This window comes from Rhizobium sp. BIGb0125 (assembly GCF_024810055.1).
Lineage (GTDB): Bacteria > Pseudomonadota > Alphaproteobacteria > Rhizobiales > Rhizobiaceae > Agrobacterium.
In genome coordinates, this window is sequence record NZ_JANUDV010000006.1 from 229173 (window position 1) to 286843 (window position 57671).

Annotated in this window: 51 protein-coding genes (2 of these 51 cut by a window edge); 18 read left to right on the forward strand and 33 right to left on the reverse strand. The window is 55.6% G+C overall.

Annotation, left to right across the window (positions count from 1 at the left end):
* The 4 genes in view from M2418_RS18165 to M2418_RS18180 are tightly spaced (at most 25 nt apart) and all read left to right on the forward strand, a layout consistent with a single transcriptional unit that may run on beyond the window.
* Positions 1 to 603, forward strand: the 3' portion of a protein-coding gene (locus M2418_RS18165) for an aldose 1-epimerase family protein (RefSeq protein ID WP_259148333.1). Its footprint begins 480 nt before the window's first position; 603 of the gene's 1083 nt are visible here — the last part of the coding sequence; its start codon lies off the left edge, out of view; it ends in the stop codon at positions 601 to 603.
* Positions 604 to 628: 25 nt separating this feature from the next.
* The gene (gene rbsK / locus M2418_RS18170) at positions 629 to 1567 is read left to right on the forward strand and encodes a ribokinase (protein WP_259148335.1); all 939 of its coding nucleotides are present in this window, start codon (positions 629 to 631) and stop codon (positions 1565 to 1567) included.
* A gap of 19 nt (positions 1568 to 1586) precedes the next feature.
* Positions 1587 to 2546: a deoxyribose-phosphate aldolase gene (gene deoC, locus M2418_RS18175; protein WP_259148336.1), complete on the forward strand. Its 960-nt coding sequence runs from the start codon at positions 1587 to 1589 to the stop codon at positions 2544 to 2546.
* Between the two features lie 11 nt (positions 2547 to 2557).
* Positions 2558 to 4954 carry an aldehyde dehydrogenase family protein gene (locus tag M2418_RS18180; RefSeq protein ID WP_259148337.1) on the forward strand — a complete coding sequence of 799 codons (2397 nt, stop codon included), beginning with the start codon at positions 2558 to 2560 and terminating at the stop codon, positions 4952 to 4954.
* A gap of 105 nt (positions 4955 to 5059) precedes the next feature.
* Here the strand turns inward: M2418_RS18180 and M2418_RS18185 are convergent, their stop codons facing one another.
* Positions 5060 to 5635, reverse strand: coding sequence for a DNA polymerase III subunit epsilon (locus tag M2418_RS18185; protein WP_250983887.1), 576 nt, complete (start codon positions 5633 to 5635; stop codon positions 5060 to 5062).
* A 269-nt stretch (positions 5636 to 5904) separates the two neighbouring features.
* Here M2418_RS18185 and M2418_RS18190 point away from each other — a divergent pair, with 269 nt between their 5' ends.
* The gene (locus tag M2418_RS18190; protein ID WP_250983888.1) at positions 5905 to 6597 is read left to right on the forward strand and encodes an aspartate/glutamate racemase family protein; all 693 of its coding nucleotides are present in this window, start codon (positions 5905 to 5907) and stop codon (positions 6595 to 6597) included.
* 168 nt (positions 6598 to 6765) lie between these two features.
* Here the strand turns inward: M2418_RS18190 and M2418_RS18195 are convergent, their stop codons facing one another.
* Entirely contained in the window at positions 6766 to 7809 is a 1044-nt protein-coding gene (locus tag M2418_RS18195) for a class I SAM-dependent methyltransferase (RefSeq protein WP_250983889.1), read from the reverse strand.
* 276 nt (positions 7810 to 8085) lie between these two features.
* On the opposite strand from M2418_RS18195, the gene M2418_RS18200 reads away from it, so the two are divergent.
* Complete coding sequence (locus M2418_RS18200) at positions 8086 to 10077, forward strand: putative bifunctional diguanylate cyclase/phosphodiesterase (protein ID WP_405049448.1); 1992 nt, start codon at positions 8086 to 8088, stop codon at positions 10075 to 10077.
* 81 nt (positions 10078 to 10158) lie between these two features.
* Here M2418_RS18200 and M2418_RS18205 read toward each other — a convergent pair whose 3' ends face one another.
* The 11 genes from M2418_RS18205 to M2418_RS18255 all read right to left on the reverse strand — a co-directional run bounded on the left by M2418_RS18205 (position 10159) and on the right by M2418_RS18255 (position 22929).
* On the reverse strand, positions 10159 to 11406 hold the full coding sequence (locus tag M2418_RS18205; RefSeq protein WP_259148338.1) for a glucarate dehydratase family protein: 1248 nt from the start codon (positions 11404 to 11406) through the stop codon (positions 10159 to 10161).
* A gap of 8 nt (positions 11407 to 11414) precedes the next feature.
* Positions 11415 to 12200 (reverse strand): sugar phosphate isomerase/epimerase, encoded by a 786-nt coding sequence (locus M2418_RS18210; RefSeq protein WP_259148339.1) that lies wholly within the window; start codon positions 12198 to 12200, stop codon positions 11415 to 11417.
* On the reverse strand, positions 12197 to 13231 hold the full coding sequence (locus M2418_RS18215; protein ID WP_259148340.1) for a hydroxyacid dehydrogenase: 1035 nt from the start codon (positions 13229 to 13231) through the stop codon (positions 12197 to 12199). The genes M2418_RS18210 and M2418_RS18215 overlap by 4 nt, the downstream gene beginning before the upstream one ends.
* Positions 13228 to 14397, reverse strand: coding sequence for an SGNH/GDSL hydrolase family protein (locus tag M2418_RS18220; protein ID WP_259148342.1), 1170 nt, complete (start codon positions 14395 to 14397; stop codon positions 13228 to 13230). The genes M2418_RS18215 and M2418_RS18220 overlap by 4 nt, the downstream gene beginning before the upstream one ends.
* 15 nt (positions 14398 to 14412) lie before the next feature.
* Positions 14413 to 15162 (reverse strand): SDR family NAD(P)-dependent oxidoreductase, encoded by a 750-nt coding sequence (locus tag M2418_RS18225; RefSeq protein ID WP_192490727.1) that lies wholly within the window; start codon positions 15160 to 15162, stop codon positions 14413 to 14415.
* 18 nt (positions 15163 to 15180) lie between these two features.
* Positions 15181 to 17511: an alginate lyase gene (locus tag M2418_RS18230; RefSeq protein ID WP_259148344.1), complete on the reverse strand. Its 2331-nt coding sequence runs from the start codon at positions 17509 to 17511 to the stop codon at positions 15181 to 15183.
* 70 nt (positions 17512 to 17581) lie between these two features.
* The gene (locus tag M2418_RS18235; protein ID WP_259148648.1) at positions 17582 to 19111 is read right to left on the reverse strand and encodes an extracellular solute-binding protein; all 1530 of its coding nucleotides are present in this window, start codon (positions 19109 to 19111) and stop codon (positions 17582 to 17584) included.
* Positions 19112 to 19171: 60 nt separating this feature from the next.
* Positions 19172 to 20053: a carbohydrate ABC transporter permease gene (locus tag M2418_RS18240; protein ID WP_192490729.1), complete on the reverse strand. Its 882-nt coding sequence runs from the start codon at positions 20051 to 20053 to the stop codon at positions 19172 to 19174.
* 11 nt (positions 20054 to 20064) lie between these two features.
* The gene (locus M2418_RS18245) at positions 20065 to 20994 is read right to left on the reverse strand and encodes a sugar ABC transporter permease (protein WP_259148346.1); all 930 of its coding nucleotides are present in this window, start codon (positions 20992 to 20994) and stop codon (positions 20065 to 20067) included.
* A complete protein-coding gene (locus tag M2418_RS18250; protein ID WP_250983896.1) occupies positions 20991 to 22106 on the reverse strand; it encodes an ABC transporter ATP-binding protein in 1116 nt (371 codons plus the stop codon). The genes M2418_RS18245 and M2418_RS18250 overlap by 4 nt, the downstream gene beginning before the upstream one ends.
* A 34-nt stretch (positions 22107 to 22140) precedes the next feature.
* Positions 22141 to 22929, reverse strand: coding sequence for a GntR family transcriptional regulator (locus M2418_RS18255; RefSeq protein WP_250983897.1), 789 nt, complete (start codon positions 22927 to 22929; stop codon positions 22141 to 22143).
* Between the two features lie 229 nt (positions 22930 to 23158).
* Here M2418_RS18255 and M2418_RS18260 point away from each other — a divergent pair, with 229 nt between their 5' ends.
* Positions 23159 to 23869, forward strand: coding sequence for a ribonuclease activity regulator RraA (locus M2418_RS18260; RefSeq protein ID WP_250983898.1), 711 nt, complete (start codon positions 23159 to 23161; stop codon positions 23867 to 23869).
* Between the two features lie 198 nt (positions 23870 to 24067).
* Here the strand turns inward: M2418_RS18260 and M2418_RS18265 are convergent, their stop codons facing one another.
* The 7 genes from M2418_RS18265 to M2418_RS18295 form a co-directional block, all read right to left on the reverse strand.
* Entirely contained in the window at positions 24068 to 24304 is a 237-nt protein-coding gene (locus tag M2418_RS18265; RefSeq protein ID WP_250983899.1) for a hypothetical protein, read from the reverse strand.
* Between the two features lie 89 nt (positions 24305 to 24393).
* The gene (locus tag M2418_RS18270; protein ID WP_250983900.1) at positions 24394 to 25101 is read right to left on the reverse strand and encodes a TfuA-like protein; all 708 of its coding nucleotides are present in this window, start codon (positions 25099 to 25101) and stop codon (positions 24394 to 24396) included.
* On the reverse strand, positions 25098 to 26303 hold the full coding sequence (locus M2418_RS18275) for a YcaO-like family protein (protein WP_259148354.1): 1206 nt from the start codon (positions 26301 to 26303) through the stop codon (positions 25098 to 25100). The genes M2418_RS18270 and M2418_RS18275 overlap by 4 nt, the downstream gene beginning before the upstream one ends.
* Positions 26293 to 26514, reverse strand: coding sequence for a hypothetical protein (locus tag M2418_RS18280; RefSeq protein WP_192490736.1), 222 nt, complete (start codon positions 26512 to 26514; stop codon positions 26293 to 26295). The genes M2418_RS18275 and M2418_RS18280 overlap by 11 nt, the downstream gene beginning before the upstream one ends.
* 14 nt (positions 26515 to 26528) lie before the next feature.
* A complete protein-coding gene (locus M2418_RS18285) occupies positions 26529 to 28358 on the reverse strand; it encodes a hypothetical protein (RefSeq protein ID WP_250983902.1) in 1830 nt (609 codons plus the stop codon).
* Positions 28359 to 28364: 6 nt separating this feature from the next.
* Positions 28365 to 28790, reverse strand: a complete 426-nt coding sequence (locus M2418_RS18290) for a helix-turn-helix domain-containing protein (protein WP_250983903.1) — start codon at positions 28788 to 28790, stop codon at positions 28365 to 28367.
* 127 nt (positions 28791 to 28917) lie between these two features.
* Positions 28918 to 30168 (reverse strand): MFS transporter, encoded by a 1251-nt coding sequence (locus tag M2418_RS18295; RefSeq protein WP_259148357.1) that lies wholly within the window; start codon positions 30166 to 30168, stop codon positions 28918 to 28920.
* Between the two features lie 93 nt (positions 30169 to 30261).
* Here M2418_RS18295 and M2418_RS18300 point away from each other — a divergent pair, with 93 nt between their 5' ends.
* On the forward strand, positions 30262 to 31125 hold the full coding sequence (locus M2418_RS18300; RefSeq protein ID WP_250984092.1) for a LysR family transcriptional regulator: 864 nt from the start codon (positions 30262 to 30264) through the stop codon (positions 31123 to 31125).
* Between the two features lie 147 nt (positions 31126 to 31272).
* A complete protein-coding gene (locus tag M2418_RS18305; protein ID WP_259148358.1) occupies positions 31273 to 33351 on the forward strand; it encodes a carboxy terminal-processing peptidase in 2079 nt (692 codons plus the stop codon).
* 83 nt (positions 33352 to 33434) lie between these two features.
* Here the strand turns inward: M2418_RS18305 and M2418_RS18310 are convergent, their stop codons facing one another.
* From M2418_RS18310 to M2418_RS18335, 6 genes are all read right to left on the reverse strand, one after another.
* Positions 33435 to 33896 carry a TspO/MBR family protein gene (locus tag M2418_RS18310; protein WP_259148359.1) on the reverse strand — a complete coding sequence of 154 codons (462 nt, stop codon included), beginning with the start codon at positions 33894 to 33896 and terminating at the stop codon, positions 33435 to 33437.
* A gap of 64 nt (positions 33897 to 33960) precedes the next feature.
* Entirely contained in the window at positions 33961 to 35229 is a 1269-nt protein-coding gene (locus M2418_RS18315) for a DUF763 domain-containing protein (RefSeq protein WP_250983907.1), read from the reverse strand.
* 58 nt (positions 35230 to 35287) lie between these two features.
* A complete protein-coding gene (locus M2418_RS18320) occupies positions 35288 to 36298 on the reverse strand; it encodes a HAMP domain-containing sensor histidine kinase (RefSeq protein WP_259148360.1) in 1011 nt (336 codons plus the stop codon).
* A 1-nt stretch (position 36299) separates the two neighbouring features.
* Positions 36300 to 37004, reverse strand: coding sequence for a response regulator transcription factor (locus M2418_RS18325; RefSeq protein WP_259148361.1), 705 nt, complete (start codon positions 37002 to 37004; stop codon positions 36300 to 36302).
* A gap of 42 nt (positions 37005 to 37046) precedes the next feature.
* Positions 37047 to 38540: a DUF4173 domain-containing protein gene (locus tag M2418_RS18330; RefSeq protein WP_259148362.1), complete on the reverse strand. Its 1494-nt coding sequence runs from the start codon at positions 38538 to 38540 to the stop codon at positions 37047 to 37049.
* Between the two features lie 282 nt (positions 38541 to 38822).
* Positions 38823 to 39431 carry a TetR/AcrR family transcriptional regulator gene (locus M2418_RS18335; protein ID WP_259148363.1) on the reverse strand — a complete coding sequence of 203 codons (609 nt, stop codon included), beginning with the start codon at positions 39429 to 39431 and terminating at the stop codon, positions 38823 to 38825.
* Positions 39432 to 39627: 196 nt separating this feature from the next.
* Here M2418_RS18335 and M2418_RS18340 point away from each other — a divergent pair, with 196 nt between their 5' ends.
* Together M2418_RS18340 and M2418_RS18345 are read left to right on the forward strand one after the other, a co-directional pair.
* Positions 39628 to 39873, forward strand: coding sequence for a YiaA/YiaB family inner membrane protein (locus M2418_RS18340; protein ID WP_259148364.1), 246 nt, complete (start codon positions 39628 to 39630; stop codon positions 39871 to 39873).
* Between the two features lie 93 nt (positions 39874 to 39966).
* Positions 39967 to 43362, forward strand: coding sequence for an acyl-[ACP]--phospholipid O-acyltransferase (locus M2418_RS18345; protein WP_259148365.1), 3396 nt, complete (start codon positions 39967 to 39969; stop codon positions 43360 to 43362).
* 189 nt (positions 43363 to 43551) lie between these two features.
* Here M2418_RS18345 and M2418_RS18350 read toward each other — a convergent pair whose 3' ends face one another.
* The 3 genes from M2418_RS18350 to M2418_RS18360 are packed head-to-tail and all read right to left on the reverse strand — an operon-like array spanning position 43552 to position 47201.
* Complete coding sequence (locus M2418_RS18350; protein ID WP_259148367.1) at positions 43552 to 45186, reverse strand: GMC family oxidoreductase; 1635 nt, start codon at positions 45184 to 45186, stop codon at positions 43552 to 43554.
* Between the two features lie 14 nt (positions 45187 to 45200).
* Entirely contained in the window at positions 45201 to 45725 is a 525-nt protein-coding gene (locus tag M2418_RS18355; RefSeq protein WP_259148369.1) for a sorbitol dehydrogenase family protein, read from the reverse strand.
* Between the two features lie 51 nt (positions 45726 to 45776).
* Positions 45777 to 47201: a cytochrome c gene (locus M2418_RS18360; RefSeq protein ID WP_259148371.1), complete on the reverse strand. Its 1425-nt coding sequence runs from the start codon at positions 47199 to 47201 to the stop codon at positions 45777 to 45779.
* Positions 47202 to 47492: 291 nt separating this feature from the next.
* Here M2418_RS18360 and M2418_RS18365 point away from each other — a divergent pair, with 291 nt between their 5' ends.
* Both M2418_RS18365 and M2418_RS18370 read left to right on the forward strand, forming a co-directional pair.
* Positions 47493 to 48410 carry a LysR family transcriptional regulator gene (locus tag M2418_RS18365; RefSeq protein ID WP_259148373.1) on the forward strand — a complete coding sequence of 306 codons (918 nt, stop codon included), beginning with the start codon at positions 47493 to 47495 and terminating at the stop codon, positions 48408 to 48410.
* Positions 48411 to 48466: 56 nt separating this feature from the next.
* A complete protein-coding gene (locus M2418_RS18370; protein WP_259148374.1) occupies positions 48467 to 48613 on the forward strand; it encodes a hypothetical protein in 147 nt (48 codons plus the stop codon).
* A gap of 40 nt (positions 48614 to 48653) precedes the next feature.
* Here M2418_RS18370 and M2418_RS18375 read toward each other — a convergent pair whose 3' ends face one another.
* From M2418_RS18375 to M2418_RS18390, 4 genes are read right to left on the reverse strand one after another with little or no spacing between them, the layout of a single operon-like run.
* Positions 48654 to 49070 carry a YbhB/YbcL family Raf kinase inhibitor-like protein gene (locus tag M2418_RS18375; RefSeq protein ID WP_259148376.1) on the reverse strand — a complete coding sequence of 139 codons (417 nt, stop codon included), beginning with the start codon at positions 49068 to 49070 and terminating at the stop codon, positions 48654 to 48656.
* Positions 49057 to 49899: a TIGR01459 family HAD-type hydrolase gene (locus M2418_RS18380; RefSeq protein WP_259148378.1), complete on the reverse strand. Its 843-nt coding sequence runs from the start codon at positions 49897 to 49899 to the stop codon at positions 49057 to 49059. Before M2418_RS18380 ends, M2418_RS18375 begins: the two co-directional genes overlap by 14 nt.
* Positions 49896 to 51173, reverse strand: a complete 1278-nt coding sequence (locus tag M2418_RS18385; RefSeq protein ID WP_259148380.1) for an FGGY-family carbohydrate kinase — start codon at positions 51171 to 51173, stop codon at positions 49896 to 49898. The genes M2418_RS18380 and M2418_RS18385 overlap by 4 nt, the downstream gene beginning before the upstream one ends.
* Positions 51170 to 52252: a class II aldolase/adducin family protein gene (locus tag M2418_RS18390; RefSeq protein WP_259148382.1), complete on the reverse strand. Its 1083-nt coding sequence runs from the start codon at positions 52250 to 52252 to the stop codon at positions 51170 to 51172. Before M2418_RS18390 ends, M2418_RS18385 begins: the two co-directional genes overlap by 4 nt.
* Before the next feature lie 192 nt (positions 52253 to 52444).
* Here M2418_RS18390 and M2418_RS18395 point away from each other — a divergent pair, with 192 nt between their 5' ends.
* The 5 genes from M2418_RS18395 to M2418_RS18415 form a co-directional block, all read left to right on the forward strand.
* A complete protein-coding gene (locus M2418_RS18395; RefSeq protein WP_192490758.1) occupies positions 52445 to 53224 on the forward strand; it encodes a DeoR/GlpR family DNA-binding transcription regulator in 780 nt (259 codons plus the stop codon).
* Entirely contained in the window at positions 53221 to 54624 is a 1404-nt protein-coding gene (locus M2418_RS18400; RefSeq protein WP_259148384.1) for an FGGY-family carbohydrate kinase, read from the forward strand. The genes M2418_RS18395 and M2418_RS18400 overlap by 4 nt, the downstream gene beginning before the upstream one ends.
* Positions 54621 to 56162: a sugar ABC transporter ATP-binding protein gene (locus tag M2418_RS18405; RefSeq protein WP_259148386.1), complete on the forward strand. Its 1542-nt coding sequence runs from the start codon at positions 54621 to 54623 to the stop codon at positions 56160 to 56162. Before M2418_RS18400 ends, M2418_RS18405 begins: the two co-directional genes overlap by 4 nt.
* A 34-nt stretch (positions 56163 to 56196) precedes the next feature.
* Positions 56197 to 57180: an ABC transporter permease subunit gene (locus M2418_RS18410; protein WP_192490761.1), complete on the forward strand. Its 984-nt coding sequence runs from the start codon at positions 56197 to 56199 to the stop codon at positions 57178 to 57180.
* Between the two features lie 67 nt (positions 57181 to 57247).
* Positions 57248 to 57671: the start of an ABC transporter substrate-binding protein gene (locus M2418_RS18415; RefSeq protein ID WP_192490762.1), read on the forward strand. The gene runs 515 nt beyond the window's last position; the window shows 424 of its 939 coding nt (coding positions 1–424); the start codon lies at positions 57248 to 57250; its stop codon lies off the right edge, out of view.

Consider the following 57671-nt stretch of genomic DNA (forward strand, 5'->3'; position numbering starts at 1 on the left):
CATGCAGAGGATACGCTGTTCGATATCGTCATGGATATCGAAAACCTGTCATCGGCCCCCATGGATCTGATGTATATGTGCCATGTGAACTTCGCGTATGCCAAGGGCGCACGTATCGTTCAGCCGGTGGCCTATACGCCGGAACAGGTGAGGGTGCGCACAGCTGTGCCCGGCCATGTCACACCCAACCCCGATTATCTGTCACTTCTGGACACGCTGGCAAAAAAGCCATCCGCCATGGAAGTGCTGGATGAACCACAGCGATATGATCCCGAACAGGTGTTCTACATCAATGGCCTGCCGCAAGATGGCGATGGAAAGACGCATCTGATGATGCAGCGAAACGAGGGTGACGGCTTCAGCATCTCCTATCCACTGGCCGCCTTCCCCAAAACAGTGCGCTGGATATTGGTGAACGGAGATTCGCAAGTCGCTGCTTTTGCCTTGCCCTCGACCTGCGAACCCGAGGGTTATCTGGCGGAAAAAGCCAAAAACAACGTGCAAATCCTTTCTCCGGGCGAACGCAAGATCTTTCCAGTGCGGCTCGGTTATCTCGACCGTGCCGCCGCCGAGCAGTTCGGCGCCAGGATCGGCACTCTTTGAAACAGCATATTCAGGGAAGTTCATCATGAGCAAGAAAATCGGGGTCGTTGGCTCAAACATGGTCGACCTCATCACCTATGTGGACCGCATGCCGGGACCGGGTGAAACGTTAGAAGCACCAACATTCGAAATGGGTTGCGGCGGCAAAGGTGCCAACCAGGCGGTTGCAGCGGCTCGCCTCGGCGCCGATGTAATGATAGTGACCCGTGTCGGCGACGATGTGTTTGCCGACAACACCATTCGCAATCTCGCAAGTTTTGGTGTTGATACCCGCCATGTGGAAAAGATCGCTGGCCGCTCCAGCGGCGTTGCACCGATTTTTGTCGAGCAATCGGGCGAGAACTCGATCCTTATCGTCAAGGGCGCCAATGCGGATCTTCTGCCTGCGGAAGTCGATAAGGCAGCGTCCGATCTCAAACAATGCGGCCTCATTCTGATGCAGATGGAAGTGCCGGTTGAAACTGTCTATCACACGATAGAGCTTGCAGCCAAAAACGGTATTGAGACCATTCTCAACCCGGCCCCGGCGGCAGCCGATCTCGACCCGGAACGTATCCGTCAGGTCACCTTCCTTGTCCCGAACGAAAGCGAACTGGCGCTGCTGTCCGGTCTGCCAACCGATACCGATGATGACATTGTCACTGCTGCCCGTTCACTGATCGCACGCGGTATTCGTACCGTCATCGTAACGCTGGGTGGACGCGGCGCGCGCATGATTACCGCAAGGGAAATCGTCAACATCGCCCCGGTTAAAGTCACGCCAAAAGATACTACCGGGGCAGGCGATGCCTTTATCGGTTCTTTTGCCCGGTTCTACGCAGAAAATGGCGACGTCGTTTCTTCCTTAAAAAAGGCGTCGCTTTACGCGGCCCACTCCATCACCCGTCCCGGAACACAGAAGGCCTACGCCAGCGTCGAAGAGTTCGAGGCATTTTGCCGCGAACATGCTGCCGTTAGCGCCTGATCTCAAGAATGGACAGAAAATGAGCGAAAACTTCCCACGAAACAATGGCACACCCCTAAAGCCGGAATGGTTTGAGGATGTGTCTGTCAATCGCAGCGCATCCGAGCGGCGGGCATCGACAATCACCGCGCGGCGCTCTATCAAAAAGGAATATCAGGTCGCATGGCAGATCAAGGCCATCACCTGCATCGACCTGACAACATTGTCGGGCGATGACACGGCCGGGCGCGTCCGCCGCCTTTGTGCCAAGGCGCGCCGCCCAGTCCGCGACGACATTCTGGAGGCGCTTGGTCTCGCCGATGCCGGCATCACCACCGGCGCGGTATGCGTCTACCCTACAATGGTCGCGCACGCCGTTAAGGCACTGGAAGGAACGAAAATTTCGGTTGCGTCCGTCGCAACAGGGTTTCCATCTGGTCTGACACCGCTTCCGCAGAGACTCGCGGAAATCCGTTATGCCGTCGACCAGGGCGCGAAAGAGATCGATATCGTTATCACTCGTGAATTCGTTCTGACGCAGAACTGGACTGGACTTTATGACGAGATCGCCGCGATGCGCGAAGCCTGCGGGGATGCCCATATGAAGGCTATTCTCGCAACGGGTGACCTCAACACGCTGACCAATGTTTATCGTGCCTCGATGGTAGCGATGCAGGCGGGTTCCGACTTCATCAAAACTTCAACCGGCAAAGAGGAAGTGAATGCTACGCTGCCGGTTAGTCTGACCATGGTGCGTGCGCTGCGCGACTACGGAGAACTGACAGGCCAGATGGTTGGCTTCAAACCTGCCGGCGGCTTGAAAACAGCAAAGGACGCACTGTCCTGGCTCACCCTGATGAAAGAAGAATTGGGCAATCGCTGGCTGGAACCTGACCTGTTCCGCATCGGTGCCAGCTCGATGCTTGGCGATATCGAGCGGCAGCTCGAACATTTTGTAACCGGCCGCTACTCCAGCGCTCATCACCACGCTGCCGCATAAGGACTGAAAAAATGGTATCCATTAAGGACATTTTGCAAACCATGGAATATGGACCTTCCCCCGAGGCGAATGGCGATGTGAAGCAGTGGCTCGATAAACACGGACGCTCATTCGGTCACTACATCAACGGCCGTTTCGTAACTCCGGAAGGCCGCAAGACCATTACCGTATCAAACCCCGCAAACGGCGAAGACCTGGCGCAAATCGTTTGCGGCAATGAGGATGACGTCGATCTGGCGGTCAAGGCTGCCCGTGCCGCCTTCGGAAAATGGTCGAAACTATCCGGCCATGAACGTGCCCGTTATCTCTATGCCATTGCGCGTCACGTCCAGAAGCGTGAGCGTTTCCTGTCGGTTCTCGAAACCATGGACAACGGTAAGCCGGTTCGCGAAACCCGCGATATCGATATTCCTCTCGTTGCTCGTCATTTCTACCACCATGCCGGTTGGGCTGAGATGTTGGAAGACGAGTTCCGTGGCTTCTCGCCCGTTGGCGTTTGCGGTCAAGTCATTCCGTGGAATTTCCCGCTGTTGATGCTGGCATGGAAGATCGCACCAGCACTGGCCGCCGGTAATACCGTGGTGTTGAAGCCCGCTGATCTCACTCCGCTGACAGCCATTGCTTTTGCAGAAATCTGCCATGAGGTTGGTCTGCCGGCAGGTGTCGTCAACATCATCCAGGGTGATGGCTCGACCGGTGCAGCCGTCTGTGGCCATGACGGCATAGACAAGGTTGCGTTTACCGGTTCAACGCAGGTTGGTCGGGTCATCAGGGAGCAGATTGCCGGTTCGGGCAAGAAACTCTCGCTGGAACTCGGCGGTAAATCACCGTTCATCGTCTTCGAAGATGCTGATTTGGATGCTGCCGTTGAAGGTGTGGTTGATGCCATCTGGTTCAACCAGGGTGAGGTCTGCTGCGCGGGTTCCCGCCTGCTGGTGCAGGAAGGTATTGCCGAGACGTTTTACGCACGCCTGAAAAAGCGGTTGGAAACACTGCGCGTTGGTGATCCGCTCGACAAGTCGACCGATGTCGGCGCGATTGTTTCCGCTACGCAGGTAAAGCGCATCACCGATCTGGTTCGCAAGGGCGTGGATGAAGGTGGCGAACTCTGGCAAAGCAAGAACCCGTTGCCAGCAAAGGGCAATTATATCGCTCCCGGCTTCTTCACCGAAGTTGATCAGGCCTCTACCGTTTGCCAGGTGGAAATCTTTGGTCCGATTGCTGCTGCCTTCACATTCCGCACGCCGGATGAAGCCGCAGCACTGGCCAACAACACCCGCTACGGCCTGGCCGCATCGATCTGGTCGGAAAACATAAATGTGGCGCTTGATCTGGCGGCACGCGTCAAGGCCGGCGTGGTGTGGATCAACTGCACCAATATGCTTGATGCCGGTGCCGGTTTCGGCGGTTACCGTGAAAGCGGTTTTGGGCGCGAAGGTGCGCGCGAAGGCCTTTATGAATACCTGGCTGCCGATTGGGAAAAGAGCCTTCCGGTCGCCAAGGCCCTTGAAACCTTCACCCCGTCGGCCTTGCCGTCAGGAGACAGCAAGATGGCGGTCGATGGTCTCGACCGAACCATGAAAAACTATATCGGCGGTAAACAAGCTCGTCCCGACGGTGGCTACAGCTACTCTGTGACAGGCAAGGGCAACGCGGTAATCGGCATGGCCGGCATTGGCAACCGCAAGGATATCCGCAATGCCGTGGAAGCAGCGTCCAAGGCAACAAGCTGGAGCTCCGCAACAGCCCATAACCGTGCACAGGTGCTTTATTATCTTGCCGAAAACCTCGATGCACGGCGCGGCGAATTCGTCGCGCGTATCATCGAAAGCACCGGCGTGAGCGAGAAGAAGGCAACGGAGGAGTTCGAGGCATCCCTGCGTCGAATTTCCTACTACGCAGCACAGGCCGACAAGTTTGATGGCGCGGTGCATTCGACCAAATCTCGCCATGTCACGCTTGCCATGAATGAACCATGGGGCATTGTCGGCGTCGTTTGCCCGGATGAGGCACCGCTTCTGTCTCTGGTGTCGCTCGTCCTGCCAGCAATCGCCATGGGCAACCGCGTCGTAGTCATCCCGTCTTCACGACATCCACTGATTGTGGGTGACTTCTATCAGGTACTGGACACATCGGATGTCCCGGGTGGTGTCATCAACATCGTGACCGGTGAGCGTGATGTGCTGGCCAAGACATTGGCTGAACATGATGAGGTGGCTGCTGTCTGGTACTTCGGTTCGGACAAGGGAAGCGCGATGGTTGAAAAGGCATCTGCCGGAAACCTGAAAGCAACCTGGGTCAATAACGGTCGCCAGCCCGATTGGCTGGACCGTTCCGAGGCGCAGGGGCGCGATTATCTGCGCAGGGCCATTCAGGTGAAAAACATCTGGGTGCCTTACGGCGCCTGACGCGGTCCAACTTCAGGGCCAATCAAGATAAGATCAGTCACGGGGTTTACCGAACCCCGTGACATCTTTGACCAAAGCAAGCTCGCCAGACACGGCAGGACCGTATCAACGGTCTCTGATCAAGAAGCGCAACAGATTGGCGTAACCACGTGCGTCATCTATTGCACGATGGGTATGCTCGACCGACCCGAGCCATTCAGCCGGATATTTTTTGACATCGCAGTTCCAGTGCTCACGCCCGGTTTTTCCGGCAACCATCGACATGATGCAAAGTGGTGCATAGCGAAATAACCGGTCCTCCACCCAAGGCCCTTCCAGCAATGGCCTGCCGGTAAACCGTTTCAGATAATAGTCAAACCACGGCCCATCGAGAGAAACCGGATGCGCCGCAAAGATCGGATGGTGTCCAAGCGACCTGATCCAATTGACGAAGCGTTTAATGACGACATCCGGTGGCTGCGCATTTTCTGTAGCCGCCGCATATGCCTCAGGAAACCGCTGCCAGAAATCCATTACAGCCGGGTCACTTCCGGCGCCATCAAGGCGTTGCAGAACACCTTCAAATTCGCCAAGAATCTCACCAGTTTCGAAAACAGCGACAGACCCGAAAGAAAGCATCGAATTCATACCCGGTATAGGACCGTCGAATTCGCAATCCGTCACGATGTAGATGTAGGCCACAGCAAGCTCCTTGTGTCGTAACGACCATATCGCCTAAGCGATCTAAGCATGTGAAAATTCAACTGTCATGATGGATTCTCGGCGCCGAAAGCCGATGATTTTGCACAAAGAAGAACACTCTAACCTCTCGGATATCAGGCAGGACATGCAAAATCCCTGACATTGCCATCTACCGCACGGTTCATCTGATGTTAAAACAACTCACGTCTCGACAAACCGCCCAGTGGCAGGCTGGGCACATTAAAAGCCTCTGAACGGATAATGGCGCAATGAAACTTATCGGTATTTTGGGCGGCATGTCCGCCGCGTCGACACAAACCTACTACCGCAAGCTCTGCGAAATCACGAGGCAGCGCCTTGGCGGTCTTCATTCCCCTGAGCTTTTGATCCGCTCGCTTGATTTCGCAAAAATCGAGACATTACAAAGCGCTGGCAAGTGGGAAGAGGCCGGGCAGATTTTGAATGCCGAGGCCAAGGCACTGGAACGTGGCGGCGCAGATTTTATCATTCTCGCGACCAACACCATGCATAAACTTGCCGATCAGATGATGAGCGGCGTCGGCATTCCCTTGCTGCATATTGCAGATGCCACCGCCAGCCGCATTGCCGAAGCAGGTCTCCATAGACCCGGCCTCATGGCCACGGCATTCACCATGGAGCAAAGCTTCTATACGGGGCGGTTGATCGAAGCCGGGCTCGATCCAGTTCTACCTGATGCTAATGACCGCGCAGTTGTTCATCACATCATCTATGATGAACTGTGCAAGGACATCACCACGGATGACAGCCGTGCCACATACGAGCAGATCGCCCAGCGTGTTGTCGAAACTGGGGCCGACTGCATGATCCTAGGCTGCACCGAAATCGGCATGTTGCTTAATCAGGATAATGTTTCCGTGCCGGTTTTCGACACCACATTGATCCATTGCGAAGTGGCAATTGATTTGGCCCTGGCAGAATAGGTCCTGTAGTCATTGGCCGGACGACATTTAGTAAGAGCCCGCACGCCAGCTTAGCGCAAATGGCAAGGTTTGCGAACTTCCAAGCCTCGTCTCTGTCACGACGCAATTTAGTATTGCGTCGTCGCTATTTCGGAAGTTACAGGCCGAATGGCCTTGGCCCAATGATCCTCAGGACCGTTTTTTGATTGTGCTGTAGATGATGTTTCGGTTGGCGCCAAACCACACTTTGCTGTCTACGGTGTTTGGATCAGCACTGGCATTGGTAACGCGCCACATATCAGCTTCCGAACGCTGGAGAAGCTCCCAGTTCATATAGGATTCCATGTAACCGTCATCGGCCATTTCATCGGAGAAATTGGCGTAGAGGAACATGCCGCCCGGCTTCAGCATGTCCATGCAAACCTGGGTGAGGCGGATCGCAACCTTGTCGGTAAGGTAATCGTACAAGCCTGCGGCATAGATGAAATCAAACGTGCCGATCTTGTGTTTTTTGGCAAGCAGGCCACGGACAGAGCCATCGATTGGTTCAATGCACGTGCCATGGAACTGGCTTGAAATCGATGCGATGCTGAGCGGGTCCTGATCAAGGGCAACCCAACGCTTGATGCTACCGTTCTTAAGCGCCTGAGAATTTTCTGCTTCACGAAGATGGCCTGCTGCAACGGTCAGAATTTCCGTCTCCGGTCCCTTCTCGGCTGCAACCATATCAACATACTCGGTTAGAATGTCGCGGCGCTCGCGAACGGCAACCGGTCCCGGCGCATTGCGGGTATATTCAAAGATGTTAAGGCCGAGAGGCGTGGATTTTGACACCTCATCCGCTACCGCCGAATGACCGTAAATAAAGTCGATAAGGCTGGCGTCGCCCGAATAACCACGTGGCTTTTCAAAAGACCAACGGGTGAATGGGCACTGCTGCATGATTTTTGCGGAAGGGTGCGCTTGAATGATCGGAATAAGTCCCTGCCATACGGCCGGACCATATTTCCACCGCAAATCATGCATCTGGGCAATCAGCCATTTTGTCGCTTCGGCGAGGTCGTTACCGGCGCTGAAGCGCTGGTTTGCGAGGCTCATGATCAGCACGAACTCCGCCTCTGCCGTTGCCAGAAGATCGGCCTCGGCGGTTTTGTCAGACGGGTGGCGATGGTTAGTGACCGACTGGGGAGTGATAAGACTTTCACCGTCAAGGGAGAACAAAGGCTGAGCCACGCGAACCTCACTGCTGAATAAAGGGTTAAAGAAAAAGATAAAATCTTCAGCATTTTCCGTGCACGTCAAGTTCGAGGAGGTCATGTTTTTCAACAACCCCCACCTTTCCCGTTTGTGAGAAGTTTAGAAAAAGTTAATAACCTCAGGATATATGAGAGTTGGTGCACTCTCGGTTGAGAGTGGCATGGGAGCTTGCGCAGGGTGAATCATCGTTGACTTCCGGCTCTGGCCGGATGGCGGCTAGAATCAATGCGCTGGATGTTGGGTGAATAGGGCATGATGCACTTGTTAGCCGAGACCACCGTGCCCGCGATGCGGCCGGCGCTTTCCCCTGAGCAGATGCGTAGCCTCTATCAGCAGGAAAGTGAACTCAACCGAAAAGACGTGACGCGTCACGGTCTTTGGATCGCTGTTGCCGCATATATCGCTTACTCTGCGACCGATTACCTGTTCCTGCGCGATGTCGCGCTCTACACCATTGCGGGCCGCGTTGCCGTGGGCATCGTCGCATTGTGCGTTCTCGAAATTCTGCTGCACTTCAAGGCACGTGCCGATATCATCGATCTTGTTGCCGCAGTCTCCGTGCTTTCAGGTTATGTAGTGTGGCTCGCTACGGCACAAATGACCAGCCATGCGAATGCCTTTTCCTATTACATGGTGTTTGGCGCCATCTTCATGATGAGCTTCAACCTGTTTTTCAGCTTCCGGTTTCCACTGGCATTCGCGGCTTCGGCGACGAACCTGACAATCTTCGTCGGTTTTCTCTACGCCTTTGAGCCGATGGGATTGCTTTACAAGCTGATCCTCGGTGCATTCTGTATTTCCTGCTTCATTTTTACATCCTACGTGAACCTGCAGCTCAACAGAGAGCGTTACAAGGTTTTCCTCAACGCCTATGAGGCGCGGCTGCAGCAATCAGCAGCCGACGAACGGGGCAAGGCTTTGCTGCACTTGTCCATCACCGATTCGCTGACCGGCCTTGAAAATCGCCGCGCGATCGACCAGCGACTGCGTGACTACTGGAACAATTGGCGAGAGCACGGCAAGAGTTTTGCTGTCCTGCTCATCGATGTCGACTTCTTCAAACGTTACAATGACTGCTACGGTCACCAGGAGGGAGACCGTTGCCTGATTGCGGTGTCGCAGCGACTGAAAACCGTTGCATCACTGCATGGCGCCATCATTGGCCGATATGGCGGTGAGGAGTTCATCGTCATTGCCCCGACCGACACACCCAAACGCGCCGCCGATCTGGCGGAAGCGATTTGTATCGCCGTCCGTGTCATGGCGTATCCGCATGAAGCAAGACGCGACGGAACACCCTTCGTCACCGTCAGCGTGGGTGTGTCGCACACACGCGGTAATGCAATCCAAGTAGACAGGGTCATTCACGAGGCCGACCGTGCGCTCTATGCCGCAAAGGCAAGTGGCCGCAACTGCGTCAAACTATTCGACACCAAGGACCCATGGGCGAGCGATGACAGTGAAAACATTGCAGCGATCCTTAAAATCGCCGTTCAACAGCGCCTCGTTACTCTGGTTTATCAACCGATCCGCGACGTCAAGACAGGCGAATTGAGTGGGGCTGAAGCCTTGATGAGATTAAGGATGCTGGACGGAACGCCTGTTCTGCCAAGCACCTTCATTCCGATCGCCGAGCGAACAGGAGCGATTGTCGATCTCGGGCGCTGGGCAATCCGAACGGTTTGCAGCGATCTGTTGGCGACCAATCTTGTGCCTGTTGCCAGTGTCAACGTCTCGCCAATCGAACTGAAGATGCCCGGGTTTGCGACCTATGTCGCAGCCACGCTGTCAGAGTTTGGCCTGATGGGTGCGCGGCTTGCCTTCGAAATTACCGAAGGCGTCGAGCTGGAGATGGATCAGGAGGTGGTTCGCTGCATCAGTGATCTGAGAAAACTTGGTGCGCAAATCTGGCTCGACGATTTCGGCACCGGTTTTGCCGGTTTGTCCTGGCTTCGTCTGATCGAATTCGACACGGTGAAGATCGACCGCTCCTTCCTGCATGATTGCGACACCGAGCGCGGTCGCATGATGCTGCGTGATATCATCAGCCTGCTGCGCAACCGTGGCCTGCGAATTCTTGTCGAGGGTGCAGAAACCGAAGCCCATGAGCAGTTGATGCGGCAATACGGAATAGACCAGATCCAGGGTTTCCACGTTGGACGCCCCGTGCCCGTCACCCAATTCGAGACCTATGAGGTCGTGCGTCGGTCAACGCCTGCGGGAAACTCCCTGATTCAGGGATAAGAGCGCTAAACTCCAGCGCTCCATAGATTCCCAAGGGGCGTCATGAACCGGACGCCCAACATCCTGTGAAAGACGTTTTAGTTACCAGCGCGGCACGCGTCTTTCGTAACCGGGATCGAACAACTGCATATAGGCAGTGTCGTTGCGTTCCTTCATCTCAGTCTGTTCGTAGAGCGCAGCAAGATCGGCGAGTTTCTGGTGGTCAAGTGACACACCAAGACCCGGGCCTTGCGGCACATTGAGCTTGCCATCGCGGAACGTGAAGGGTGAACCTTCAATCACATCGACGCCAGTCCATGGGAAATGTGTATCGCAGTCATAGCTAAGGTTGGGTGTCGCTGCGGCAACATGGGTCATTGCAGCCAGCGTGATACCGAGATGCGAGTTGGAGTGCATGGATACACCGAGGCCCAATGTCTCACAGATCTTGCCAAGATGTGTCGAGGCACGCAGACCGCCCCAATAGTGATGGTCGGACAGGACGATCTGGACAGCTTTTTTGCGAAAGGCTTCGGCGATCTGGTCAAACTCAAGAACGATCATGTTGGTGGCCAGCGGAATCGATGTTGCTGCGGCCACCTCCGCCATCTGGTCCATACCAATGACGGGATCTTCAAGATACTCCAGAACCCCTTCCAGTTTTCGTGCCATGTAAATGGCCGTGTCTACGGTCCAGCCGCCATTGGGATCAATCCGCAAAGGATGATCTGGAAAGACTTCGCGAAGCTTCAGCATCGTCTCGATTTCGAGATCGGGATGTAACACCCCCCCTTTGAGTTTCAGGGACTGAAAGCCGTATTTATCCACCATCCGGCGGGCTTCCCCAACCATCTGGTCTGGCGTCAGCACTTCCCCCCATTCGTCCGGCTCTTGACCGATATGAGCGGCAAACTTGAAAAACAGATAGGCGCTGAAGGGAACCGTGTCACGAACCGCCCCACCAAGCAGGTCACAAAGCGGCCGTCCAAGCAGCTTGCCCTGAATATCAAGACATGGAACTTCAAATGCCGAGGCAACAACGTCCGTCAGCTCGTGATCGGCAACGGCGGTTTTCGCGTTGATGCCTCCACCACCGGGCAAGGCAGCAATCACTCTTGCCTTCAACTCGTGAAGGTGAAACGGGTCAAGCCCGATCAATGACGGAGCCGCCCGTCTTAAACCGTCCAGGGCTTTAATACTGCCATAGCTTTCTCCCAAACCAACCGTACCGTCATCACAGATGACTTCGATGATGGTTCTCAACGCATGGGGCTGGTGCACACCCTTGCAATTCAGCAAGGGTTTGTCGGGGATAGCAACCGGCGTTAATTTGATGTCAGCGATACGCATAAGAACTCCTATCGCCACCAGGTGCGCGCTGCCGTCAACGCGTCATCCAGAGGTGGCAGTTCGGGATGCCAGTGGCGCTCCCATTCGAGACTGAGAGGGATGTGTCGTTTACTCGACCTGACAAGCGACATGAGATTCGCCATGGGGAAATCACCGTGGCCGGGAAGCACGTAATGGCGAAGGCCATCGCTTCCCATCTTGCTGTCCTTGACATGCAAATGGACGACATTGTCGGCGATATCAGGCCACAGGCTGTTGAGAGCAGAACCCTTGGCCCAGGTGTGATGGGTGTCCCATAACATCAAGGCGTTTGGCACGTGTTTGACGAAGGTCTTCAGTTGCGCAGCATCTGCCAGAGCATCATGGGTTTCGATCATCAGATCGACATTCAGCCCGCGCGATTGCCGGTCGGCTTGCCATTGATCAAGCAGTGCAGTTGCGCGCCTCAGTTCGTCGACAGCTAACTGTTTGCCGCCGTCAAAGATCCTCAGATGTGCCACGCCTGCCGCTTCCGCCCATGCAATAAAGGGTTCGACGGCCGACAGGTCACGACTTTCAAGCAGTCGGATCGACGTGTTGAGGCCAACGACCTTGAGGTCGCGCTGTTGAAGAAAGGCCGCAAACTGCGACGGTCTGCCAAACTCCGAATTCAATGCAGCAATCACGTCAACCGCGCCGGAAAGCGCACGTAATTCCACGGAAGATATACCATGCCGTCTCGCCAGGTCAGCGGTTTCATGCAGGCTGAGTTCAGAACATCCAAGCGTCGAAAAACAGTAATCAACAGCGCTCATGCCATACGCTCCATGTCCTGTTTGCGGACGGGGTAGAGCGGTGGAAGGCCGGCAACAAATCGCTCGATTTCAGTAATTGCGACATCGGAAAGGGCGCGCAGTTCATTGCCAAGCGCACCGGCGATGTGTGGTGTCAGCACGACATTCGGCAAGTCGTAGAATGGGCTGTCCACCGGTAAGGGTTCCGGTTCCGGCGTGTCGATCAGAACACGCAAGCGGCCGGATTGTGCCTCCGATAACAATGCCGCGTGATCGACCAGCCAACCCCGTGCGGTATTGATGAACACCGCATGGTCGGCCATCAGCGCGAACTCTCGAGCGCCAATCATATGGTGGGTCTGCGGCAGGATCGGCGCATGTAGCGAAACAATGTCGGACCATGCGAGAAGCGCGTGCAACTCCATTTTTGTCGCACCAAGTGCAACTGCCTCATCCTCAGACAGGAATGGATCATAGACGGCAATTTCAAAACTGCCTCGTGTCAGCATGTCGATGACCTGCCGCCCGATGCGAGACGCGCCAACAATGCCGACTTTGCGGGAATAGCTGCCAAGCCAGGGCAGGTTCATGCCACGCCGGCTGCCAAAACCACCAGTCCCGCGCTCAGCCCGGTGTTCATCCCGCAGGCGAAACACATCCTTGCCGCACATGATAATAGCCGCGTAGGTAAACTCGGCCACCGGTGTGGCCATCACGGATGCGGCTGTTGTCACCAGAATATCTGAGTTGTCCCAAAACTCGGCAGGCGCGACCACGCGCACCGATGATGCCGCATAAGCCAGCATCTTGAGGTGCGGTGCCCTGGCAAGGCGTTCTTTTGTCAACGACGGTGTACCCCAGGCCGCCAGCAGAATGTCGGCATCAGCCAGAGCTTCGCGACCCTTACCCGTGTCAAAATCCGTATAGGGAAATCCATCAATGATATCTGTCACTGCATTCAGTCGCGCCCATTCGTGCGCGCTGAAAAACCCATCGGGAAGCTCGCTGCGCATGGCTATCAACAGCTTCGGTTTCTTATCATGTCTGCTCATGCGCGCACCGGACTTGAAACAGGCCGCACATCAATGCGCGCAATATCGATGTTGATCGGCTTTGAACCACCCTCCATCAGAACATCGAGATAAAGCTCGGGAGGTGCGTTGCCCGGCCGGAGTTTTAATGGAGGCGTCCGCATTGCACCTTTCCAATGGGTATCGGGAAAAGGGAAAACTGTACCGTCTTCTGCGCGAAAGGGGTTTAACGCACTGGCCTGTTGCCCGTCTTCGGCAACATCCTTCAAGCGTAGTGTTACTCCGAGAATTCCGGGATGAGCCGGCACGTCGATATCGCAGATCGCCTCAATCCAGCTGCCGGTTCCCGGATGTTCAATCTGCCCGCCAAGACGGTGGCTTTGGTCACCTTTATCGCTGAGTGTCTTCGCCGATAATTCGGTGACCAAATTGCCCGCTGGATTGTCGACAGCATCGAAGCGATCATCTTTCGGCAGAAGACGGTCTGGCGCACGCGGTAACATGGCTTCGAGATACCCTGCCAGCAGCTTACCGACAGCAAAGGCACCGCGTACTGAAAAATGCGTTCCATCGTCAGAATAACCGGAATAGGGCTCTCCGAATTCATTATCCGGATCAACCCATGCCGCGTTCCAGTCAAACACATGGCAATTGGGGTGGTTGGCGGCGAATTCAGCACTCTGGCGATTGATCCAGTGCGCCTTGGCCCTTTCGGAACCACGGGCTGGCCACTTGCCCACACCACGCGCCAGAATGGGCAGCAGAATGACCGTCTTGCCCGCCGCCAGCAAAGCCAACGCAATACGTGCTCTGGTATCTGCAATCGTCTGGCGCGTTTCCACCATCATGTCGTTGGTGCCGGCGTCAAGCAGGATCAGGTCGAAATCCGATCGCAGCAATAACGACAACCGCCGTTCGATCTCGATTGCCTTCTGCCCGGACACCCCGAAATTGAGCCCGCTAAAAAACCGACTGACGCCAGGTCGATTGCTCGGTTCCCAACCAGCCGGCACCGATGGATCGTGATGGACAGGACAACGAAGCCTGCCGTGAGACAGAACCTCGGCCCAACTCATCCAGCCGCGTGCCGATGTCGCGAGCATCCCGGCATCGCCAATGTGGTTTTGCTGGACGAGCGACGTGCCAAGAATGGCAATGCGGCTCGCCCTTGGTAACGATACGGACATGGTTTTACCAGGATATCAGGAGAACAGAACGCCGCCATTGATGTCGTAGCAAGCGCCGGTGATGTAGGCAGCATCGTCGGACGCAAGGAAGGCTACCAGACCGGCAACATCCTCACTCGAGCCTTCGCGCTTCAACGACGTGGCACCGGCCACCCGCTCACGCACTTCCGGTTTGGTGAAGGTGTCATGGAAGGTGGTCGAAATCATGCCCGGGCAAACCGCATTGACGCGAATGTTGGGGCCAACTTCCTTGGCAAGGCCACGCGTGAAGGTCATCACTGCACCCTTGGATGTCGCGTAGGCCAGCGCGCCGGGACCGCCGCCATCACGGCCGGCTTGCGACGAGAAGGTAACGATGGCGCCGCCTTTTGCCATTTTCGGCACCGCGGCCTTGGCAATGAGGAAAAGCGACGTCAGATTAACGTCAAGAACCTGATGCCAGAAGGCCTCGTCCATATCGGCCAGAGACTTCCGGGCAATCAGGCCGCCTGCCACGTGTACCAGACCATGGATCTCCCCAAACTTGTCGGCTGCGGCAGAGATTGCAGCTTCGACATCTGCGGCCTTGGTAAGATCGGCCTTGACGGCCAGCGCCTTGCCGCCGAGCTTTTCGATCTCGGAAACGGCTGATGCTGCGCCTTCCGCCGCGCCATTATAGGTCAGCACCACATTGGCACCTTCCTGAGCAAACCGGATAGCGCATGCGCGGCCAATATCGCGACCTGCACCAGCGACGACGACAGTTTTGTTTTTGAAACGTTGCATTTGAAAACCTCGTATTGATTAGAACTGCTTGGGAAGAGAGAGTTTGAAGCGCTCGTCATCGACATCGCTGAAGTAGATGTCCGTCGAGAAACCCTGATCATCGATGAAATTGAAAATGCGCTTCGGTTCGCTCAGGCTGTAAGGCACCAGAAGAGTGACCAAACGGTGCCGTGTTGCGGCCGGTACGGTCGCGCTAACGTGGTGATGGATTTCGAGCCCTTCGAATTCCCTCGGATCGATACCGGGAAACCCTTCAACAGCGGCAATCTGCGGCATACCGGCCGATGAATAGACAAACTGGCCGTAAAAACCGGCTTTCTTGCCGGTGTAACGGAAACTGGAACGGCCGGTCTGCGGCGCCCCGATCGTGTGGCAAAGCCATTGCAACTCCTGCGGCTCGGCGCACTCCACCTCATCGACAAACACGAAATAGCTGTCGTTGACGAAGTGGATTTCACGCTGTGCCTTGCGAACCAGCGGATTTGCCACCTGATAGGCCGCCGTTGCGTCACCGACGATCTTGATATGGCCAGGTTGCTCATCGACGGACACGATACGCCCGGCGGCACGCCGTGCCAGTGCCTTGTCCTTTTCGGCATATTGGCCTTTGCCGCCAATAAGCACCGCATTTTTCGAGCGGGTCTGGCGGCGCCAGTTCACATGCATTTGTGAATTAAAGGCGACGTAATAACCGGATTGGATCGCCAGATCTTCGCCATAGGCATATAGCACAAAAGCGTTCTGATCGCCGTGGCTGTGGCTCAGCGAACCGTACGGGCTGGATTTGAACACGAACTGCAGATGCCGGTCCGAATCTTCCATATGTTTCTGGATGGTGACCCAGCCAATGTCATTGAACACGGACAGTGCTGGCAGATCACTTGGCGCAACAGCCTCCACCTGCTGGTAGTCGTGACGGTAAACAAGATCGTCAAAATTCAGATCCCACCAACCGTAATTATAAAAGGCCATTTCGGTACCAGCCGCATCCTGTTTAATGCGATCGAAATACCATTGGTAATGGCCATTGCCGGTCACACCGGCAAACTGGCGCACATTGTAGCCGACCTTGAGACCAGGCAGATCACCCATGGTGGAATCGTCACCAAAATTGGCGCGTCGTGTTCCCGGCGCCTTGGTGTAGAGGGGAAACCGTCCGGTGTTCTGGAAGAATGGGCGCTGATAGAGGTCGTAACCGATGTAAGAGCGGATCAGGTTGGCGGCTTCGATCAGATACGCCATGCCGGTCATCCAGTAGTGCGGACCTTCGGCCCAGCCACCATCGGTGCCCGCCCACGGGGAATAGAGGGTCGACAGGAACTCGACCGTATAGTCGAGCCATTCACCACCTTCTTCGCTTTCACCCAGCAACGAAATGCACGCAGGCGTCAGAACGGCAGACAAAGAGCGTACTGCGTGACTGTCATAGGGGAAGACGTGGATGCGAGCATGGGAGATCACATGGTCAGCAACCTCTCGCGTACGGCGCAGCAGAACGGTTTTGACCGTCTCGCGCTCTTCCTCGCTCAAATGGTCGTAAAGCCAGTCATATCCCCAGGCTAATGCAACGACGACACGAAAGCCAGCTTCGTCATTGTAGGCGCGGGAGGTCGCGCCAGTCGGATCCCAGGCGGCAACAGCCAGCAGCCAGTCCCGCGACCTGTCGAGCAGGTCTTCACGCCCCAGAACGCGTCCCGCAATAGCCAAATGGCGAATGGCGTAAATTACTTCCTGGCATTCAATATACATCTGTCGCCACAAGGTCGCGACGCGGACGTTGTTGGGATAGGGTTTCGGTTCCGGCGTGATCGGCCGGTCCAGCCAGGGTTTGACCGACTTTTCAAAAAAGTCGGTCCATCCGCAATGACCGGCATCCTTTGCCACAGCGGCTGAGAAGGATTTTAGCTGATCGCCATTCAGCCAGAGCCTTGGATGGCTCGTGTGGGCGGCGGTATGACGGACTGCCCGGCCTGGTAACGGTGTTTTTGGCAAGGCAGCGGTGATTTCGAAATCGCGCACCTTGCTCCAGTTGGAAAGAGCTTGTCCTGCATTCTGATCCCAGAGCGCATAGCTCCAGTGATAATGGCCATCCAAAAGCACCTTGTCCGGGGTAAAGAAGTTCCAGGCCAGATCTTCATAGACAGTTGTTTTCGCATCAGAAAAATCGGGATCAGTCGAGATGCGCAGCACATAGCGCGCACCGTCATCAATATCGGGAAGCCAGGAAAAACGCGGTGGATTTTCTGTAGGCGGTAATTGCTCACTCGGCATGTAGCCAATGGTCAGGGAACCCGGGCGCGGTTCATCGAGATGAGCTTGTCTGGCGATCGCCGAGGCAGAGGGACGCATTGCGCTCTAACTCCTGTAAAAACAAAAAAAGGGGATGGCGGCGACAGGGCCGCCATCGCGATAGACTGATTTATTGGGCCGATTTGTACTGACGGTCGTAGGCCAACTGCATCATCTTGATGACCTCATCGTAACCCAGTGCGGTCAGCCGTTTCTTGTAGGCATCCCAACCGGCATCGACGTCCTGTGCACCCAAGATCCAGGTTTGCTGCATCTCGGTCATGTAGGTAAGAAGGCTCGGCCAGTAGCGGTCGAAGATTGCCTTTTCCTCCGCGTTCAGAGACACGCCCATGAACTCGTCCTTGAGGCAATTGCACTTGTCGTACATATCGATGCCTTCAAGCGCGATCTTGTTGGTCCACTGGCGTTCATATTCATAGTCCATCCAATAACCGCGCGGCACCTGTGCACCGACGGCCCAGAGCTGCGCATTGACCGGATCCTTGTTTTCAAGAACTTCCCTTTTGAACTGCGGCTTGCCATCGACCATCTCATAGGTCAGACCTTCGACACCGAAGTTCGATAGGATGCGCCCCTGCTGGGAGAACCAGAAATCGAAGTACTTGATCGTTTCGACTGGATGTTCATTGGTGGCGGAAATTGCCCATCCAACCGGCTGAACACGCAGTCTGCGGGCATCTTCGAAACGTTCACCAGACGCTGACTTTGGTGGCAACATCGGTTTCAGCGCAAAACCTTCGATTTTGGGCGCCAAAGCATCGTTGTAGGTCGAAGTGCTCGCAAACCAATCGTGGGTCATGCCACCAAGATCGTTGCCCAGCAGGTATTCTCGCGAGCGAGCACCACGGGTGAAGACTTCCTTGTCGATCAGCCCTTCCTTGTACCATTTGGCAACATTCGAAATGCCTGTTTTATAGTTCTCTTCAGCCCACGGATGGCGCAGTTCGCCGTCATAGACCGCAAAGTCCCCATAACGCTCAGAACCTGACACGCGTGCGTCCGAGAGATTGATGAGACGGATCGCATCGATCGGTTCACGGGCAAAGTATGGAACCTCATCCTTCTTGCCGTTGCCGTTCGGATCCTTGTCGCGGAATGCCTTGAGGACCTCATAGACTTCTTCCGGCGTCTCCGGCTGCTTCAGCCCGAGCTTGTCCAGCCAATCCTGGCGGATGAACCAGCCACGGGAATATTTCCCATCCGGCACGTACGGAATGAAATAGAGCTTGCCGTCAGGGCCGGAAATCGCGTTGCGAATGTCCTTGTGGCTGTCAAAAAACGCCTTCAGATTTGGTGCATGTTCCTCGATAAGTTCGTCAAGCGGAACGAAGGCACCCTCCAGCCCGTAGCGGATAAAATCTTCCTTCAGTCCTCCGGAGGCGTCGCCGCCAATGATATCGGGAAGATCACCCGATGCGATCAGCAGGTTGAAGGCATCACGGCTGCTGGTTGTTGCCAGAGATGCGACATTGCGAACGTGGATGTTGGTGATCTCAGCGGCTTTCTGCTCCACCGGCCATTTTTCTGAGTAGACGTATTTATCGCGGAAGTGAAAATGGATCGTCAGTTCCAACGGGTCTTCTGATATCTTGCCAGTGTCTTGCGCGGCAACCGGCATTGCCATTGTAACGGCTGTCATTAACGCCAGAAGGGGCGTGCCTTTTCGTAGTTGTCTCACAGGTTCTCCTCCCTTGTGCTGCTACTCTTTGACTCCGCCCAGCAGAATTCCCTTTGTGAAATACTTCTGTGCGTAGGGGTAAATGATCAGGACGGGGATGATCGACGCGATCATGATCGCGGAGGTCACCGTTTCGAATGAATATTGGGCTGTCAGCAGGCTTGAAGCGAATTCATCATTCGAATTGAGATCGACGACGACGCGTTTCAGGTAGACCTGCAGCGGGATTTTTTCTTCACCGCGCAACAGGACCATGGCCCAGAAATATCCGTTCCAGCGCGACACGATGCAGAACAACGCAACGGTGACGATGGCGGGTTTGGACAGCGGGATAAAAACCTTCCACAACAGCTGCAACTCGCTCGCACCGTCCATCTTGGCGGCTTCTTCAAAGGATTTCGGCACGGCTTCAAAGAAATTACGCAGCAGGATGACGTTGAAGGCGCTCGCCGCGAAGCCAATGATGATACCGAAACGACTGTCGAGCAGACCGAGGTCACGCATGTTGAGGAAGAACGGGATCATGCCTGCGTGGAACCACAGCGTGAAGGCAATCGCGATGTTGAAGAAGGTGCGACCACGCAACCTTTTACGCGACAAGGCGTAGGCGCCGGGGATCATGATCAGCAGGCTCATGAACGTGCCGCCGAAGGTGTAGATGAAGGTGTTGCCGTAGGCGATCCAGAACATTCTGTCGGACAGAACATGTTCATAGGCGGCCAGCGTCACATCAACCGGCCACAAAGTCACGCGCCCGGCGGTCACCGCTGCACCCGATGATATCGAGACGGCCGCGACATAGATAAATGGGTAAAGGGTCGACAGCACAAACAGCCCCAGCAGGATGGCGTTGGCCCAGCCAAAAATCCTGTCACCACGGGAATACAAATTGAAACTTGCCATTTTTCAGCTCCTCACCACAGCGATGTCGACGAGACTCTTCGGCTGATACGGTTCGCCGAATAGACAAGAACGAAAGCAATGACCGCATTGAACAGACCGGCAGCCGTGGCCAGATCATACTGCGTGCCTTGCAGACCGGTGCGGTAGATGAAGGTCGACACAACGTCGGCCGTTTCATAGGTGGATGGACGGTAAAGAAGGATGATATATTCGAAACCGACCTCGACCAGATTGCCGATGCGGATAATCAGCATGATGATGATCGTCGGCAAAATGCAGGGCAGGGTGATCCGCCACATCATTTGCCAGCGCGACGCACCGTCAACACGTGCGGACTCGTAAAGTGTCGGACTGACACCGGCGATCGCTGCAAGATAGACGATCGATTCAAAGCCGGATTCTTTCCATACCGACGAACCAATGAACACGGGACGGAACCATTCGGGCTGTGTCAGGAAGTAAATTGGCTCAAGGCCAATGCCTTTCAGGAAAAGGTTGACGATGCCGATGGAAGGCGACAGGAAGTTGATGACGATACCGGCAACAATTACCACGGAAATGAAGTGCGGCAGGTAGACGACAGTCTGCGCCCAGCGTTTGCCGATTTCGCTCTGAACCTCATTGAACATCAAGGCCAGGATGATCGGCACTGGAAATGCAAAAATCAGTCCGAGGCCGCTGATCGTGATGGTGTTCCAGAAGGCACGTACGAACATGTCATTCTGGAAAAGCTCGATGAAATTCGCAAATCCGACAAAGGGGCTTTTTTCGATGCCGCGGAAGATCGAAAAGTCTTGGAAGGCGATGATCAACCCGTACATCGGCTTGTAAAGAAACAGCGCAAACCAGATGGCCATCGGTGCCAGCAGCAAATACAGCTGCCAATCGCGGCGCAAATCGTGCCACACATCACTGAGTGATTGTTGGAAATGCTGTTTCATGACCGCGTCTCGCTTGCGGTCTTGAGGGATCGACCTGTTTCGGAATCGAAAACATGGATGCGGGTCGTATCGATACCGAGTTCAGTCACACCATTGAGCGCGTGGTCCGCGTAAAGCGTTTCAGCCTTGGCGATAAACGGCTGACCGTCGGCCTTACCATGCAGCAGAGCCTCCGCTCCTAGCGGCTCGACAAGTTCGATGTTGCAGTGGAGGACCTCACGCCCTTCTTCCGTTTTTACCGACATGATTTCAGGCCGGATACCGAGCTTGACCCACTGCCCCTGCGTTGCATTTTTTGCAAATGCATCGGGGATTGTCAGGCTCTGGCCAGAGCTGCCGGCCAGCACGGCTTTGACGCGGCCGTCCTGTTTGTCGATTGTCGCGTCCAGCAGGTTCATCGGCGGCGACCCGATAAAACTTGCAACGAATGTGTTTGCCGGCTCCAGAAACACTTCCATTGGTGAGCCGACCTGCTCGATATTGCCGCGGTTCATGATGACGATGCGGTCGGCGAGCGTCATCGCCTCGACCTGGTCATGGGTCACGTAAACGCTGGTTGCCTGCATGCGCTTATGAAGCTGCTTGATTTCAGCCCGCATATGGGTGCGCAGTTTGGCATCGAGATTGGAGAGAGGCTCGTCGAAAAGGAAAATCTTCGGGCGGCGCACGATAGCGCGACCCATGGCGACGCGCTGACGCTGGCCGCCCGAGAGGTCGGCTGGCTTGCGTGCCAGATATTCCGTCAGCCCCAGGATTTGTGCGGCTTCGGCAACGGCCTTGTCGACCACATCGCGTTTTTCGCCCCGTACACGCAGGCCAAAAGCAATGTTCTCAGCTACGTTCAGATGCGGATAAAGCGCGTAGTTCTGAAACACCATCGCAACATCGCGGTCTTTCGGGGCGATCTTGTTGACGACGCGCCCGTCAATCGAGACGGTGCCGTCGGAGATATCTTCCAGGCCTGCGAGCATGCGCAGTGTGGTGGATTTTCCGCAGCCCGATGGCCCGACGAGCACAACGAATTCTTGCGGTTGAATGGAAAGGTTGATGCCATGTACGACTTCGAGAGCGCCGTAGCGCTTGACGACATCGTTGATTTGAACTGCAGACATGAAAGGCCCCTCCTCAAAAGCCTTGAATGTTCAGTCAGGCAGGGGCCTTGGCTCCTCTTGACACACGCTTTCTCGTGACGCGCGTATTGACCTGCTCGATGAAGGTCCAGATTTTGGGGTTCTTGGAGAGTTCTGCGATCTTGGATTCCAGCGATCCCAGATGACACTGGACGGCGTCACGCGCCGCTTCAACGTTGCCAGACTCGATCGCATTCACGATCGCCTCGTGCTCTTCGATGACCTTTTCCGTGCGACGCACCGCAAATACCCTTTTCAGGTGGCGCATGCGGTCCATTTCACCCTTGGCCTGGTTTACAACACTCCAGGCACCGGGCAGACGAGCCGCCGCAAAAATCGTGCGGTGGAATTCCTCGTCCAACAGGAAAAAGTCGGTAAATTCTTCATCGGCCGCCGCCGTACGCTGCTGCGAAAGACAGGTCTTCAGGCGGGCAATATCTTCAAGTGAGTGCCGCTTGGCCGCCTCTATGACAGCACCTTCTTCGAGTTTGAAGCGGATGAAACACGCCTCCATATAACGCTGCACATCAATCGGTGAGATGTAGGTTCCGCCCTGCGGCACAACCGTCACAAAACCTTCCTCCGCCAGGCGAATGATCGCCTCACGCACCGGCGTCTTGCTGACATGCAACAACGCCGCGATTTCCTTTTCAGACAGCGCCCGACCCGGAAGCAACTTCACTTCGACAATCAATTTGCGAAGCAAGGCGTGGATCCGGTTGGTCATATTTCCATCGACCGGCAAGTCCTGTGGCGTGACAAGATCGGACAGAGGCAACGATGGAAATTCAACAGCGTTAGACATATCAATAACCAAACTGAGATATCAGAATATAACTTGACATATCTGTTGTTTTTTTGAGAGTCAAGCTTGTGATGACGATGGAGATGTCGCCCCGGCCAAAATTCATCCAGATTTTCTCGGAAATCGTCTTCATCCACACGGTCAAACACCCTGAATACAAAGCCTTTTCAGCCGAATGGGCAAAACAGACGGAAATGACAATGAACCGTTCGAACAGCGAGAAATGACCATGAACCCCGATACCCGTGAAAAACTGATGGGCGTATCCGTTGCAACGCTCTGCTCGGCGCTCTACAAGCGCGGCCTTAAAAACCAGACTATCCAGGATGTGCGGCCGGTACGACCAAAGGGCCGCAACATGGTCGGCCCGGCATTTACGCTTCGCTATATGCCAGCGCGTGAAGATCGTAATCCGATGTCCGTGTTTCGCGACCCGAAACATCCACAACGCCATGCCATCGAGACCTGCCCGGAAGGTTCGGTACTGGTCATGGATAGCCGCAAAGACCCGCGGGCGGCTTCGGCTGGTGATATTCTGATCACAAGGTTGATGGTGCGTGGCGGGGCAGGTGTCGTTACAGATGGCGGCTTTCGCGATGCAATGACGATTGGGGAACTGGACATTCCAGCCTATCACAACCGACCATCGAGCCCGACCAATCTGACGCTGCATGAGGCAATTGATATCAACGTGCCGATCGGCTGCGGTGACGTGGCCGTTTTTCCAGGAGATATCATGGTGGGTGATGACGACAGCGTTATCGTCATACCCTTTGAAATTGCTGATGAGATTGCTGACGAGGCCGTCGAGATGACGGCCTATGAGGATTTCGTCACGGAACGGGTCAAAGCAGGCCACACAATTATCGGTCTTTATCCGGCAACGGATGAAAGCAACCTGGCCCTGTTTGCTGAATGGCGAAACCAGAACGGGCGGTAAACCGATCCCGGCGCGATTTTGATCGCGCCCACTTCAGCATTAGATGGAGTGAGGCTATGCGCCCTTACCGGTCATTTTGTCAGCGGAAAACTGGAAGCAGCTTTCGTGCGTGACTGATATGCCGGACCCGACACCATGAGATAGGAGGTCATGATGGCCTCGAGCCCGGGGAGAGGCTGGCAGTACCTGCCAGGCCGCTCAGCAGTGGCCGGCTCTGACGCCTGCCAATTGCGTAATTTCGTGTGTCGACAGGTCGGCTGTGAGCTCATTTTTCAATTCGCCCATCAAAGTCTTGCGGGCTGCGTCCAATTGAAAGGCTGCCGATTTCGAGGAAAGGCTTTCAGCGATCCCAACGGTATATTCGAGCATATTGATTAGCGCGAGGTATTCCTCATGGCGCTCGCTGAGCTGAATGCTGGCATTGATGTTCGTCATGCTATCCTCGATATGTTGTCGAGGTCATTGTTAAGCACGGAATTCGTTTGCGTGCGCGTTGCAAAAGCGTTGCACACGCGAAACGGGATTTATCGTACTTGTTCGCCGTCTTCTGCGCGAAACAAACTACGCCACACGGAAATCTCGTTAAAAGTCCAAGTCTTCGCCGATTGGGCAGCAATTGGTCGCTGGATCACCTCAAGTAGTGCAACGGCATCCAAGCGCTTTTGATCAACCCATGCTTGTTTTATTATATTGCGAAGCACAATCGCATCAAAGCCTGCAACTTCCGCGATCCGTGTCCAACTCCTTTCCTTGAAGAAGATGTCACGCGCTGCACGCGAAATATCAAGGCAATCGGCGGCCGTCAGCACACCGAGGTTTTCAGCACGCGCCAAAGTAGCATCAACATTGACCATCGGTATCGTCAGCGGCATGTAGGCCAACTCGGCTGGCCCATGCAGCAAGGCGACATCACCATCGTCATCGCGTCGACCGCTGGCATAATCGTCAAAGATCTTGCCAACACCGATCATGCCAAATGTTGCACATTCTACGGCACGCAGCGCGCCCATGCTGGCAGCTCCGAATACCCCGATATTCTGGGAGAGAGCAAACAGAAGTTCCTTATGCCAGACGGGCGCCACAAATTCGAACTGACCATCGATAAGGCCAATCGCCGTTGCACCGTCCCGCACGGCGCGCATGACATCACCCTGGCAGGCAGGAGGCCTGATCTCGACATCCGACAGTTTGCCAATGTCTGGGAAGCTCGGACCGACGAAGACGACCTTCATTGCAAGGCTCGCGAAATCGCCCGGCCACCAAATCTCTGGCGACGCTCACCGTCGGGGTTTTCAAGCTGCGGCACAACAACCTTTACCACCGCGGCGGGCAACCAGTCGGGAGAGATATCAACCGCGTAGATGTCCGTGATACCTTTGGTTTGCAGGCGCTCCACAACCCTTTGCAAAGCCTGCTCAGCGCAGCTGGCATTAATGCGGGGCAAATCTTCGAGTTGAATGGCAACCGGCGCATCGAACGCGGCGAGGATGGTCGGGTCGGCCGGTTGGCTAAAGGTCTTCGGCATGACGTCATCTCTTGCTCCGGCAATGAAGGTCATGCGTGACTGTACGGCTTCGGTAATCGCCCGCATGACAGCGATCTCAGGAGAGATGGAACATCCTGCCCCAAGTGTGATGTCAACATGGCGAAAGCCCTCACCAGCTTGCAGTTGATGTCGCGGCTTCAGAAGCGCAACCACACAGGGGACCGCGAGGTCGCTGGTGATGTCGAAAACAGCGATTTCCATGTCTGCAGCCGAAATTCTGCCGAGCAAACCCTGCAAGTCGGGGTTTGCGATCTGGCTGGTGTCAATTCTTGGCTGATAGCGCTTCGCTGACGTTGTTACCTGCCACAGTGTCATGGCGTCGCGTTCAACACGCTCCAGCAACCCATGCGATGTCGCTTCGATCAAACTATTGCCGGATGCAAGTCCATCCGACGATTGCCAGAAACGCGGCGCGATCAGAGTGCGGTCGAGTTGAATGGCTTCCACAGGCAGCCAGACTTTTTTTCCTGTCAGCAAATTGGTCGCACTTGCCCATGAAATCGTTTCGTCATCACGGATCGGCATTGCCTTTACAGCAAGCAGGCTATCCAGCGTGTTTACGACCTCGCCAGCCGAGCGTAGAGATGAAGGCGTATCAGATACTATCTGACAGGCCGGGCTGGCGGCAACGGCACGTTCAACGGCTTCCATGACAGCTGACGTTCGAGCCGAATCGTCGTCGATGCCCTTGCCTTGCGCAATAACAATCGCTTTGGCGTTTGGCGTATAGGCGCACCAGACCGGTACACCGATACGATCAAGGCTGGTTTGTTTGGCGACCCTGGTAATACCGAGCCGAGAAAGAATAGGAGAGACCCGTTGAAAGGTCTCTCCCGCAGAACATGAACGGAAATCGACAGTATCGATTTCTAACTGATCAGGATTCATGGTGTCCGGATGCGGCGACCTCAGCAGACGAAAATGCGACAGCAAAGTTTACACCCTTGACGATTGTCGAGCCCTGCTGGCGAAGCGTCTGAGCGTTGGCGAGGTCACTACCAGCGGGCGGCGCACTCAGTGGAGAAACGGTGCCTGATGTGAAATCTACGAGCCAGAGCTGTTCATCTCCGGGAAGTCCAATAACTGCAACCTTAGACACGATGTTCTCCTTTGTTAAAAACCGGCCTTGATCAGGCCTTCCCGGTAAAGCTCTGTCTGCCAGGGCTCCTTGTGGGGCACCATCTTGAGCCAACGCTCGAGATCGAAATCAGGATTACTTTTCAGAACGCGCAACCTGCATGCACGTGCCTTTGCCATGTCGCCAAGCATACCCCAGCATGCCGCAGCAAGACGTGATGCCGGCGCGCTATCGCGCATCTGTCCGATGTAATCCAGAGCCTGACGAAACTCGCCAAGGAAGTAACTGGCGCCAGCCGCAGTCCACAGGTAGGTGTCCGGAGACAACGGGTTGAGCGCAATGGCCGAACTGATCTTTTCAAGTGCAGCTTTGGGATCACTGGCGTGAACAAGGCTGTCTGCGTGACTGTAGAGCACGTCGGCATAAGTCGGGTTGAATGTTTCGGCCTGGCCAAGCGCCGCCAGACTGTCGTCAATTTTTCCGCCATAGAGTTGGCTGACGCCGAGTTCCTTGTACGCTCCGGCAAATTCGGCATTCTCGGCTACGGCTATCTTGGCCTGCTCTTCTGCATGCTGGAGAAGCTCGCTGTCGCCTCTCGCCGTCAACAGCCATTCCATGGTCAGTGTTCTGGAAATTCCAGCCCGCGCTGCAGAGAAGCTCTTGTCACCATCAAGAGCCTGCCTGAAATACCGTCGCGCTTTTCTGATCGATGGCAGATCCAGTTTGGAAAGGCTCTGCAGGCCACGCAGATAGGCGTAATAGGCGTCCGGACGGCTGTGATAATCGGCCACATTGGACGTGCGACCACCGACCTTGTCGAAAATCGACTTTTGAATGACCTCCGCGATTTCGAGCTTCTGGATCGCAACCTCGTCGGGTTTCAACTGAAAACGGGTTGCCCACAACACCTCGTCACTCGGCATGAAGATCAATTGCACAAACAACTGATCATCAGACCGCTTCGTGTCGAGTGCATACATGACCGAATGTTTTTCGAGAATCCCGGCCTTGTCTTTCGAGGCGCGAATACGTTCGGCGGTGTAGGGGGCAACCACCGAGACCGATCGGCTGGTGCAGAGGCCAATTGTCAAATCTTCAATCAGCGCGTTGGCCACGGAGCCATATTGCTGGGCACTGTGAAGTGTCTCAGGGGGCAGCAGTGCAATTCGCGGCGGAACGGTAATGTCAAAGGCCGTTTTCACGTCCGATGATTGAAGATTGGCAGGCTGTGGCGGTAAAAAGCTGACGAGAGGACGGGCAACTGCAGCAGTTTGCTGTTCACCCAATTCCACAGGCGACGAAATCGTTCTTCTGACCTCCTCGTCGTCAGGATCGCATTCAAGCAGCAACACTGCAGCACGTCGAAGATCGGACCGCCTCTGGTCGGAGGCCGGTAGCGTTTGAAACTGCATGAATTCGGTACGCAACTGGCCGACCAAACGCGTGCGGACGTCACGAACCCAGGCATCCAGCGCACTTGATCCGTCGCCATGCAAGGGAAGAAACTTCAAAGCCACGGCATCTGTGGCTGCTTTGAGGCGTTCTGTGGGATCTGTCAGCGCAGACATCGCCAGATCACAGCGCATGGCCTGCGGGGCAAGGGACAAGGTCGTGCCGTCTGCTACAACTAGCGGGCCTGAGGGATCGGTTGCCATTGCCAGGCGCCGAAGCATGGAGCGCATATTGGTGGCTGCGGCCTCTCCACGGTCAGGCCATAAAAAGCTGGCCACTTGCCGCCGGGCGACCGGCCTATCCATGTCATGAAGATAGGCCAGAAACACCAGTGACAGGCCGGGCACAGATAAATTCTGCCCAGCGCCGTCGCGTAGACTGCTGTCACCAAGTGTCGTTAAAACAAAGCCCATATGGTATCAGATGGAGGCGTTATTATGATCTTCCTCACCCGCACTGGACGGGTCGTTTCTCAGCGTCCGGACGAGATTGAGAACGCTCTGACGCAAGCGCGGGCTCTTGATCGAGTTGAACGCGGTCACCAAGGCAATCGTCTCCTTGGAGCTCATCAATTCATTAAACTCGCCCATAGGGGAGCCGGCACTGTTGACCAGTGCGTTTGGGCCGTTTTCAAAGAAAAAGCTGATCGGGACCTCAAGCACTTCGGAAATGTGCTGTAGTCGGCTGGCGCTGACCCGGTTGATACCCTTTTCGTATTTCTGAACTTGCTGGAAGGTTAGGCCAAGTCCATCGGCGAGCTGTTCTTGCGACAGACCAGCAATCGATCGACGAAGGCGAATACGAGAACCAACATGAACGTCAATAGGGTTGGGAAGTCTATTCATTGCAGTGATCCCCAAAACGTTTCGTTGCAGGAATCTATGCGTGAAAATTCCGGGTTGCGCAATCTACTTTTGCCAAAGATTTTCTACTCTCACGCGACCATTCGGCACCAACGCGCAGTTGATTGTATCAGCTCTGATGGCTCGATAGCGCACTGCGAGATCCGGCGATCAACGGGAGTGACGTTATAATGACCGGCAACAACAATACTGCCCAGGCGACGCCATAACCAAAATAGTCGGCCAGCAGTCCGAACAGGTAGGGTCCAGCCGCCATCACGGCCAGGCAGATCGTCGAGGCAAAGGCGATTGTAGAGGCAATCGAACTTTTCGGCGCACTCTCGGCAATTTGCAGCAGGTAAAGCGGAAACCAGCCAATCCCAAAAAATCCAAGGACGAGCAAAATGGCTGCAATCGTTATCGTTGACGATCCGACCGGCAGGACAGCAAGAAGGACAGCCGACGCCGCAGCAATGAGTGAAACGGCACCAAAGGATCTGGCGCGCAGGCCCGGCCAAAATCGATCACTCAGCCACGGCAACAGGATGCGGCCGGGTATGCCTGCAAGCTGGGTTGCCGCAAATAATGATGATGCTGCGATCAAACCGAGTTTCAACCCGTCTGCAATGAAGCCGATCATGTGGGCCGTGAACGTGAATTGAAATGCCGACATTGCGATGCCAAGGCGCAGTACGGGCCAGAATTGCGGATCCTGACCGACAATCCGTGCCAGCGACAACAGGCGCAGAGGTGCGCTCTTTGAAGACGTAAACTCGCTGCCCTCGCGGTAAAGCCCGAAAAACAAAATCGCACCCAGCATAGAAATCGCAGCACCCAGCCAGGTTGCAGCCTGCCACCCGTAATTGATAGCCAAAAGCGGCAACAAAGCTGCGGCAATCATCGTGCCGAACGGAACGGCAGCCTGCCGAAAGCCGGTGGCAATTCCACGGTGCGATGGTGGGAACCACCGCATGATCGCTCTGGTCCCACCGGGCTGCACCGCGGCATAGGTTCCACCGAGACATGCCATGCAGATCAAAAGGGCGACAAAACTGTTGGCGATCGTGGCGGCACAGGCCATGGCAATTGCCATGCCGATCATCGCCAGGCCAACGATCCTCCGCTCGCCATAAAGATCGATTGCGCGACCGAGTGTAAACATCGTGGCGATCTGCACCCCGTTCATGACGGTGACGGCAAGCGACGCCGACGCTAGGGAAATACCAAATGCCTCCCGCCAGAACGGCACAAGGATATAGACGCCCTGGGAGACAAAGGAGCCTGCGGTCTGCGTTCCAACCGCAACCGCCAAGATGGCCCAGATATTGGGACTTGTCCCGATAGAAGATGGTGAAGGTTCGGGGGACAGGCGGCGCAGCATAAGAAGGCTCCAGACAGGCAGATCACACCTGCATAGCCATCCGCAACGATATTTGAAATTAGGGCTTGCGCATTACAGCGATAACGGTTTGTTATAGATGGCATGCGCTCCCTTGATCCTGAAGCCGTCGAAGCCTTCCTCCTTGTTGCTGAACTGCAGTCCTTCACGCGGGCCGCAGGTGTCATGAACACCACCCAGGCCGCGATATCCCTGAGGCTGCGCCGGCTGGAAGAATTGTTGGGCGTACGCCTTGTTGAGCGCACACCACGGCGCATTCGGCTGACGAGCGCGGGTGAACGTTTTTTGGAACCGGCCCGCGACTATGTCGGCGCCGGGCGACGTGCCCTTGATGTGTTCGGCGCAGAGCCGATGCGCCTAGCGGTTGGCGTCTCACATCATCTGATCGGCGCCGATCTTCCCCATTTGTTGCGATTGATAAGCGAAAGGGAAACCGGCATCACCTTACACTTAAGGACCGCTGGAACCAGAAACCTGCTGGAACTCTATGACGCAGGCGAATTGGATGCGATCGTTGTGTTGCGCCACGACGATATCAGACGCGACGGCGAAGTGCTGTCGCAGGAAAACTTCGGATGGTTCTGCTCCCCGGGTTTTCAACTGCAACAGGATGCGCCCTTGCCACTTGCCCTGCAGCCGGAGCCATGCAACCTGCGTGCAATGGCATTGCGCACTCTGGACACGGCAAAACTGCCCTGGCGGGAAGTGTTTGTTGGCACCGGCGCAACGGCAGTCGGTGCAGCCGCCGAAGCAGGTATTTGCGTCGCCCTTATGGCGCGCAGCGCGGCACCGTCAGGTGTGATCGAAGTGATTGACCGCACACTTCCGAAACTACCTCCACTGGACGTTTTGTTGGTCTCAAATGTCACCGGAGATCTTGCTCCGGCCGCATTGCGACGGATTGCCAAGGCGTTCCGTTCATCCGCCTCAGGGTCGTAATTTTCATGGAGCAATGGCAGAACTTGCCTCACAATGGTCCATTTCATTCACACTCACGCGATATTGCTCGATAATCGATTGTCAAAAAGACATCTTTGTCCCACATCGCATTATAAAAATTGTCATCACAACCAGGATCACAGCTGAATGCACATTAGATATGGTCTCATCGCCCTAATCCTCGCAATCGCTCCACCTGCTTATTCGTTTGAAGGTGCGGCACCGGTTCTGGCACCAAAAGAGCAGCAGGCACAGGCCGCGCACCTGAGTTCGCTGTTTCTCGCCCGCAATGCCTACAAACCGGTCGCCCTGGACGACGCGCTGTCAGCCAAGGTCATGGACCAGTATGTCGACTCTCTCGACCCGGACCGGAATTTCTTCCTGCAGGCTGACATCGACATCTTCATGGCCAACAGGACCAAGCTCGACGACGCTATAAACACCGAAAATCTCGACATCCCGTTTTCGATCTTCAACGTCTATTCGCAGCGCATGATCGACCGCATGAGCTATGCGCGGGAACTGTTGAAAAAGAACTTCGATTTCAGCGTACAGGAAAAATACTCTCTGTCAGAAGACAAAGGTCCCTGGCCACAGACACAGTCCGAGATCGACGACATCTGGCGCAAGCGCGTCAAGGCCGACTGGCTGCGTCTGAAACTTGCGGGCCAGTCCGACGCGGCGATCCGTGATACGCTGGATAAACGTTACAAAAACATTCTTGAGCGCGTTTACACCTACAAGAGCGAAGACGTTTTCCAATCATTCATGGCTGCATATACCGCATCGGTTGACCCGCATACCGACTATTTCGGCGCAGCTGCATCCTCTGCCTTCGACATTTCCATGAAGCTTTCGCTGGTCGGCATTGGTGCCGTTCTGCAGGAGCGTGACGGTTACACCACGGTGCGCGAACTCGTACCGGGTGGCCCAGCGCAATTGTCGGGACAGCTGGCTGTCGGCGACCGCATCGTTGGCGTCGGGCAGGGCGAAGAAGGTTCGATTGAGGAAGTCGTTGGAACGCGCCTTGATGCCGTCGTGCAGTTGATCCGCGGCGAGAAGGATTCTGTTGTCCGTCTGGACATCCTTCCGGCAGCCGCTGGCGACGCAGCCACACACCGGGTAATCCATCTGGTGCGTGATAAGGTCAACCTGGAAAAGCAAGCTGCTCAGAAGGCCGTTCTTCCAATCACCAGCGAAGGTGTAACACGCAAGATTGGCGTGATTACCCTTCCGACATTCTATGAAGACTTTGATGCTCGCCAGAATGGCGACAAGGACTATAGAAGCGCAAGCCGCGATGTCGCCAAACTTCTTGCCGAGCTAAAGCAGGAAAAGGTCGATGGTGTGCTGGTCGACCTGCGCGACAATGGCGGAGGCTCATTGTCCGAAGCAATCGAACTCACAGCATTGTTCACCGGTAAAGGCCCTGTGGTCCAGCAGCGTAACGCCGGTGGCAAAATCAAGATACAGGGTGACGATGTCTCCAAAGCGGCCTGGACAGGACCGGTTGGTGTGCTGATCAACCGTGCATCAGCGTCAGCGTCAGAAATTTTTGCCGCCGCAATACAGGATTATGGCCGTGGTGTGATTATCGGTGAACAGAGCTTCGGCAAGGGTACCGTGCAAACAGTTGTCGACCTTGATCAGGTGGCGCGCAACAGCGAACCAAGATTTGGCCAGCTGAAATTTACCGTCGCCCAATTCTTCCGTGTCGATGGCGGAACAACGCAGTTGCGCGGCGTGACACCAGACATCATCCTGCCTGGCCTCTACGATCCGAAAAAACTCGGCGAAGCAAGCTATGACAACGCCTTGCCCTGGGCGCAAATGAAGCCTGCGAAATACAAGGCTGACGCCAAAATTGCCAATGTCCTGCCGCAGTTGCAAAGTCGTCATGACACCAGAGTAAAAACAGATGCCGATTTCCAGCGCTTTGTGGAAGATGTCACCGAGCTGAAGGAACAGCGCGAAAAACGTGCGGTTTCCCTCAACGAGAACGAGCGCCGCAAGGAACTGGCTGCTGCCGAAAAGCTTCGTAAGGCGCGTCAGGAAGAAGATGGCGGCCTGTTCAGCCGACAGGATGACGGCCTGCAGGCCGACGAGCGTGGCCTTCAGGCCGACATCGCACTGGAGAATGCCCGCAAAAACGCCAAGGATGTGCTGCGCAACGAAGCAGCTTCCATCGTTGCCGACCAGTCGGAACTGCTCGATACGATCCGGTAAGCTCGGCTGAAACCAAACAAAAACTGTTGGCAGGCATTTTACCAATGCCTGCCAATTTCATATCAGAGACTGCCTTACCGGCCTCAGTTGAGGATAAAGATCGCAGCGTTCAGGGATGTCGCGTAACACAACCACAGCGCATAAGGGCCAAAACACCAGCGGGCCGTCTGATCCCTGACCTTTCGCATAAAGGCGATGACGCTGATCAACAGGCAAAGGATGATAACAAGTCCAAGGCCGACTTTGTGAAACCCGAAGAACACCGGCGTCCACGCCCAGTTCAACAGCATTTGCGTCATCCAAAGACGAAAGGCTGCAGAGTTAAAGCCTTCGAATATTGCCACCCGCCAACCTGCAACCGCAATCAGAATGTAGACCAATGTCCATGCGGGTCCAAACAGCCAGTTCGGTGGGGTAAACCACGGCTTGACCAAGGCCTCATACCATTCACCCGGCTGGATCGTCAGGCCTATGGTAAAGCCAACACCCAATACAACAAAAAGGAAGACTATCAGAGACGTGTAGTTGGTGCGTGATGCTGTCAATGAACTGCCCTCTTTATGACACCGCTTATGGACGCAGAACCGAGCCGTCAGTCTCAGTGATCAGTTATCCATTCTGCTTGTTGCTCGAAACGGTCAAATCCGGTTCCGGTTCCCAACCGAAAACGCTGCGACCGCCCCATTCGTGAGAATGGGCATATTCACCGGCAACTATCTCCTTGAGGTCGGGTCCGGTGACATAACGCTCCATCTCGCGGGCTTGGGCATCAAGCCGCTGCAGCGCCTGCAATTCTTCATCACGCCCCAGTCGCGCCTTGCTGACCGCGGACTTCATGACCCGGATGGTTTCGTCATAGACCTTCAAGGGCACCGGGAACGGATGACGATCCTTGCCGCCATGCGCCAGCGAAAAACGGGCTGGATCAGAAAAACGACAGGGCGTGCCATGCACGACCTCTGATACCATTGCCAAGGCGCGCACGGTTCTCGCACCTACACCCGGTGTTAGGATGAGGTCTTCAAAATCCTTGGGCCCACGATCGGCTGCTGCCGCCAGCGCACCGTGTAGCCGTCGCATGTTGACGTCTTTTTCCCGGACATCATGGTGGTCAGGCATGATCAGATGCGGCAGCATCGGTTGTGCGACCGGTTCTTTTGCTTTTCCCGAAGGTTCCAGTACAGACAATTCCTGCAGGATACGATCGGGTCCGAGCGCCGACAGTAGATCGACCTGACCGATACGCGACGGTGCCGCTCTGCTATCGGCGAGATTAACGATGTTGCCCTGCTGTCTGCCTTCGATTGCCGAATGCGGAGAATCGACAAAACTGCTCATCCCCTCTGATAGCCAGTGGTAACGGCGCGCCTGACGTCGTTCGCCATTCATGCCTTGCTGAACAACCACCCATTTGCCGTCGTCCGTGACGATGAAACCATGCAGATAAAGATCGAATCCGTCCTGCACAGCGGCGCTATCGATCTTGGCGACCAGACGGCTGGTATTGGCCAATTCGTCGCCATTCAGACCGGTTCGGCTGGCGATGGCAATCAATTCATTGGGTGTTTTCCGCGAATGCTGGCCACGTCCTCCGCAGACATGAATGCCCAATTCGCCTGACATCGGCGTTAGTCCACGTTTCAGCGCACCGATCACGCTGGTGGTAATGCCTGAAGAGTGCCAGTCCATGCCCATGACACTGCCAAACGACTGGAACCAGAATGGATGGGCGAGGCGCCGCAAAAGTTCATCACGACCGTAATGGATCACGATTGCTTCTGAAATGATGGCGCCAAGGCGTGTCATCCGGTCGCCAAGCCAACGCGGGACGTGTCCGCTATGAAGGGGAAGATCAGCACTGCCAGCTCGTTTAACCATGGTCTTCTTATAGATCTCCGGCAGTCACGCTCACAAGTAAAATCGCATGTCACAGAAGTCAGGATCGCTGCGCAGTGACCAAAAACACAGCCCCCTGATCACCAGTATCTTGCAGCGTAATATCTCCGCCATGTGGGGCCAGCATGGTGCGGGCGATCTCAAGTCCCATGCCCGTGCCGCCATCTTGCCGCCGGGTGGAGAAAAACGGCTGGAATATGCGTTCGCGATTGGCTTGCAAAATACCATTGCCATTGTCGGCGACCAAAATCCGCACGATCTGCACATCGGCTTGCGCCTCAATATCCACACGCGTCGCACCATTCTGGAATGCATTTTCGGCGAGATTGCCGAACACCACGGCCGCAGCTTCGATCGGCAGTGCAAACCGAATGCCCGGTTGGCCGGACAGGCCAATCACATGGTGTGGAAACCGATCGCGCAGCATGTTGCAGACATCATCTGCCGTGCTTTGATCGGCGGGTATAGGGATTTCGGCATAGGCCAGTTCCCTCAATCTGGCCAGCAAAAGGTCCAGCCGTTTGGAATCGGCAATGATGTTGTCAAGAAAACGCTGGCGTTCCTCCTTGGTCATTGGCTGTTCGTCGTCGTCATCACGCATCAGTTCGGCAGCACCGCGGATTGACGTCAGCGGCGATTTAAGCTCGTGCGATACATGCGCCGCAAACGAACGGACATATTCGTTGCGATCGACCAGCTTGCTGGCAAGATCGAGAAAACTTTGCGACAGGGTCGCAATCTCGTTTGTGCCGTAACTGTCAAGCGGCTGGATTGCCGCCCGTCCCCCGCGCGCGATTTCATCGGAACGCGAAATCAGCGCGTTGATCGGCCCGGTAATGTTGCGGCTAAGCACATAGGCAACACCGAGCGTGACCAGAAGCACGCCCAACAACGCACCCGCCTCCGTTGTAGTCGTCAGGGACGCCGTGCTGTCGATGGTGCGAAACCAGATGATGCTGATAATCGGCAGTGCCATGATCGACAGCAGCACCGAGTAAACGATCAGGGCCAGTCGTGGTCGCCATTTTGACTTTACCTGCGGTGCCGGCATGTCAGCGACCCCGCTCAGCATCGACGCGCAGCTTGAAGCCGACACCATGGACTGTCGTGATCACGTTATCATTCCCGACAGCTGCAAGTTTCGCCCTGATATTACGGATGTGGCTGTCAATGGTGCGGTCGGCGACATAAATTCCCGGGCCGTATGCCGCCACCATCAATTGCTCACGGCTGAACACCATGCCCGGGCGCGCCATCAGTGTTTCGAGAATGGCAAATTCCAGCGTGGTTGGGAGAACGGCATTGCCCGCAAAGGTCACAGTCCTGCCAGCACTTTCCAGCCGCAGTTCCCCAACGGTTAAATCCTGTTCGTTTCGACCTGCTGTGCTTGTCGTGCCAGTTCGTTTGAGAATGGTTTTGACCCGCGCGACCAGTTCGCGTGGGCTAAACGGTTTGGTGACATAGTCATCACCACCAATCTCGAGACCCAGGATCCGGTCGATTTCTTCGTCCCGCGCCGAAAGAAACAAGATGGGAATAGAGGATGTCTTGCGGATTTGCCGGCAGACTTCTAGGCCGTCCATGTCAGTCATACCGATATCAAGAACGATAAGGTCGATTTTGCTCGCACGAAACGTTGCCATCGCCTGTATGCCGGTTCCGGCCGTAGCAGTCGCCATGCCAGCGCGTTCAAGTGCAAAACAGATCACCTCACGGATGTTCGGCTCGTCATCGACGACAAGAATGCGCGGCACCATAAGGTCTCCTGATAATTCCAATGTGTCGGTGATATCGCTGTTTCATTGTTCGATCAAAGCGGTAGACCGAATATAGTTTTTAATTCTGTGATCCCGGTAGTTCCAGCTTCGCCAATCCAATGAGCGCATCGCAAACCTGGTAGCAAGACGATCCCTCATGCGCTTCGCCATCTCGTGCCTCCAGTCATGCCCTGGCACTTTAGCAACATAGATATCGATAGCCGGGATTGCCGATGGTCCAAGTTTGTTGAGGTAATAAAAGTCGAGTGGTGTGCCCAACTGACTGACCTCCGCACTGTTTTCCACATTAAAGCGGGCAATAAAGCCCGAGAAATCGAAATATGCACAGAGGTAAAGCACTGTCAGAAGCGTCGCGACATTCCTTGAAATCAGCCATTCATTGGACCGGCGCAATGCAATGCGTAGCAAGATGAAGACCAGACCGACTGCCACTAGGCCAATCCAGATACCAGCTGCCATGCGCAGACCTGTCAGCGAATAGGTCTGCACGTAAAGATCGAGCCTGAGAATGGACGATAGGCAGAGCAGGACATTCTGCAAAATCCAGGCAATCACCAGCATACGGATCAGACGGCTGCTGTCTCCCGGCCCGCCATCACGCATGGCAACCAGTACGAAAGCTGCCGCGAGCAGGGCGGTTGCCACAAGGGGATAAGCACCACGATGGGCATATTCTGCGTGGCTCATACCGGCGGGCAGTTCCGCACCTCCCCACAGATACAGCACGTCCAGCGTCGTCTGCATGGCAAACAGCAGATTGAAGACCCACAGGCACCGGAGGAGGGCGGTGTGATCGAGAAAGCCTGTCGATTGATGGCTGACCTGCGGGGTTTCCGTAATGTGATGACTGGTTTTGCGTATCAGGCGCGGACGCAGTATCGCCGAGATACCGATTGCTGCAAGTAACCAGAATCCGATGCGCGTGATATCAAAGAGGTCTATCAGAAAGCTAAGATCGATATTGTGCAGCCCCATCGCGATCAATGGATTGGCCACCGTGAACAACAGCAGGAACACCAGTCCCATGCCGAGCGGCAACAGCCAGCCGGCAAACGACGTCAACGTCGTTCCGAAAATTGGTTTTCCCGAATGCGAGACGAAATAGCGGCGGCAGAGGTGCGGCAAACGCAACGGCACCAGCGGAATGAACCGCAGCAGCGTCAGCGGTACGGCCATTGGTGTTTTCGGCAATAGATTTGTACAAAAAAGCGCGATGGAAACAACAGCCGTCATCGCAAAGATAACACCTGTTACGCTTGGCGTTTCCAATAAGGGTGCTGCGGCTAACGCAGAAATACCCAGGCAGGTGGCTGCCTTGATGCCGCTCGGTGGTCGGCGTGCTGTCATGAGAATGGCTGATGTCAGCGATAGAGAAAACAGGAAAAGGTTAAGGCCCGGCGCCTGCTGAAAAATCAGATAATCGGCGACTGCAATCGTCGCAATGAACACCAGCAGCAGTTTTTTGTCGGCAAGGGTATGGGGTGGGGCAACGGTTTGCGTGTGTGTCAGTTGCATGTCGACACCTCACGCTTTCGCGACTGAAGGTGTCGAACCCTGCCTTGGCTTATAGGCGATGGCGGAATGCGGTTTTCAATGTTGGGATTGTCTTCCAACCACCAGTTCTCCTGAAGGAGACGGTAAGGTAGGCGGGGAAGGGTAGCTTGATCAGGGATGAGGTGCTTTTTCATATGAACAGGCTAGACCCGGCGTTTGCAGATTTTGTGCAGACGATGAGCAGCTATTCAGGAATTTATACGGCGTGCGCCTTTGATGCCTCCGGAATAAACGCGTCGGGTGTCAGGCAATGCGTTGGGCGGCGGCACCTGCGGCAATCATCATGATGATCTCATCAAGCTCATGTCCGAGCCGTTCCGGCGGCAAGCCGACAAACCGCGCTTCCAGCGTGATGCTGATGATGCCGTGGACGGCACCAAACAGCGTGCGTGCACGCACAGCGCGATCCTCCGCACTCATATCCGGCTGCAATTCCGCCAGAGGCTCGGCAATGATGCTGAGCAAAAACAGATGCTCATCGAGATGCCACTGGGGGGCGGGTGACTCTTCAGGCGGATAATGTTCGAACAGCGCTTTCCAGAGATTGCGATTGGCCATCGCAAACTTCAGATAACCTTGCCCGAGATTGCGCAACTTGTCGGTTGGTGACTTGTCCTTGACCTCAGCCAGCGCCAATGACTGCTCGAGAGCCTTTAATGTCGTTGAATTCACATGGATGATCAGATCATTGAGATCCGTGTAGGCACTATAGAGACCACCCAGCGCACAGCCGGCATCCTGCGTGACATCACGTGCCCGCAAATTTGCCAATCCGTCGCGTTTTATGCGGTCACGCGCCGCGTCCAGCAATCGGGCCTTGAGATCTTCCCGTTTTTCTTCCCGTCGACCCATGCCAGCCACCTCGTAAAATTTCTGAACACCGTTCAAATAAATATTGAACACCGTTCATTTTTATGCGAAACAAAAATTCATGAACAACGTTCATAAACGGGAGAGGCCCAATGTTCAACCGGATCACAACAGTTTTACGTGGCCGCCTCGTCACCGCAGCCTGAACCTCATTTCAACACATCAAGGAATTAAAACCGTGAACGACAGTTTTCAGAAACATTCCTCCACCTGGGTCAGCTTTTCCTACATCTCCTTCGGTGCTGCCGCTTTCATGCTGGTGCTTGGCATCTGGATGATGCCACTTGATCTCTGGGGCAAGGGATATCTCGCCATGGGCATTCTCATGCTCGTTCAGACCACGGTCAACATGACCAAGACCCTGCGTGACAATGTTGAATCGGAAAAACTGATCGTAAAGTTCAATCGCGATAGCGACAACTAAACACTATTAACCACACCCTGGAGTTGTTTTAGCTGTCAATAATTACCTAACAACTCCATGGTTTTCCTGTCGCGATCGAAAAGGAAAGCGCCAATGCAAGACAGTCTGATTAAAACGAGGAAATTCGCGCCGCTGTTCTGGACGCAATTTCTGTCCGCGTTCAACGATAACTTCCTCAAACAGACATTGATCTTCCTCATTCTGGCGAAGATGGCTGCCGAAGGTGCGGCCCTCGTGACTCTGGCGGGCGGCATCTTCATTGTGCCTTTCCTGGCTTTGTCAGCCCTTGGCGGCGAACTTGCCGACAAACATGACAAGGCACAGATGGCGGAAAGGCTGAAGTTCGCCGAAATCGGCATCGCTGCCATCTCGGTTATTGGCATCGCCTTTTCATCGATCACTGTGCTGATGGTTGCGCTGTTCGGTTTCGGTGTCATCTCGGCACTGTTCGGACCGATCAAATACGGCATCCTGCCGGACCTTCTCGAAACAAAAGAACTGCCAAAGGCCAATGCCTGGATTGAGGGCGGCACCTTTATCGCCATCCTTACCGGTACGATCGTTGCCGCCTATGCCTTCGCCGAGGGTGACAGCGTCTGGATCTTCGGCCCGATGATGATGGTGCTGTCGCTTCTATGCTGGTTGTCGGCCCGCATGATCCCGCGTACTGGCGCACGGGCACCCTCGCTGGTCATCGACAAAAACGTGCTGCGCTCTAGCATGACACTGGTCAAGGAACTGCGTGAGGATAGTCGCGTCTGGCGTTCAGCACTGATGAATTGCTGGTTCTGGTTTGTCGGCGCCTTTGTCATGTCGATGTTGCCAATCATGGTCACCGAAATCCTTGGTGGCTCCGAACTGATCGTTCCCGCCTATCTCGCAACCTTCGCAATCTCGATTGCCGTTGGCTCGGCGATCGCCGGCTGGATGTCGGCCGGTCGTGTCGTTCTTCTGCCCGCACCTGTTGGCATCGCCATCGTTGCCCTGTTCGGTATCGATCTTGCGTGGAATCTCTGGGGTCTGCAGTCGTCAGCACATGCCGATACCATGGCCGCCTTCTTTGCCGGTCAGAACACCATTCGTGTGGCGGTCGATCTCGCTGGCATGGCCATCGGTGGTGCATTCCTCGCTGTCCCGACCTTTGCTGCCATGCAGACCTGGGCCGATGAGACACGCCGTGCCCGCGTTATTGGCGGCGCCAATGTTCTTTCAGCCCTGTTCATCACCAGTGGCCTAGCATTGGTTGCCATTCTACAGGCTATTGGCGTGTCGGTGCCAATGATCATTCTTGGCCTGTCTCTCATCAATCTCGCTGTAGCTTGGCTGATGCTGAAGTTTCTGCCAACCAACCCGTTCCGCGATTTCATCTCGATCCTGTTCCGCGCATTCATGCGACTGGAAGTTGAGGGTCTGGAGAACATTCGCAAGGCAGGTCGCGCACCGATTATCGCTCTCAACCACGTCAGTTTCCTCGATGGCGCGCTGGCGTTGGCCATCACCGAAGAAGAGCCGGTCTTTGCCGTTGACTACAAGATAGCGCAGGCCTGGTGGGTGCGCCCATTCCTGAAGATGTGCAAATTCCTGCCGCTCGACCCGACCAAGCCAATGGCGACCCGTTCGCTGATCAAAGTGGTTCAGGACGGCAATGCCATCGGCATTTTCCCCGAGGGTCGTCTAACGGTGACCGGCACTCTGATGAAGGTTTACGACGGCGCTGCCATGGTGGCCGACAAGACCGGCTCGATGGTTGTGCCTGTCCGTATCGACGGTTTGGAAAAGAGCTATTTTTCACGCCTTTCCGGCGGCCAGGTTCGTCGTCGCCTGTTCCCCAAGGTCAAAGTGACCATTCTAGAGCCGGTTCGTCTTGATGTTCCAGACGAACTGAAAGGACGCAAGCGTCGCATTGCAGCCGGTGCGGCACTCTACAAGATCATGTCAATGTTGCTGTTCAGGACGACAGATACCAACCGCACGGTTCTAGAACGCATCATCAAGACAGCGAAGGAGAAGGGTGGCAGCAAGCTTGCCGTCGAAGATCCAATCAGCGGTCCGCTATCCTATGGCAAGTTGCTGACCGGTGCTGCCGTACTCGGCGCAAAATTCAAGACCCTGTTCCCGCATGAAAAGAACCTCGGTGTCATGTTGCCGAACGCCAATGGCACAGCCGCCACCGTTCTTGGTGTCATGTCGGCAGGCAAGGTTCCGGCCATGTTGAACTTCACGGCTGGTGCCGCCAATATCCTGTCAGCCTGCAAGGCGGCGCAGGTGAAACATGTGTTGTGCTCGCGTGCATTCGTCACGCAGGGCAAGCTTGCTCCGATCATATCAGAACTGGAAAAGGACGTGACCTTTGTCTGGCTGGATGATCTGCGTAAGACCATCACCACTTTTGACAAGATCAAGGGCCTGATCCGTCGTTACAAACCGCTGGTGAAACAGACAGCGGAAGACACCGCCGTGATCCTGTTTACGTCGGGTTCGGAAGGTGCACCAAAGGGTGTGGTGCTGACTCACCGCAACATCCTGTCAAATGCAGCCCAGGCCGCGTCGCGCATCGACTTCCATTCGGGCGACAAGGTGTTCAATATTCTGCCGGTCTTCCATTCCTTTGGCCTGACCGCTGGAACCGTCCTGCCGCTGGTCGCCGGTGTCCCGGTCTATTTCTATCCGTCGCCGCTGCATTACCGCATCGTGCCGGAGCTGATCTACACGTCCAATGCCACCATCATTTTTGGCACCGACACTTTCCTCAACGGTTACGCGCGCACCGCACATCCCTATGACTTCCGTTCAATCCGCTACATCTTTTCCGGTGCTGAACCGGTCAAGGCATCGACCCGCGAAACCTATATGGAAAAATTCGGTCTGCGCATTCTGGAAGGTTACGGCGTCACTGAAACGGCGCCAGTCATTTCGCTCAACACACCAATGTTCAATCGTTCCGGCACCGTCGGCAAGATCATGCCGGGCATGGAATGGAAACTGGAACCGGTGCCCGGCATTGACGAGGGTGGGCGTCTGTTCATCCGTGGCGCCAATGTCATGGCCGGTTATCTCAGGGCCGAAAACCCCGGTGTGATCGAACCGCTGCTAGACGGCTGGCACGATACCGGTGATATCGTCACCATTGATGAGGACGGTTTTGTCACCATTCGCGGCCGTGCCAAGCGCTTTGCCAAGATAGGGGGTGAGATGGTGTCGCTGGCAGCGGTGGAAGCACTGGCAGGCCAGTTGTGGCCGGGTAGTCTTTCGGTCGTCTCATCCGTGCCAGACGCCAAAAAGGGTGAGCGTCTCATCCTGCTGACGGATGCACCCAGTGCGACGCGTGCAGCTTTTGTAAGCTTTGCGAAGTCGAAGGGCGCTATGGACATGATGGTACCCGCCGAAGTCACTATTGGCGCCGTGCCGGTCCTTGGTTCGGGCAAGGTCGACTTTGTTGCAGCGAGAAAACTCGCTTTGTCGTCGCAGCCGGATAGCAACGCGGCCTAATGTTTTAAACCGTGCGGACGGCAAGCAATATTTGGCCGTCCGTGTCCATGTCTCATCGCACATGAACGAGGGAGTGGGCGCTCGCTTAAAGCGTGTTTGGCCACTTCCGCGATGAATGCATCAAACACCGGCCGATTTGATGCCGCCGTCTCTTACCGCGGCGGCATCCTGAAACATCTGACAACGCGATCAGATTTCCTTTATCAGCTGCTCGGCAATCCGTACGCTGAGTGCTGCGCCTGTCAGCGTCGGGTTCATGCACGATGCTGATGGCATGACGCTCGTCCCGGCGATGAACATGTTTGGATGGTCGTGCGTACGACAGTCACGATCAACAACGGAATCTGTCGGGTCATCACCCATGCGGGTCGTGCCCATGACGTGCTGGCGGTTCTGCCATTTCACATCAGTGGACAGCACTTCGGCATCCAGCAGTTCGGCTATCTTGTTGAGATCCTGCAATCCGCGATCACGACCCGCATTCCAGTAGTCGGTCACGCTGTAATAGAGGACCGGGACAGGAATGCCGAGTGCATCGAACTTTGTTTTCGATGGCGTGACGCGGTTTTCGGCCAGCGGCAGCGGTTCGAAATCAATCGCCCAGTTCAAGGAACGTGCCGAGTATTTGCGGATCTGTTCATCCAGCTTGGAGCCAAGAATACCCTTTTTGATAAAACCTTCAGTCATCTGCGCGGTCGGAACAGTGTTGCGCACCTTGATCTTGTAACTGGGGTAGTCCTTGCGGAATTCGCCATCACGCTGGTTGAGATACACCAGCAGTTCGGTTGGGCCTTCACCCGGCCACATATCTTCCTTAGTCAGCATGTTCATGCTGATACCGGTATGGTCCATCAGGTTGCGACCAACCTGATCCGAGGAGTTGGCGATACCGTTTGGATATTTTTTCGATGTCGAAATCAGCAACAGCTTGGCGGATTCAATGCCATAGGCAGCCAGCACGAAATATTTTGCCGTCAGACGATGCTCGGAATTGTCGGGCTTCTTGTACCAGATGGCGGTGATCTTGCCATCGTCAGCCGCTTCGATCTTGTAGACCGGCGAGTTGTCGAGCAATTTGGCGCCGTGACGTTCCGCCTCGTCGATATGCATCGAGCCATCGTATTTTGCGCCGATCGGACAGACCGGATTGCAATTGTTGTTGCCGGCGCATATCGGACGATTGCCGTAAGGACGCGAAGCGCGACCATGGGGCTCCAGAACTGGGTTGAAGCCACCGACCAGCAGCTTTTCCGCCAACGTGTCGAACATGTAAGTGGAGTTCAACTGCTTCATCGGGAACGGCATGGAGCGTGGTGGCATAGGGCCACCGCCCTGACCACTTTCGTCCTGTCCGTCGGTGCCGGTGACGCCCAGTTCCAGTTCGGCCTTGTTGTAATATTGTTCTAGATCGTCATAGGCAATCGGCCAGTCACGACCGCGGCCGTAAAGGCTCTGGATCTTGAAGTCGTTGGGTATCATGCGCCACAGCGCCGAGCCGAAATGCCAGGTCGTGCCACCGACCACACGCAGATAGGAGGTGTTGTATTTGACCGGCCCCTCATACTGCAGATAGTCACCATAGGTGGATGGCGCCCACGGCATGCTTGGAAAGGGAGAGCCCGCACCTTGCAGCTTGGCGTTGGCGAGCGACAGTTTGACCGGCGCATTACGGTAGGTCTCGACGATTTCGCGGCGGTTGACGCGGGGACCAGCCTCCAGCACGATCACCTTCTTGCCCGCCTTGGCGAGATTGGCGGCGACAATGCCGCCCATTACGCCAGAGCCGATAACGATCAGGTCGGCATCATAGGATGTGTTTGCCATTTCAAGTGTTCCTGTCAGATCTTGCTGCCGGGCTTAGGTCCCCAGGCATTGGGGCCTGGACCATAAGACGGAATGGTGAGAAGGCCCTTGGTCGGGCGGTACATCAGGGAATCGGCATATGTGATAAGCTCGGCATCTTCCGGCTCGCCAACCACACCGAGATACCACGCGGAAACGATCTTGGTTGCAGTCTTCATCAACGCGGGGTCGGTGCCGGAAAGGGCGAGAAAACCATCCATATTCAACACGCCGGATTGTTTGATGAGGTTTGACAATGCCGCCATGTTTGCATCCAGCTCGGCATCACGTTTTTTCAGTGCGGCCAGAAAACGGCCGCCGATAACCGGATCGAGTGTGTAGCCGGTCAGGAACTCTGACAGCTGTGTAAAGGACGTGACAGCGTCATCTGTGGCAGCGGCCGAAAGTGGGCCAGTCAGGTCGGCAAATACCGCTAGACCGGCAATTGCGACAGTGGTACGCAGGAAGCCGCGACGTGAGACATGTCCTGTGGCAGACGGGGAAAAATTATCGAGAGGCATCAGGATCTCCGAGGGCGCTGTAATGCAAAAAGGAAGGGAAGGTCTTAAGCCTTAAGAGGCAGGCGAACGACGACGTCGGATCAACAGCCAGGAGATCAACCCGACCACAAAGACACCACCAGCAATTACTGCCGGAGCAGCAAGCGGCGCGAGCCTGACAATCAACGGCTTTTCGCCACCCTCACGAACAAGAGCGACATCTGCAGCACTGACCTTGACGGCGGGATTGCCGTAATTGGTCAGAACATAATTGCTGACATCGGCAATATCTTCGTCAGACAGACGATCCGTGTAGGAGGCATCAGGTCCAAAAGCCGGCATGAAGGCAACGTTGTCGCCAACTGTGCGATGGACGCCGTAAAGGACTGTTGCAATCAGATTGTCGGCTCGGTGCGCAGCAGTTGCGGTATTTTTAAACAGCGATGGGTAGTGCAGGTTACCCTGGCCTTCCGGCTGATGGCAGGAAGCGCAGCTGCCACTGAAAATATGGAAACCGTTTTCGTTCGGCTCCTGTCCAGGCAGTCCACGCAGCGATGCTTCGATTTCTGTCGACGGCTTGCCGAGATCGGCACGCGATTGTTCGTCGCCGGACGCACTGGCGGGCACATCCCTCAGATAGGTGACGATGGCCTTAAGGTCTTCGTCAGGCAGGTGCTGCAGGCTGTTCTCAACAGCTTCGGCCATAGGCCCGGCGGCCTGTGCCTTGCCGGGGACATTGCCGGTCTTGAGATACTGTACAAGGTCCGCATCCGACCAGCCGCCAATGCCGGCCACCTTGTCAGAGGTGATGTTTGGCGCAAACCACGGACCGATCGCTCCGCCAGCCAAAGGCAGGCTGCCGTCTTCGGCCATAAAACCATTTCGCGGTGTATGGCAGGTTCCACAGTGCTCAAGTGCCTCGGCGAGATAGACGCCGTGGTTCCATTCCGCTGACTTAGCCGGGTTAGGTTCAAACCGCGTCTTGTCGAGGAACAACATGTTCCACACGGCCATCGATGTGCGGATGGAGAACGGGAAGGGCAGTTCGGTCTGCTGCGGCTTATGGTCATCCGCTTTCACCTCATTCATGAAATAAGCGTAGAGCGCCTTCATGTCTTCATCGGTGATCTTGGCATAGGCCGTATAGGGCATGGCCGGATAAAGATGGCTGCCATCCTTGGCGACACCGTCACGCACGGCGCGCGCGAATTCCTCCTCGCTGTAATTGCCGATGCCATCCGCTTTTGACGGTGTGATATTGGTCGAGAAAATCTTGCCAAGCGGTGTGTCGATGCCATAGCCACCGGCAAAAGGCGTTCCGCCATGCGGTGCGGTATGACAGGCAGCACAGTCGGCAGCAGTCGCCAGATAACGACCACGCGCAATGAGGTCGGAAGAGGCGCTGTTGGTGTCTTCCGCAAGCGCTAGACCGGACGTAGCGGCCAGCGCGGTCAGACAGAGAAATATGGGTGACAAGGCGGGAAGAAGCTTGGGCATAAACAACGTGCTTTCATCAAGCATGAACGATAAGTGCCAAACCGTGCTTCTCCTCCCACGAGCAAGGCCGATACGTGTCGCCGCGGCCCAGATAGCAACATCGCGGAAAACACCAGTCTTTCCGAAGCAATTCTTGCGCGAAAACGCTTAATTGGATAATTCCTTACGAAATATCAGCGTGTCGATGTGTCGCGGGTACGACTTGACGAGTGTCATAACGCCGCCCTCGCCATCTTGACTAGGCAGTTTTTTCTATAATCAGATTTCACCATACGTGAAAGGTTGGATGCGATGAAATTTGATCTGACGGACCTTCGTATCTTCCTGTCAGCAGTTGAAGGCGGTAGCCTGACAGCTGCGGCAGCGAAGAACAATATTGTTGTGGCAGCGGTGAGTGCCCGGCTAAAAAAGCTGGAAGAATCATTCGACCTGCCCCTGCTAGAACGCACGGGAAGAGGTATTCGCCCGACACTTGCCGGAGACATGCTGACGCGGCATGCCAGACAGGTTTTAAGCAGCGCACAGCGCATCGAGATCGAACTGAGCAATTTCTCGCACGGGCGCAGCGGTAATATCCGTTTCCTCTCAAACACAAATATGCTGGCAGAACATCTGCCAGCAGTCATGGGGCGATTTCTGGCCGAACATCCTGACATCAGCATCTCAGTTGCCGATAAACCAAGCCTCGAAGTGGTGGCGCTGCTGAGAAACGGCGAGGCTGATATTGGCATCGTTGCGGCATCTGCCGACATGAACGGTTTGGAGCGATGGCGTTTTGTGCCCGACAGACTGGTGCTGGTTGTGCCAAAGGATCACGCGCTGCTGGACGCCACCGATTTTTCACGCGTACTCAGCGAGCGCATGATTACCCTGCAGCAAAAGGTCGCCTTGTCACAGTTCCTGCGAAGGCGAGCCATCGAGCTTGGACGAGATGTCGATATTCGCATGCGCATGGATGGGTTTGAGGGCGTCTGCGCCATGGTCGCGCAAGGGGCAGGCGTTGCAATCGTGCCGGAAAGCGCTGCCCTCCGTTATGGTCGCTTCATGGATTTTCGCATCGTGCAAATTCGCGACGATTGGGCCGACCGCGAACTTTATCTATGCGTTCGAAAGGAAGAACATCTTCCCCACCATGGAAAGAAGTTTCTGGCCCATTTGCTGTCTTATGTCAGCGAAGCATCCGCATCACCCTTGCCCTGTCAGGATTGATATTCTGGGGTGTCTATCATCTGATAGGCCTCGACGGTCAGGGAAGCCTTTTCTCGTTGAGTGGCGATGACGCAACGATCATCGGCGGGTTTGTCGTAGGGCTGGTTCTGCTGCAGGTACTTGTTATTCGTTTCGGCATTGGCATGGGGCTGAAACAGGCCGCCAAATTACAGGCGCAGAAACTTGCCAAAAGCGGGTCCTGACAGCCGCATAAGGAACTCGGCTGTCAGGCGGTCATATCGCCTATCTGTTATAGACGGCCGTGATGCGAGCGCTTTCAATGCTGTTGGCGTGAACCATAAATCCGGTCAACGCATTGCTTGGATTCTCCGGCAGATCAAGCTTGTAGACCGACAGGGCGTGGACCGTGAAAATGTAGCGGTGAACTTCACCCGGTGGCGGGCAAGTGCCGCCGAAACCGGCAACGCCGTAATCATTGCTGATTTGCGTGGCACCCGCTGGCATCTTGCCGTTGGCGCTGGCATTGAGCTCAAGGGAAGTTGCCGTGGCCGGGATATTCACGACATTCCAGTGCCACCAGCCTAAACCGGTTGGCGCATCCGGATCATAAGCCGTGATCGCAAAGCTTTTTGTACCTTGCGGTTTGTCGTAACTGCAATGACAGCGGGACAGACCGTGTCTGGCGTCATCCAAAGACAAAGCGTTGCATTAAGAAATCTGGCCGGGCGGAGTGTTTTTCCGAGATCGCATTCAATTCAGGTTCGGTACTGCGCTCCAGTATACCGGTGCGCACAAGGCAGGAACTCAGGCCTGCGCCTGCAGCACCTGCGATGTCATGCTCGATACTGTCGCCAATACAGATGATGCGATCTGAGGCGACGCCACCCAACAGAGACTGCGCCTTCTGGTAGATTGCCGGATAGGGTTTTCCAAACCAGCGCACGACACCGCCAAGCTCCTGATAGGTTAGCGCAATACTGCCTGCACCGGGTGCCGTGCCACCGCCCTTGGCAAGCTTGTGCCGGTCAGGATTGGTGCAATAACAGGGCACACCACGGCGCGCTGCCGGTTCCAGCCGCTCTCGATATAGGGAGAGCGGAATTCGTTCAGCCTCGCTACCGGAGATGATCACCACATCGGCCAGCGCCGCATCGTCAACGCTTTTAAAACCGAGGGAATCAGCCAGATTGCGGTCGTCGCCGCTCGATATCGTCAGGCAACGCGTCGTGCTTTTCCCTGCCGTTTCCTCTGCCAGAATATCATGGGCAACATCGCCTGAAGTCAGAAAGCGATCGAAACCGGAACGGTCAAAGCCGAGCTTCACAAGGCGGTCGGCATTGTAGTCACCGCTTCGGCCAGAGTTGGAGAGGATAATGATGGATTTTCCCAAAGCCTTCAGTCGCACCAACGCGTCATTGGCGCCAGGGTAAGCCCGCTCGTCATCCCGTAACACACCGAACTGGTCGACGAGAAAGGCGTCATATCGTTCAGCCAGATCAGCCAGCGTCGTCCATGGAGGAAGGCTCATGACCATCGTGCCTTTCCGGCCAGCGCCAAGGAGGCAGTGCCGACAGCCGCCTCGGCTGACCGCGCGGCAAGCAAAGGCACACCGAGCGCCTTTTGGCGCATGTTTGTCCAAGCGGGATTGGCAGCTCCGCCGCCGACACTGCGCACAGATTGAAGTTTCGGACCGCCAAGTTCGACCAAACGGTCGTACCCCGATTTTTCGATCGAAGTGATACCTTCCAGAATTGCCTGGAAAAACACTATCTCATCGGCCGGGCGAGGTTCCAGACGCGGCGGATAGGACGGATCGTTGATGGGAAAACGTTCGCCGGGCTTGTTCAGCGGGTAATAATCAAGGCCGGTCGGCTTATCTGGCTGCAGAAGCGGCGTCATGAACTTTAACTGTTGGGCGTCAAAGAAGCTGCCGATAACCGCCCCTCCGGAATTCGAGGCTCCGCCGGCGAGCCAGAAGTCCAGAATGCGGTGCGAATAAATGCCATAATCAGCAGCATCGATCGGATTGGCTGAGGCCAACTTGATAACCAGTGTCGAACCAAGAGCGGTAACACCGTCACCAATTGCCGATGCGCCGGTTGCGAGAAATGACGCGCAGCCATCCGTCGTTCCGGCATGATAACGGCAAGTCGCGGGAATGCCGAACAAGCGAGTTGCGGCACCGATTTCCGAAATAGGAGCGCCAGCACGTTTGACCTCGGGCAGCAATGCGATATCCATGCCACAGGCATCCAGCCAATCCGGCCAACGCTCGTTGACGAGATCATATCCGGTTTTCAGCGCATTGTTTTCGTCACTGGTTGCTGCCGACACGCCAAGCTTAAGCAAAATCCAGTCGGCCTGATGGACGACTTTGCTTACACCGGGTTGGCGTGACAGATGAATAGCACGGGCCAGTGCGGAGGTTGCACCCCGAGCGGGGCTGTTGGTTGGGGCTTCTGACGCGATCTTCTCGACAATCCCAAGGTCGGGGCAGGGGTCGTTATACATCAACGCGTCGCCAACCGGCTCACCGCTGGCATCCAGCGCCACCACAGTACCTGAGGTGCCATCAACCGCTACGCCTTCAATTTCCTTGAACGGCAGGCGAGCGGAAAGTTCTGCCAGACAGGATTGTACCCCGGCCCACCACACGGAGGGCAAACGCCCCGCTGCTGCATTTGGAAATGAAAATGCAGCCATATCCAAAAGAGTGCCATCGTCCGCAAGCGCCGCAGCACGAACCCCTGAGGTGCCGAGATCAATGCCCAGCGCTTTGGCTGGTTTTGCCGTCGCAGTCATGTGCGCTGACTCGCCTTGCGATCCAGAGCCTGACGGTATTGTTCGGCTTCCCAATGGGTCAGTTCATATTCCTGATCCGGCCCGAGATAGACAACGGGTGCATCTTCTGGAATGCGAGCAACGACTTCGGCAAGGCACCGCGCCATGACGCGACCACCATCCGTCAACTCATTTGCCAAGAGGACGCCGACATCTGGAGCGATAAGCATTTTCGGTACTGTCCGATTTTGCGCCAAACGTGCTTCACAATAGGCTTTTGCCGTCTGCCCCTTGGCAAGGACACCAATTTCCGTACCCAGGAAAATGACGTGATCCGGATAAAGAGACCCACTGGTCGCCAGCTTGATGCTCGAGGGATCAAGGGCTATCTTGTGGCTGCCGCGATCTTCTGCAGCATGGAAATTCGAACCCGCCGCTCGCGCTGTCAAAGCTGCGACATCGACCTCTGCGACAGGGCGTTCCAGCATCGTCAAGGCCTCCGTGACGCGGGTTATGCGATGGCGCACCTGTTCCACGGTCTTACCCGTAACGATAATCCCGTGATTGTAGAGGATGAGAACGTCCGGCCGGTTTGCGGCAACCAATTCGATTTCCCGGGCAAGCGGTGTGCCGGGGCGACGATAGGGAATGGTTGCCCAGGTCAAATCCGTCAGCTTTTCCATGCGCTCAGCGATCCGTTTTTCACGATCTTCCAAGACGGACAGCGCGATTGCATTGACGCAATGATAATGCGCCACCACCGTTTGCGGCAATGCCGCATGAAAGCTCGCCTCGATTGAGGGGCGCAGCCCCGACGCATTCAGGTCGGAGATGATGAAATCTGTTGCTTTTTCGGCACTGGGATCCCGTGCCCTGAGCGCGTCCACCAGCGGAGCGACCTCAAGAGGCACCATGATGTCGCGTGTTCCGGCATGGGCAAGCCATGTGCCCGACGCCTTAACCCACATCATGCCGTCGTGCTTGATGGACGTGTTGCCCCCGGCGCCCTGTGTTTTCAGCACATCACTGCCGATCTGCCGCGAAAGATCGAGAAATGCCTCGAAGCCTGGAATGTCCTGCGTCCGATTGCCCGAAGTCATACCGGCCTCCTCCTATGCCGTAGCGTCGCATCATCGTCGTTTAATGACAATTATGAGCGAACTTTTCTGCAAAAGGTATTTTCATGATCACAAAACGTCAATAGTGAATAATTTTCGTCACAACTATTGATTAGGCAGATTGATTATGATTATCTTCATTCATCGGCGAGGGAGACGCCGGGAGGAAACGTCTTGAACGACACCGAACGCCATAAAGCCATTACTGACCTTTTGCGCGAGACACCGTTCGCTTCGGTACGGGATCTGCAGGAGCAACTCGGCGTTTCTCCAGCTACAATCCGTCGTGATATCGACAAGCTGCATGAGCTTGGCCGTGCACGCAAAGTTTATGGCGGTATTTCTGCGATGGAGCCGGGTGACAGCGTCCGCCTCTCAGCACGCCCCTATGACGAAAATCGTGACATTGCCGTCGAGGCAAAACGGGCCATTGCAGCCATGGCTGCTGATCTGGTGCGCGATGGCGATTCCATCATCGTGCATGCGGGTTCGACCTGCTACCAGCTTGGTATTCTACTGGCGCAGCGCAATCTGCGGCTCTGGACCAACTCCATGCCGCTTGCAGCCTATCTCGGCGAACATGGCACCTGCCAGCTTTCACTTGCAGGCGGCGACCTATACCGCGAACCGGGCATCATCCATGATCCGACAGCCGGCTCCCCGGGCTTTTTTGCCTCACGTTTCTTTGTGGGCACGCAGGGCATCAGCGGCAAGGGGCTGCTTGAATCCCATCCCCTGCTGGTCAAGGTGATTGGAGAACTTGCAGCCTGTGCTGACGAGATTGTTCTTCTGGCTGACAGCCGCAAATTTTCCATTCAGCCACGCAATGCCGTGCTACCGCTGTCGCGCATCGGCACCATCATCACCGACGACGGCTTGACGGACACTGCCTCGAAAATGCTGGAAGATGCTGGCGTCAGCATCATGATCGCCAAGGTGGGAGGTGCAACATGAGCGCCAATCCTCTTGCAGTCTTTGATCTCGGCAAGACCAATTCAAAACTTTTCGTCGTATCGGCGGATGGTCAGGTGATTGACGAGGCCCGCACGCGTCCCATCTGGCGCGAGCAGGATGACCTGCGTACACTGGATGACGATGCACTTTTCGACTGGATGAAGGGTGAGCTTGCCCGTGTCGTTGACGCGCATGGCGTCGACCGCATCACCTTTTCCGGCCATGGCTGCACATTTGCACTGACGCGCGGCGACCAGCTGGTTCACGCCATTCTCGACTATGAACAGGAACCACCTGCCGATATCGCCGCACGGATCGATGCGATGGCACCGGATTTCAGCGAAACCTTTTCGCCGCCGCTGCCGCTTGGTTTCAATTATGGACGACATCTGCTCTGGCTTGATGCCCGTGATCCGGCACTGATCGCCGAGGCAGAGGCCATTCTGTGTTACCCGCAATTCTGGAGCTGGAAATTTTCCGGTCGTACAGTGAGCGAAGTCTCTTATCTCGGCTGCCATTCCAATCTGTGGGCACCGTTGAAAGACGATTTCAGCAGCCTCGTTGACCGCATGGATTGGCGGAAAAAAATGCCTGAATTTGCAAGCGCAGGCAGTGTCATAGGAACATATGCTGTGCGGTTGGAAGACGGCCGCACCGTTGACGTTGCCGTGCATAATGGCGTGCATGACAGCAATAGCGCGCTTTATTTTTACCGCTCGCTTGGCTTCTCCGATTTCACGTTGGTTTCAACCGGCACCTGGGTCATCATCTTCAATCCGGCAAGCCCGCTGGAAACACTGGATGCCAAGCGCGACATGCTGGCAAATGTCACCGTCGATCACCAACCGGTCGCCACGATCCGCTTCATGGGTGGCCGCGAATACGATGTTGCCAGCGGCGGGTGGACGAAGCCTGTATCGGCCGAAGCCGTTGCGTCTGTTATCGCCAAAAAGGCGTTTGCTTTGCCATCCTTTGCGCCGGGCGGTCCCATGCCCGGCCAAACCGGCCACTTCATTGGCCCCGCGGTGGATGGCGAAGAGCGCGCCGCCGTTGCCATGCTCTATGTCGCCCTGATGACCGACCTGTCACTCGACCTCATTGGTTCGAAGAACACGATTGTCATTGATGGCGGTCTGGTCAAAACAGGGCTTTATGCCTCGGTTCTTGCAGACCTCAGACCGGATCAGACCGTGCACACCAGTGCCAACCCTGAGGGGAGTGCCTTTGGTGCGGCTGCTCTCGTCTTTGATGCAGGTGGCCACAATCCTTTCGTCAATGATTGCGCCACGGCAACTGCGGCGACCATAGCCGGACTTGAGGACTATCGCCTTAGATGGCGTCAGCATGTCGATGCCCTGACAGGCCAAACGCAAGACGATTTAAAGGAGAAGTGCGCATGACCTTGACGGCAAGCCAGCAGCACCCGCTCCTTGAAATGCGCGAGATCAGCAAGACATTCGGCGCCTCAAAAGCCCTGTCCCAAGTCAGCCTGACCGTACATGCCGGTGAAGTCCATTCACTGATGGGCGAAAACGGTGCTGGCAAATCGACCTTGATGAAAATCCTGTCCGGCGCCTATACGGCTGATCCCGGTGGGTCGGTGCTGATCGATGGAGCGCCCGCCTTGCTTGGTGATCCACAGAGGGCCAAGGCACTAGGCATTGCCGTTATCTATCAGGAACTTTCACTCGCACCCAACCTAACCGTTGCGCAAAACATGTTCCTCGGTAACGAGCCTTCCCGCTTCGGTGTTGCAGACCGGGCAGAGATGCGCCGTCGCGCAGAACCCATCCTGCAGCAACTCGGTATTGGTTTCGGCCCAGGGCGGCGCGTGGCCGAACTCTCACTTGGCGAACGGCAAATGGTGGAGATTGCCCGGGCGCTGACGACCAATGCGCGTATCATTGTGATGGACGAGCCAACGACCTCCCTGACAACACGCGAGACCGACCGGCTATTTGACGTAATTGCCCGCCTGAAGGCGAAGGGCATCGCGATCATCTATATCAGCCACCGCATGGAAGAGATCTATCAGCTCTCGGACCGGGTGAGTGTGCTGCGTGACGGCGCCTATGTCGGCACCCTGGAACGAACCGAACTGTCGGCAAACAAGCTTGTGTCGATGATGGTCGGGCGCGATCTGTCTTCTTTCTACAAAAAAGAGCACCGGCAAGTGACGGGCGAACGCGCTGCTGTCCTGTCGGTAAACAATGTCGGCGACGGCGTCAGAGTGCATGACTGCTCTTTTGATGTGCGTGCCGGTGAAGTGCTTGGTGTTGCCGGGCTAGTTGGATCAGGCCGGACAGAACTTGCCCGCCTCGTTTATGGTGCCGACCACAAGACAACAGGCAGCATTACGCTCAACGGCAAACCGGTCGCCATCACATCACCGCGCGCTGCGCTCGATACTGGTATTGCCTATCTCACAGAAGACCGCAAATCGCTCGGGCTGTTCCTCGACATGTCGATCAGCGATAACATCAATATCGGCGTCATTGCGGGTGATGCCAAGTCCGGTGGCGTACTCAATTTTTCGAAGGCGAGGGAACGGGCCGCCCATGCGGTAAAATCCCTGTCGATCCGCACCGCCGGTACGCAGATCAATGTCGGCGCCCTCTCGGGCGGCAACCAGCAAAAGGCACTGCTTGCGCGCCTGCTGGAGACAAAACCGAAGGTCATCATTCTGGATGAACCGACCCGTGGCGTGGATGTCGGCGCGAAATCGGAGATCTACAGGATCATTGATGAGCTTGCCCAGAACGGCATCGCCATCGTCGCCATATCAAGCGATTTGCCTGAAATCCTCGGCATTGCTGACCGAGTGCTGGTCATGCGTGAAGGCCGCATCGCCGGCGAGGTCACCGGATCACCGGAAGAACCGATCGGACAGGAAGCGATCATGGCACTGGCAACCGGCACGGCCGGCCACGCAGCCTGACAACGACAACAGAAAAAGAAGTGGGAGCGGAACAATGAGCGCAAGTGAAACCGAACAGAGCAGGATGGAAAAGCTGAAACTGCGCTCAACGCTGACGGCGCTCGGCATGTTGCCTGTTCTTGTTCTGCTGGCCATCGGCTTCCACTTGATCAGTGGTCGGTTCCTTTCCGCCAATAACCTTTCCATCGTCATGCAACAGGCTTCGATCAATACGGTGCTTGCGGCTGGCATGACCTTCGTTATTCTGACCGGTGGTATCGATCTGTCAGTTGGCTCGATCCTTGCAGCGTCCGCGATGATTGCAGTGATTGTTTCTCTTGTGCCTGATCTCGGCATGCTGGGAATTCCGGCCGCGATTGCTGCCGGCCTTGCCTGCGGTTTCCTCAACGGTGCCATCATCGCCTGGCTGAAGCTGCCGCCTTTCATCGTCACACTGGGTTCACTGACAGCCATTCGTGGCGTTGCACGTCTGCTCGGCAACGACACGACAGTGTTTAATGCGGATCTGCCCTTTGATTTTATCGGCAATGGCACGCTGTTCGGCGTTCCGTGGCTGGCGGTTATCGCGCTGACGACCATCGTTGTGTCGTGGTTCATTCTCAAACGGACGGTACTCGGCACATGGATCTATGCCGTGGGTGGCAACTCGGAAGCCGCCAGACTGACCGGCATCAAGGTGCCACTGGTTCTCCTGTTCGTCTATTCGATGTCTGGTCTGTTGTCCGGTGTTGGCGGTGCCATGTCTGCCGCACGCCTTTATGCGGCCAATGGCCTGCAGCTCGGCCAGGCCTACGAACTTGATGCCATCGCAGCGGTCATCCTTGGCGGCACGAGCTTTGTTGGCGGGGTCGGTTCGATCTGGGGCACCCTCATCGGCGCCCTCATTATCGCCGTGCTTTCCAACGGCCTCATCCTCGCCGGTGTCTCTGACATCTGGCAGTACATCATCAAAGGCCTTGTGATCATCGTCGCCGTCGGCCTCGATCGCTACAGGCTCCAAGGGCTTGGCCGGACCTGATTTCCGGCTGAACGAACCGGTTGGGAACCGGAAACAACCGCGCAAAACGCGCATTATGGAGGAAAACATGCGTCTTATGTCCAAGTTGCTTATCGGCACCGCCATGGCTGCCGCCCTTTGCATGCCCGCAGCCGCCAAGGACCTCAACAAGATCGGCATTTCGGTCGGTCTGCTTGGTAACCCGTTCTTTGTTGCCACCATCAAGGGCATTGAAGACCGCGCCAAGGAGATCAATCCGAACGTCGAAGTTATCTCCGTTTCCGCCGACTATGACCTCAACAAGCAGGTCTCCCAGATCGACAGCTTCATTGCTGCCGGTGTCGACATCATCATGCTGAACGCAGTTGACGCCAAGGCCATCGCGCCGGCCGTCAAAAAGGCAGAGGCCGCCGGCGTTGTTGTGGCAGCGTTTGACGTTTCCGCTCCGGGCGCCAACGTCACCGTCATGACCAACAATGTCAAGGCTGGCGAAGAGGCCTGCAACTACATCG

Excerpts from the sequence above, each read along its gene's own strand:
- deoC (WP_259148336.1), top strand. The coding sequence starts at position 1,587 with ATGAGCGAAAACTTCCCACGAAACAATGGCACACCCCTAAAGCCGGAA.
- M2418_RS18290 (WP_250983903.1), bottom strand. The coding sequence starts at position 28,790 with ATGAATAGACTTCCCAACCCTATTGACGTTCATGTTGGTTCTCGTATT.
- M2418_RS18210 (WP_259148339.1), bottom strand. The coding sequence starts at position 12,200 with ATGAGCGCTGTTGATTACTGTTTTTCGACGCTTGGATGTTCTGAACTC.
- M2418_RS18325 (WP_259148361.1), bottom strand. The coding sequence starts at position 37,004 with ATGGTGCCGCGCATTCTTGTCGTCGATGACGAGCCGAACATCCGTGAG.
- M2418_RS18270 (WP_250983900.1), bottom strand. The coding sequence starts at position 25,101 with ATGAAGGTCGTCTTCGTCGGTCCGAGCTTCCCAGACATTGGCAAACTG.
- M2418_RS18260 (WP_250983898.1), top strand. The coding sequence starts at position 23,159 with ATGAACCCCGATACCCGTGAAAAACTGATGGGCGTATCCGTTGCAACG.
- M2418_RS18380 (WP_259148378.1), bottom strand. The coding sequence starts at position 49,899 with ATGAGCCTTCCTCCATGGACGACGCTGGCTGATCTGGCTGAACGATAT.
- M2418_RS18235 (WP_259148648.1), bottom strand. The coding sequence starts at position 19,111 with ATGACAGCCGTTACAATGGCAATGCCGGTTGCCGCGCAAGACACTGGC.
- M2418_RS18205 (WP_259148338.1), bottom strand. The coding sequence starts at position 11,406 with ATGCGTATCGCTGACATCAAATTAACGCCGGTTGCTATCCCCGACAAA.
- M2418_RS18245 (WP_259148346.1), bottom strand. The coding sequence starts at position 20,994 with ATGAAACAGCATTTCCAACAATCACTCAGTGATGTGTGGCACGATTTG.
- M2418_RS18330 (WP_259148362.1), bottom strand. The coding sequence starts at position 38,540 with ATGCAACTGACACACACGCAAACCGTTGCCCCACCCCATACCCTTGCC.
- M2418_RS18315 (WP_250983907.1), bottom strand. The coding sequence starts at position 35,229 with ATGGTTAAACGAGCTGGCAGTGCTGATCTTCCCCTTCATAGCGGACAC.
- M2418_RS18285 (WP_250983902.1), bottom strand. The coding sequence starts at position 28,358 with ATGGGCTTTGTTTTAACGACACTTGGTGACAGCAGTCTACGCGACGGC.
- rbsK (WP_259148335.1), top strand. The coding sequence starts at position 629 with ATGAGCAAGAAAATCGGGGTCGTTGGCTCAAACATGGTCGACCTCATC.
- M2418_RS18295 (WP_259148357.1), bottom strand. The coding sequence starts at position 30,168 with ATGCTGCGCCGCCTGTCCCCCGAACCTTCACCATCTTCTATCGGGACA.
- M2418_RS18385 (WP_259148380.1), bottom strand. The coding sequence starts at position 51,173 with ATGACTGCGACGGCAAAACCAGCCAAAGCGCTGGGCATTGATCTCGGC.
- M2418_RS18255 (WP_250983897.1), bottom strand. The coding sequence starts at position 22,929 with ATGTCTAACGCTGTTGAATTTCCATCGTTGCCTCTGTCCGATCTTGTC.
- M2418_RS18350 (WP_259148367.1), bottom strand. The coding sequence starts at position 45,186 with ATGGCAAACACATCCTATGATGCCGACCTGATCGTTATCGGCTCTGGC.
- M2418_RS18190 (WP_250983888.1), top strand. The coding sequence starts at position 5,905 with ATGAAACTTATCGGTATTTTGGGCGGCATGTCCGCCGCGTCGACACAA.
- M2418_RS18305 (WP_259148358.1), top strand. The coding sequence starts at position 31,273 with ATGCACATTAGATATGGTCTCATCGCCCTAATCCTCGCAATCGCTCCA.
- M2418_RS18220 (WP_259148342.1), bottom strand. The coding sequence starts at position 14,397 with ATGTCCGTATCGTTACCAAGGGCGAGCCGCATTGCCATTCTTGGCACG.
- M2418_RS18410 (WP_192490761.1), top strand. The coding sequence starts at position 56,197 with ATGAGCGCAAGTGAAACCGAACAGAGCAGGATGGAAAAGCTGAAACTG.
- M2418_RS18215 (WP_259148340.1), bottom strand. The coding sequence starts at position 13,231 with ATGAGCAGACATGATAAGAAACCGAAGCTGTTGATAGCCATGCGCAGC.
- M2418_RS18335 (WP_259148363.1), bottom strand. The coding sequence starts at position 39,431 with ATGGGTCGACGGGAAGAAAAACGGGAAGATCTCAAGGCCCGATTGCTG.
- M2418_RS18405 (WP_259148386.1), top strand. The coding sequence starts at position 54,621 with ATGACCTTGACGGCAAGCCAGCAGCACCCGCTCCTTGAAATGCGCGAG.
- M2418_RS18360 (WP_259148371.1), bottom strand. The coding sequence starts at position 47,201 with ATGCCCAAGCTTCTTCCCGCCTTGTCACCCATATTTCTCTGTCTGACC.
- M2418_RS18390 (WP_259148382.1), bottom strand. The coding sequence starts at position 52,252 with ATGACTTCGGGCAATCGGACGCAGGACATTCCAGGCTTCGAGGCATTT.
- M2418_RS18200 (WP_405049448.1), top strand. The coding sequence starts at position 8,086 with ATGATGCACTTGTTAGCCGAGACCACCGTGCCCGCGATGCGGCCGGCG.
- M2418_RS18230 (WP_259148344.1), bottom strand. The coding sequence starts at position 17,511 with ATGCGTCCCTCTGCCTCGGCGATCGCCAGACAAGCTCATCTCGATGAA.
- M2418_RS18345 (WP_259148365.1), top strand. The coding sequence starts at position 39,967 with ATGCAAGACAGTCTGATTAAAACGAGGAAATTCGCGCCGCTGTTCTGG.
- M2418_RS18225 (WP_192490727.1), bottom strand. The coding sequence starts at position 15,162 with ATGCAACGTTTCAAAAACAAAACTGTCGTCGTCGCTGGTGCAGGTCGC.
- M2418_RS18400 (WP_259148384.1), top strand. The coding sequence starts at position 53,221 with ATGAGCGCCAATCCTCTTGCAGTCTTTGATCTCGGCAAGACCAATTCA.
- M2418_RS18355 (WP_259148369.1), bottom strand. The coding sequence starts at position 45,725 with ATGCCTCTCGATAATTTTTCCCCGTCTGCCACAGGACATGTCTCACGT.
- M2418_RS18250 (WP_250983896.1), bottom strand. The coding sequence starts at position 22,106 with ATGTCTGCAGTTCAAATCAACGATGTCGTCAAGCGCTACGGCGCTCTC.
- M2418_RS18275 (WP_259148354.1), bottom strand. The coding sequence starts at position 26,303 with ATGAATCCTGATCAGTTAGAAATCGATACTGTCGATTTCCGTTCATGT.
- M2418_RS18240 (WP_192490729.1), bottom strand. The coding sequence starts at position 20,053 with ATGGCAAGTTTCAATTTGTATTCCCGTGGTGACAGGATTTTTGGCTGG.
- M2418_RS18265 (WP_250983899.1), bottom strand. The coding sequence starts at position 24,304 with ATGACGAACATCAATGCCAGCATTCAGCTCAGCGAGCGCCATGAGGAA.
- M2418_RS18365 (WP_259148373.1), top strand. The coding sequence starts at position 47,493 with ATGAAATTTGATCTGACGGACCTTCGTATCTTCCTGTCAGCAGTTGAA.
- M2418_RS18180 (WP_259148337.1), top strand. The coding sequence starts at position 2,558 with ATGGTATCCATTAAGGACATTTTGCAAACCATGGAATATGGACCTTCC.
- M2418_RS18320 (WP_259148360.1), bottom strand. The coding sequence starts at position 36,298 with ATGCCGGCACCGCAGGTAAAGTCAAAATGGCGACCACGACTGGCCCTG.